Origin of the sequence: Streptomyces sp. NPDC046805 (assembly GCF_040645355.1) — a bacterium.
Classification (GTDB): domain Bacteria; phylum Actinomycetota; class Actinomycetes; order Streptomycetales; family Streptomycetaceae; genus Streptomyces.
The window spans coordinates 1-56,190 of record NZ_JBEYYC010000022.1 but is presented as its reverse complement, the minus strand read 5'-3'; the positions used below and the strand labels follow the sequence as shown (position 1 = coordinate 56,190).

Annotated in this window: 53 protein-coding genes (1 of these 53 only partly in view); 21 read left to right on the top strand and 32 right to left on the bottom strand. The window is 72.6% G+C overall.

The window, feature by feature from the left end:
• From ABZ910_RS23270 to ABZ910_RS23250, 5 genes are all read right to left on the bottom strand, one after another.
• Positions 1 to 284: the beginning of an NHLP bacteriocin export ABC transporter permease/ATPase subunit gene (locus ABZ910_RS23270; RefSeq protein ID WP_361368276.1), read on the bottom strand. The gene continues 2,542 nt to the left of window position 1, outside the view; only the first 284 of its 2,826 coding nucleotides appear in the window; the start codon lies at positions 282 to 284; its stop codon lies off the left edge, out of view.
• 1 nt (position 285) lies between these two features.
• On the bottom strand, positions 286 to 2,508 hold the full coding sequence (locus tag ABZ910_RS23265; protein ID WP_361368273.1) for an NHLP family bacteriocin export ABC transporter peptidase/permease/ATPase subunit: 2,223 nt from the start codon (positions 2,506 to 2,508) through the stop codon (positions 286 to 288).
• Positions 2,505 to 3,311 carry an HlyD family efflux transporter periplasmic adaptor subunit gene (locus tag ABZ910_RS23260; RefSeq protein WP_361368270.1) on the bottom strand — a complete coding sequence of 269 codons (807 nt, stop codon included), beginning with the start codon at positions 3,309 to 3,311 and terminating at the stop codon, positions 2,505 to 2,507. The genes ABZ910_RS23265 and ABZ910_RS23260 overlap by 4 nt, the downstream gene beginning before the upstream one ends.
• 104 nt (positions 3,312 to 3,415) lie before the next feature.
• Positions 3,416 to 3,631: a type A2 lantipeptide gene (locus tag ABZ910_RS23255; protein ID WP_361368267.1), complete on the bottom strand. Its 216-nt coding sequence runs from the start codon at positions 3,629 to 3,631 to the stop codon at positions 3,416 to 3,418.
• Positions 3,632 to 4,082: 451 nt separating this feature from the next.
• Positions 4,083 to 4,496, bottom strand: coding sequence for a PaaI family thioesterase (locus ABZ910_RS23250; RefSeq protein WP_361368265.1), 414 nt, complete (start codon positions 4,494 to 4,496; stop codon positions 4,083 to 4,085).
• A 252-nt stretch (positions 4,497 to 4,748) separates the two neighbouring features.
• Between ABZ910_RS23250 and ABZ910_RS23245 the strand changes: the two genes are divergently transcribed.
• A complete protein-coding gene (locus tag ABZ910_RS23245) occupies positions 4,749 to 6,125 on the top strand; it encodes a S1 family peptidase (protein WP_361368262.1) in 1,377 nt (458 codons plus the stop codon).
• Between the two features lie 264 nt (positions 6,126 to 6,389).
• Here ABZ910_RS23245 and ABZ910_RS23240 read toward each other — a convergent pair whose 3' ends face one another.
• Positions 6,390 to 8,531, bottom strand: a complete 2,142-nt coding sequence (locus ABZ910_RS23240; protein WP_361368491.1) for a SpoIIE family protein phosphatase — start codon at positions 8,529 to 8,531, stop codon at positions 6,390 to 6,392.
• Between the two features lie 292 nt (positions 8,532 to 8,823).
• On the opposite strand from ABZ910_RS23240, the gene ABZ910_RS23235 reads away from it, so the two are divergent.
• From ABZ910_RS23235 to ABZ910_RS23210, 6 genes are all read left to right on the top strand, one after another.
• Positions 8,824 to 11,274: a SpoIIE family protein phosphatase gene (locus ABZ910_RS23235; protein WP_361368488.1), complete on the top strand. Its 2,451-nt coding sequence runs from the start codon at positions 8,824 to 8,826 to the stop codon at positions 11,272 to 11,274.
• A 79-nt stretch (positions 11,275 to 11,353) separates the two neighbouring features.
• Complete coding sequence (locus tag ABZ910_RS23230; protein ID WP_361368259.1) at positions 11,354 to 11,629, top strand: hypothetical protein; 276 nt, start codon at positions 11,354 to 11,356, stop codon at positions 11,627 to 11,629.
• A 94-nt stretch (positions 11,630 to 11,723) separates the two neighbouring features.
• Entirely contained in the window at positions 11,724 to 12,791 is a 1,068-nt protein-coding gene (locus ABZ910_RS23225; protein ID WP_361368256.1) for a glucose-1-phosphate thymidylyltransferase, read from the top strand.
• Positions 12,788 to 13,759: a dTDP-glucose 4,6-dehydratase gene (rfbB, locus tag ABZ910_RS23220; RefSeq protein WP_361368253.1), complete on the top strand. Its 972-nt coding sequence runs from the start codon at positions 12,788 to 12,790 to the stop codon at positions 13,757 to 13,759. Before ABZ910_RS23225 ends, rfbB begins: the two co-directional genes overlap by 4 nt.
• Complete coding sequence (rfbD, locus tag ABZ910_RS23215) at positions 13,756 to 14,637, top strand: dTDP-4-dehydrorhamnose reductase (RefSeq protein WP_361368250.1); 882 nt, start codon at positions 13,756 to 13,758, stop codon at positions 14,635 to 14,637. Before rfbB ends, rfbD begins: the two co-directional genes overlap by 4 nt.
• Positions 14,634 to 15,437, top strand: coding sequence for a class I SAM-dependent methyltransferase (locus tag ABZ910_RS23210; protein WP_361368247.1), 804 nt, complete (start codon positions 14,634 to 14,636; stop codon positions 15,435 to 15,437). The genes rfbD and ABZ910_RS23210 overlap by 4 nt, the downstream gene beginning before the upstream one ends.
• 1 nt (position 15,438) lies before the next feature.
• On the opposite strand, the gene rfbC is transcribed toward ABZ910_RS23210, so the two are convergent.
• The 5 genes from rfbC to ABZ910_RS23185 form a co-directional block, all read right to left on the bottom strand.
• Positions 15,439 to 16,035: a dTDP-4-dehydrorhamnose 3,5-epimerase gene (rfbC, locus tag ABZ910_RS23205; RefSeq protein ID WP_361368245.1), complete on the bottom strand. Its 597-nt coding sequence runs from the start codon at positions 16,033 to 16,035 to the stop codon at positions 15,439 to 15,441.
• 4 nt (positions 16,036 to 16,039) lie between these two features.
• Positions 16,040 to 18,013 carry a glycosyltransferase gene (locus ABZ910_RS23200; protein ID WP_361368242.1) on the bottom strand — a complete coding sequence of 658 codons (1,974 nt, stop codon included), beginning with the start codon at positions 18,011 to 18,013 and terminating at the stop codon, positions 16,040 to 16,042.
• Positions 18,014 to 18,136: 123 nt separating this feature from the next.
• Positions 18,137 to 18,718, bottom strand: a complete 582-nt coding sequence (locus ABZ910_RS23195; protein WP_361368238.1) for an isochorismatase family protein — start codon at positions 18,716 to 18,718, stop codon at positions 18,137 to 18,139.
• A gap of 19 nt (positions 18,719 to 18,737) precedes the next feature.
• Positions 18,738 to 20,150, bottom strand: coding sequence for an MFS transporter (locus tag ABZ910_RS23190; protein ID WP_361368236.1), 1,413 nt, complete (start codon positions 20,148 to 20,150; stop codon positions 18,738 to 18,740).
• Positions 20,151 to 20,157: 7 nt separating this feature from the next.
• Positions 20,158 to 20,595, bottom strand: coding sequence for a MarR family transcriptional regulator (locus ABZ910_RS23185; protein WP_361368233.1), 438 nt, complete (start codon positions 20,593 to 20,595; stop codon positions 20,158 to 20,160).
• Between the two features lie 134 nt (positions 20,596 to 20,729).
• On the opposite strand from ABZ910_RS23185, the gene ABZ910_RS23180 reads away from it, so the two are divergent.
• Both ABZ910_RS23180 and ABZ910_RS23175 read left to right on the top strand, forming a co-directional pair.
• Positions 20,730 to 21,230 carry a metallophosphoesterase gene (locus tag ABZ910_RS23180; protein WP_361368230.1) on the top strand — a complete coding sequence of 167 codons (501 nt, stop codon included), beginning with the start codon at positions 20,730 to 20,732 and terminating at the stop codon, positions 21,228 to 21,230.
• Between the two features lie 68 nt (positions 21,231 to 21,298).
• Positions 21,299 to 21,841 carry a GNAT family N-acetyltransferase gene (locus ABZ910_RS23175; protein ID WP_361368227.1) on the top strand — a complete coding sequence of 181 codons (543 nt, stop codon included), beginning with the start codon at positions 21,299 to 21,301 and terminating at the stop codon, positions 21,839 to 21,841.
• A 194-nt stretch (positions 21,842 to 22,035) separates the two neighbouring features.
• Here ABZ910_RS23175 and ABZ910_RS23170 read toward each other — a convergent pair whose 3' ends face one another.
• On the bottom strand, positions 22,036 to 23,121 hold the full coding sequence (locus ABZ910_RS23170) for a helix-turn-helix domain-containing protein (protein ID WP_361368224.1): 1,086 nt from the start codon (positions 23,119 to 23,121) through the stop codon (positions 22,036 to 22,038).
• A 99-nt stretch (positions 23,122 to 23,220) separates the two neighbouring features.
• Here ABZ910_RS23170 and ABZ910_RS23165 point away from each other — a divergent pair, with 99 nt between their 5' ends.
• Positions 23,221 to 24,462, top strand: coding sequence for an MFS transporter (locus tag ABZ910_RS23165; RefSeq protein WP_361368221.1), 1,242 nt, complete (start codon positions 23,221 to 23,223; stop codon positions 24,460 to 24,462).
• Positions 24,463 to 24,572: 110 nt separating this feature from the next.
• Here the strand turns inward: ABZ910_RS23165 and ABZ910_RS23160 are convergent, their stop codons facing one another.
• The 8 genes from ABZ910_RS23160 to ABZ910_RS23125 form a co-directional block, all read right to left on the bottom strand.
• Complete coding sequence (locus tag ABZ910_RS23160; RefSeq protein WP_361368218.1) at positions 24,573 to 25,244, bottom strand: SRPBCC family protein; 672 nt, start codon at positions 25,242 to 25,244, stop codon at positions 24,573 to 24,575.
• 40 nt (positions 25,245 to 25,284) lie between these two features.
• Positions 25,285 to 26,400, bottom strand: coding sequence for an XdhC/CoxI family protein (locus tag ABZ910_RS23155; protein WP_361368215.1), 1,116 nt, complete (start codon positions 26,398 to 26,400; stop codon positions 25,285 to 25,287).
• The gene (locus ABZ910_RS23150; protein ID WP_361368212.1) at positions 26,393 to 27,598 is read right to left on the bottom strand and encodes a VWA domain-containing protein; all 1,206 of its coding nucleotides are present in this window, start codon (positions 27,596 to 27,598) and stop codon (positions 26,393 to 26,395) included. Before ABZ910_RS23150 ends, ABZ910_RS23155 begins: the two co-directional genes overlap by 8 nt.
• 5 nt (positions 27,599 to 27,603) lie before the next feature.
• Positions 27,604 to 28,479 (bottom strand): MoxR family ATPase, encoded by an 876-nt coding sequence (locus tag ABZ910_RS23145; RefSeq protein ID WP_361368209.1) that lies wholly within the window; start codon positions 28,477 to 28,479, stop codon positions 27,604 to 27,606.
• Between the two features lie 15 nt (positions 28,480 to 28,494).
• The gene (locus ABZ910_RS23140; protein WP_361368206.1) at positions 28,495 to 29,349 is read right to left on the bottom strand and encodes a xanthine dehydrogenase family protein subunit M; all 855 of its coding nucleotides are present in this window, start codon (positions 29,347 to 29,349) and stop codon (positions 28,495 to 28,497) included.
• Complete coding sequence (locus ABZ910_RS23135) at positions 29,346 to 31,727, bottom strand: xanthine dehydrogenase family protein molybdopterin-binding subunit (RefSeq protein ID WP_361368203.1); 2,382 nt, start codon at positions 31,725 to 31,727, stop codon at positions 29,346 to 29,348. Before ABZ910_RS23135 ends, ABZ910_RS23140 begins: the two co-directional genes overlap by 4 nt.
• Positions 31,724 to 32,218 carry a (2Fe-2S)-binding protein gene (locus tag ABZ910_RS23130; RefSeq protein ID WP_361368200.1) on the bottom strand — a complete coding sequence of 165 codons (495 nt, stop codon included), beginning with the start codon at positions 32,216 to 32,218 and terminating at the stop codon, positions 31,724 to 31,726. Before ABZ910_RS23130 ends, ABZ910_RS23135 begins: the two co-directional genes overlap by 4 nt.
• A 234-nt stretch (positions 32,219 to 32,452) precedes the next feature.
• Positions 32,453 to 33,679: a glycosyltransferase gene (locus ABZ910_RS23125; RefSeq protein ID WP_361368485.1), complete on the bottom strand. Its 1,227-nt coding sequence runs from the start codon at positions 33,677 to 33,679 to the stop codon at positions 32,453 to 32,455.
• A 313-nt stretch (positions 33,680 to 33,992) separates the two neighbouring features.
• Here ABZ910_RS23125 and ABZ910_RS23120 point away from each other — a divergent pair, with 313 nt between their 5' ends.
• Positions 33,993 to 37,676, top strand: coding sequence for a choice-of-anchor D domain-containing protein (locus ABZ910_RS23120; protein WP_361368197.1), 3,684 nt, complete (start codon positions 33,993 to 33,995; stop codon positions 37,674 to 37,676).
• Between the two features lie 79 nt (positions 37,677 to 37,755).
• The gene (locus ABZ910_RS23115) at positions 37,756 to 38,205 is read left to right on the top strand and encodes a hypothetical protein (protein ID WP_361368194.1); all 450 of its coding nucleotides are present in this window, start codon (positions 37,756 to 37,758) and stop codon (positions 38,203 to 38,205) included.
• A gap of 11 nt (positions 38,206 to 38,216) precedes the next feature.
• Here the strand turns inward: ABZ910_RS23115 and ABZ910_RS23110 are convergent, their stop codons facing one another.
• Both ABZ910_RS23110 and ABZ910_RS23105 read right to left on the bottom strand, forming a co-directional pair.
• Entirely contained in the window at positions 38,217 to 38,441 is a 225-nt protein-coding gene (locus ABZ910_RS23110; protein WP_361368191.1) for a hypothetical protein, read from the bottom strand.
• Positions 38,423 to 38,794 carry a nuclear transport factor 2 family protein gene (locus ABZ910_RS23105; protein ID WP_361368188.1) on the bottom strand — a complete coding sequence of 124 codons (372 nt, stop codon included), beginning with the start codon at positions 38,792 to 38,794 and terminating at the stop codon, positions 38,423 to 38,425. The genes ABZ910_RS23110 and ABZ910_RS23105 overlap by 19 nt, the downstream gene beginning before the upstream one ends.
• A 175-nt stretch (positions 38,795 to 38,969) precedes the next feature.
• Between ABZ910_RS23105 and ABZ910_RS23100 the strand changes: the two genes are divergently transcribed.
• From ABZ910_RS23100 to ABZ910_RS23080, 5 genes are all read left to right on the top strand, one after another.
• Positions 38,970 to 39,266 carry a hypothetical protein gene (locus ABZ910_RS23100; RefSeq protein ID WP_361368186.1) on the top strand — a complete coding sequence of 99 codons (297 nt, stop codon included), beginning with the start codon at positions 38,970 to 38,972 and terminating at the stop codon, positions 39,264 to 39,266.
• Between the two features lie 164 nt (positions 39,267 to 39,430).
• Positions 39,431 to 40,516 (top strand): S-(hydroxymethyl)mycothiol dehydrogenase, encoded by a 1,086-nt coding sequence (locus ABZ910_RS23095; protein ID WP_361368183.1) that lies wholly within the window; start codon positions 39,431 to 39,433, stop codon positions 40,514 to 40,516.
• Positions 40,516 to 41,145: an MBL fold metallo-hydrolase gene (locus ABZ910_RS23090; RefSeq protein WP_361368180.1), complete on the top strand. Its 630-nt coding sequence runs from the start codon at positions 40,516 to 40,518 to the stop codon at positions 41,143 to 41,145. Before ABZ910_RS23095 ends, ABZ910_RS23090 begins: the two co-directional genes overlap by 1 nt.
• A 103-nt stretch (positions 41,146 to 41,248) precedes the next feature.
• On the top strand, positions 41,249 to 42,055 hold the full coding sequence (locus ABZ910_RS23085) for an SDR family NAD(P)-dependent oxidoreductase (RefSeq protein WP_361368178.1): 807 nt from the start codon (positions 41,249 to 41,251) through the stop codon (positions 42,053 to 42,055).
• Positions 42,056 to 42,100: 45 nt separating this feature from the next.
• Positions 42,101 to 42,796, top strand: a complete 696-nt coding sequence (locus tag ABZ910_RS23080) for a L,D-transpeptidase family protein (protein ID WP_361368175.1) — start codon at positions 42,101 to 42,103, stop codon at positions 42,794 to 42,796.
• A 27-nt stretch (positions 42,797 to 42,823) separates the two neighbouring features.
• On the opposite strand, the gene ABZ910_RS23075 is transcribed toward ABZ910_RS23080, so the two are convergent.
• A complete protein-coding gene (locus ABZ910_RS23075; protein ID WP_361368172.1) occupies positions 42,824 to 44,026 on the bottom strand; it encodes a Gfo/Idh/MocA family oxidoreductase in 1,203 nt (400 codons plus the stop codon).
• 128 nt (positions 44,027 to 44,154) lie between these two features.
• On the opposite strand from ABZ910_RS23075, the gene ABZ910_RS23070 reads away from it, so the two are divergent.
• Entirely contained in the window at positions 44,155 to 44,340 is a 186-nt protein-coding gene (locus ABZ910_RS23070) for a hypothetical protein (protein WP_361368169.1), read from the top strand.
• 30 nt (positions 44,341 to 44,370) lie between these two features.
• Here the strand turns inward: ABZ910_RS23070 and ABZ910_RS23065 are convergent, their stop codons facing one another.
• Both ABZ910_RS23065 and ABZ910_RS23060 read right to left on the bottom strand, forming a co-directional pair.
• A complete protein-coding gene (locus ABZ910_RS23065; RefSeq protein ID WP_361368166.1) occupies positions 44,371 to 45,762 on the bottom strand; it encodes a S1 family peptidase in 1,392 nt (463 codons plus the stop codon).
• Between the two features lie 116 nt (positions 45,763 to 45,878).
• On the bottom strand, positions 45,879 to 46,715 hold the full coding sequence (locus ABZ910_RS23060) for an SAM-dependent methyltransferase (protein ID WP_361368163.1): 837 nt from the start codon (positions 46,713 to 46,715) through the stop codon (positions 45,879 to 45,881).
• Positions 46,716 to 46,883: 168 nt separating this feature from the next.
• On the opposite strand from ABZ910_RS23060, the gene ABZ910_RS23055 reads away from it, so the two are divergent.
• Positions 46,884 to 47,642, top strand: coding sequence for a type 1 glutamine amidotransferase domain-containing protein (locus ABZ910_RS23055; protein ID WP_361368161.1), 759 nt, complete (start codon positions 46,884 to 46,886; stop codon positions 47,640 to 47,642).
• Positions 47,643 to 47,652: 10 nt separating this feature from the next.
• Positions 47,653 to 48,039: a PPOX class F420-dependent oxidoreductase gene (locus ABZ910_RS23050; RefSeq protein WP_361368158.1), complete on the top strand. Its 387-nt coding sequence runs from the start codon at positions 47,653 to 47,655 to the stop codon at positions 48,037 to 48,039.
• Positions 48,040 to 48,103: 64 nt separating this feature from the next.
• On the opposite strand, the gene ABZ910_RS23045 is transcribed toward ABZ910_RS23050, so the two are convergent.
• The 7 genes from ABZ910_RS23045 to ABZ910_RS23015 all read right to left on the bottom strand — a co-directional run bounded on the left by ABZ910_RS23045 (position 48,104) and on the right by ABZ910_RS23015 (position 54,321).
• Positions 48,104 to 48,520, bottom strand: a complete 417-nt coding sequence (locus ABZ910_RS23045; RefSeq protein WP_361368155.1) for a zinc ribbon domain-containing protein — start codon at positions 48,518 to 48,520, stop codon at positions 48,104 to 48,106.
• A 246-nt stretch (positions 48,521 to 48,766) separates the two neighbouring features.
• Positions 48,767 to 49,147 (bottom strand): hypothetical protein, encoded by a 381-nt coding sequence (locus tag ABZ910_RS23040; RefSeq protein ID WP_361368152.1) that lies wholly within the window; start codon positions 49,145 to 49,147, stop codon positions 48,767 to 48,769.
• A gap of 291 nt (positions 49,148 to 49,438) precedes the next feature.
• Positions 49,439 to 50,362 carry a MurR/RpiR family transcriptional regulator gene (locus ABZ910_RS23035; RefSeq protein ID WP_361368149.1) on the bottom strand — a complete coding sequence of 308 codons (924 nt, stop codon included), beginning with the start codon at positions 50,360 to 50,362 and terminating at the stop codon, positions 49,439 to 49,441.
• 111 nt (positions 50,363 to 50,473) lie between these two features.
• A complete protein-coding gene (locus tag ABZ910_RS23030) occupies positions 50,474 to 52,051 on the bottom strand; it encodes a phospholipid carrier-dependent glycosyltransferase (protein WP_361368482.1) in 1,578 nt (525 codons plus the stop codon).
• A gap of 260 nt (positions 52,052 to 52,311) precedes the next feature.
• The gene (locus ABZ910_RS23025; protein ID WP_361368147.1) at positions 52,312 to 52,992 is read right to left on the bottom strand and encodes a nucleoside/nucleotide kinase family protein; all 681 of its coding nucleotides are present in this window, start codon (positions 52,990 to 52,992) and stop codon (positions 52,312 to 52,314) included.
• A 55-nt stretch (positions 52,993 to 53,047) separates the two neighbouring features.
• Positions 53,048 to 53,941 carry a M56 family metallopeptidase gene (locus ABZ910_RS23020; protein ID WP_361368144.1) on the bottom strand — a complete coding sequence of 298 codons (894 nt, stop codon included), beginning with the start codon at positions 53,939 to 53,941 and terminating at the stop codon, positions 53,048 to 53,050.
• A complete protein-coding gene (locus tag ABZ910_RS23015; protein WP_361368141.1) occupies positions 53,938 to 54,321 on the bottom strand; it encodes a BlaI/MecI/CopY family transcriptional regulator in 384 nt (127 codons plus the stop codon). The genes ABZ910_RS23020 and ABZ910_RS23015 overlap by 4 nt, the downstream gene beginning before the upstream one ends.
• A 417-nt stretch (positions 54,322 to 54,738) precedes the next feature.
• On the opposite strand from ABZ910_RS23015, the gene ABZ910_RS23010 reads away from it, so the two are divergent.
• Positions 54,739 to 56,085, top strand: a complete 1,347-nt coding sequence (locus ABZ910_RS23010) for a hypothetical protein (RefSeq protein WP_361368479.1) — start codon at positions 54,739 to 54,741, stop codon at positions 56,083 to 56,085.
• Positions 56,086 to 56,190 lie beyond the last annotated feature (105 nt).

Sequence of the window (56,190 nt, the reverse complement as noted above, 5' to 3'; positions counted from 1 at the left end):
CGCACCACGCAGTCGCGCAGCGGGCGGGCCACCAGCGTGTGCTGGGGACCGGCCACCGGGCCGAGTAGCAGCGAGCCGGCCTCCAGCCGGCCGAGGTGGTGCCAGTGCCCCTGCTGCACGGCGTCCACCGCGAACAGGTCGAGGGCGCCGGACGCGACCAGCCACAGCACCTGCGGGCCTTCGAGGTCGAGGCGGTTGTAACCGCTGCAGTCGATCGGGGTGCCCATCGAACCGAGCGCGCCGAGCACGAGGTCGTCCCCGTACCCCTCCTGGACAGTCGTCATCTCACCGCTCCCTGACCAGCGCGGCGTACGCCCCGCCGAGTGCCACCAGCTCACTGTGCCGCCCGCGTTCGACGATCGTGCCGTGCTGGAGCACGACGATCTCGTCGCTGTCGCGGACGGTGCTCAGCCGGTGGGCGATCACCACGCAGGCGCAGCCGCGCCGGCGCAGGTTGTCCATCACGATCTGCTCGGTCTCCGCGTCGAGCGCGCTGGTCACCTCGTCGAGGACGAGGATGCTCGGCCGGCGCACCAGCGCCCGCGCGATCTCCAGCCGCTGGCGCTGCCCGCCCGAGAAGTTGCGGCCGTCCTGCTCGACCTGGCTGTGGATGCCGCCGGGGCGGCGCATCACCACGTCGTACAGGGCCGCGTCACGCAGCGCCTCCACCACGGCGTCGTCCGGGATCGACGGGTCCCACAGCGCCACGTTGTCGCGGACCGAGCCCTCGAACAGGAACACCTCCTGGTCGACGAAGGACACCGAGGACGCGAGCGCGCCGCGCGGGATGTCCTCCAGGCGCTGCCCGTCGATGCGGATCACGCCCTCCCAGGGCGCGTACAGGCCCGAGATCAGCCGGGAGACCGTCGACTTGCCGCTGCCCGAACCGCCGACCAGCGCCACCTGCTGACCCGGTCCGACGGTGAGGTCGAAGCCGGTGAGCAGGGGCTTGTCGAGCGGGCTGTAGCCGAAGGAGATGTTCTCCAGCTCGACGTGGCCGCGCAGCCGGCGCGTGGACTCGCCGGAGCCGGCCCGGGCGTAGAGCGGGTCGGCCTGGAAGTTCTCGACGTCCTTCAGCCGGGCCACGTCGGCCGCGAAGTCCTGGATGCGGCCCGCCACGCCGTTGAGCCGGGTGATCGGGGCGGTGAACCGGGCCACCAGCGCCTGGAAGGCGACCAGCAGACCGACCGAGATATGGCCCTCCACCGCCCGGAAACCGCCGATCCAGAGGATCAGCGCGCTGTTGAACGTGGCGAGCGTCGGCGCGACCACACCGAGCCAGGCGCTCGGCACGCCGAGCCGCTGCTGCTCCTCCAGCGTGGCGGCGTGCTGCCCGGCCCACTTGCGGAAGTAGCCGTCCTCGCCGCCGGTCGCCTTCATCGTCTCGATCAGCTGCAGACCGGTGTACGAGGTGTTGGTGAGCCGGGCGGTGTCCGCGCGCAGCTTGGCCGTACGCGTCGCGCGCAGCCGTACGACGAACCGCATCGCCACGACGTTGAGCAGCGCCACGCCGATGCCGACGAACGTCAGCTGCGGGTCGTAGGTGTACAGCAGCACCGCGTACAGCACGACCACGACCGCGTCGACGCCCGCCGCCGCGAGGTCGCGGGCCAGGGTCTCGGCGACCTGGTCGTTGGACTGGAGCCGCTGCACCAGGTCGGCCGGACTGCGCTGGGAGAAGAACGTCACCGGCAGCCGCAGCAGATGGCGCAGGAAGCGGGCGCTGGAGAGGGTGGAGGAGATGAGGCGGCCGCGCAGCAGGTTCGCCTGTTGCAGCCAGGTCAGCACCAGGGTGAGCAGCACGCAGGTGCCCATCGACGCGAACAGCACGCCGAGCAGCGAGGTCTGGCCGCCGATGAGGAACATGTCGATGTAGGTGCGGCTGAGCGCGGGCAGCGCCGCGCCGACGAACACCAGCAGCAGGCTGGCCAGGATCGCGGCGGGCAGCGTGCCCGCGGTGCCGCGCATCCGGGCCGGCATCGCGCCGAGGACGCCGGGCTTGCGCCCGCCGCGCTCGAACCCCTCGCCCGGCTCCAGCGTCAGGACGACGCCGGTGAAGCTGCCGTCGAACTCCTCGATGGGCACGAAACGACGGCCCTTGGCGGGGTCGTTGATGTAGATCCCACGGCGGCCGAAGCGGCGGCCCATGCCGTCGTAGACGACGTAGTGGTTGAACTCCCAGAACAGGATGGCCGGGGACGTGACCTCGGCCAGCGCGGCCAGGTCCATCTGCATGCCCTTGGCCGTCAGCCCGTAACTGCGGGCCGCCTTCAGCAGGTTGCTGGCGCGCGAGCCGTCCCGCGAGACACCGCAGGCGATGCGGAGTTCCTCCAGCGGGACATGGCGGCCGTAGTGGGCGAGGACCATGCCGAGAGAGGCGGCGCCGCACTCGACGGCCTCCATCTGCAGCACGGTGGGGGTGCGGACGGTCTTGGCGCTGCCCTTGGGGGTCGGCCGCTTGGGCGGGGTGGAGCGGCGCCTGCCGCGGGTCTCCTGGGCGGTGGTCACGGGAGCAGCCAATCGACGGGACGCTGGTCGGCCAGCCGGATCGAACCCGTGGCCATGGTCATGGACTCGAGCTTGTACGGCGGTCCCTCGGCGGAGGACCACTGGTAGCCGCTCTTCGTGTCGGTCGACCGGTCGAGCTTGACGAGCACGGCGACGGGCCGGCCGTCCGCGGTGAACTGCTTGCCCAGCTGGTCGTCGCCGAGGAACGCGGCGATGGACTGGGCCGACTGGGCGGTGCGGTCCACCGACTTCACCTGGCCGCGCAGCACGCCGTACTCCTGCGTCGACACCGAGGACACCGTCAGGTCGACCGCGGCGTGCGCCGGGATGGACGCGGCGTTCACGGCGGGCACGTAGACCGTCGCGTACAAGGGGTCGGTGGCCTGGCCGATCTTCTCCACCGCGGCGACGTTGGCGCCGGTCTGGATGATCTGGCCGATGGTGGCGGCGAGCGCGGTGATCCGGCCCGCGGCGACCGTGCGGACGACGGCGGTGCCCTGGCTCGTACGGATCTGCAGGACGGGGGAGTTGGCCGGGAGCCGCTCGCCCTCCTTGGCGAGAACGGCCGTGACCTGGCCGGCGACCGGGCTCTGCAGGATGTAACTGCCCTGCCCGTGCGTGAGGATGGCCGGCGCGGCGACCGTGGAGGCGACCGATCCGGTCACCGCCCACACGGAAGCCGTCGCCATCACGACGACCGTGATCGACAGCGCGAGCCAGCCCTGTGGGCGGGCGAGGCGCACCGGAAGGTCGAGCTCCTCCGGAGACTGGAGCTTGGCGAGGGCCTGTTGGCGGAACTGCACGGAACTTCCCTCACCTGGAGAGACTGCGTGACGACGTGGTTTTGGACGCCCGAGAGCCCCGGAACCGGGAACCGGCTCCGGGACTCAACGGCAACGAGGCTCGATCAGAGACCGGAGACCAGGTTGGTGACCGGGGCGGTGCTCACGCCGGTCGTACCCTCGACGGTGCCGACGGCGGTGTTGACGAGCGGGGACACCGGGGCGACGCCGTCCACCAGGCCCGTGGCGGTGCCGACAGCGTTGAGGGCGAGGCCGCCGGAGACGTTGTCGAGCTCGGCGTCGGCGATCTCGACGGTCTCAACCTGGGGGGTGGAGTTCATGATGGAACTTCCCTTCATATGGATATTCATAAGGAAAGAGCAGCACGCCTGTGGTTCAGGTGGGCCGCCGGCCGCAGGCACCGGCCCTCCGTCTCCGAAAAGCTCGGTGCGGACCCTGCGGTGCGATGGATCAAAGCACGCGCGCGGCTCGCGCATCCAATCAATCACCTGTCTCACCAGGGGACTTGATCCTCAGTAGGGGTCATCCGTGCAGGCGTGTGCACGGATTGGTGGCAAGTCCTTCACATCGTGCGCGGCATCGGCACATATGAACGCTTGCCCATGGGTCGGCGAATCCGGCACTTAGTGCCAAAGGTGCGGGATGGGACGGGTGGCAGGGGTCGTTCGCCGGTCACGGTGACTTGGTTGGGAACGGGATGTGCAGATTCCCTGAAGCGAGGATTTCGCCGACCGATCGCAACGGACCGTCGCCGATCGGTTGCCGACCGTGTCAGCCGAGGAGCGCGTACACCGTACTCGCGCGGGCCGCGATCGCGCCCGAGTCCTCGACGGTCATCGTGATCTCCGCGAACGCCATCCGGCGGCCCAGTTTGCCGAGGACCGCTTCGACCAGAACGTCCGAACCCGTCACCGCCCGCTGGAAGGACGTCGACTGCTGCACCGTCGTCATCGGGACGAACCCGCCCCGCGCCGCCGACACGGCGATCACGGTCGCGGTGTCGGCGGCGGCCATCAGCGCCTGACCCGACAGCCCGCCGCCCTCCCGCGACAGCCGCTCCGACCAGGGCAGACGCAGGACGGCCCGGTCCTCGTCCACCCCCTCCACCGACAGCCCGAGGTCGAGGACCCAGGGGGCGAAGTTGGCGGAGAGGATCTTGTCGGCCTCGGCGGTGGTCATCGTCATGTGAGGGAGTCTTCCCGCCTCCGGCCGACGGCACGCGGAACACGGCCGACGACACGCGAACGCGGCCTACGGGTGCGGCCGCCTCGCGGGTGACGTCGGGTCAGTCGGCGTACGGGAAGGGACCGTTGCGCAAAGCCGCCCCGCAAACGGACCTGAACGCATCACCCGCCCCGTGCGTACCTATGGCCATCCAGGCGCCCCGACCAACTGCCCGACAGCGGCAGAGACCCCGTCCCCAGGAGGTCGAGAAGTTTGAGTCACAAGCGAATTCCGAAGCGCAACGCAGCGATAGCCGTGGGCGGTGTCGCGGCGCTCGGAGCGGCGGCGTTCCTGCTGCCGAACGCCAACGCGTCCCAGGACGCGGCGGCCGGCGCCGGTGCCCCCAGGACCCTGAAGGCGGCGGACGCCTCGGACCTCTCCGCGAAGCTGCAGCGGCAGCTCGGCGACGCCCTCGCCGGTTCCTACTACGACAGCGGCAAGCAGCAGCTCGTCGTCAACGTGGTCAGCGGCGACGACAACGTGATCGTGCAGGCGCAGAAGGCGGGCGCGGCCGTCCGCAAGGTCGACAACACCACCTCCGCGCTCCAGGCCGCCGCCCGGACCCTGAAGACCGAGGCGAGCATCCCGGGCACCTCCTGGGCCGTCGACCCCCGCACCAACAAGGTCCAGGTCACCGCCGACAGCTCCGTCACCGGCGCCCGTTGGGACAGACTGGAGTCGACCGTCCAGAACCTGGGCTCCGGCATGGCGACCCTCAAGAAGTCGGCCGGCGCCTTCAAGACCTTCGCGTCGGGCGGCGACGCCATCTTCTCCCAGGCCGAGGGCGGCACCGTCCGCTGCTCGCTCGGCTTCAACGTCACCGCGTCCGACGGCAGTCCCGCCTTCCTGACGGCCGGTCACTGCGGCGTCGCGGCCAAGGACTGGGCCGACTCCCAGGGCGGGCAGCCCGTCGCCACCGTGGACCAGGCCAAGTTCCCCGGCAACGACTTCTCCCTCGTCAAGTACGACGACGCCACCACCCAGGCGCCGAGCGAGGTCAACGTCGGCAACGGGCAGACCGTCCAGATCAAGCAGGCGGCCGACGCCACCGTCGGCGCGACCGTCTTCCGGATGGGCTCCACCACCGGCCTGCACGACGGCACGGTCACCGGCCTCGACGCCACGGTCAACTTCCAGAGCGAGACCGACCCGAACGGCGTCGACACCGTCACCGGCCTCATCCAGACCGACGTCTGCGCCGAGGCAGGCGACAGCGGCGGCTCGCTGTTCACCCAGGACGGCAACGCCCTCGGCCTCACCTCCGGCGGCAGCGGCGACTGCACGAACGGCGGCGAGACCTTCTTCCAGCCGGTCACCGCGGCCCTCCAGGCAACCGGCGCGACCCTCGGCGACGGCGGCCAGGCCGGAGCCGGCGACCAGAACGGTGCCGGCGACCAGCAGGCGGGCGGCGACGGCGCCGGCGGTACGGCGGACCCGTCCGCCTCGGCATCAGACCCGTCCGGGGCCGGGGCGGCAGGTGACGACCAGAGCGGCGCCGGGGACGCGTCCGGCAGCGGTGACGCGTCCGGGAGCGGTGACATGTCCGGGAGCGGTGCGGACGACGGCTCGGCCGTGACCGGGTCCAACTGAGCCGGGTCCGACCGAGCGCGGGTCCCCCACCGAGTCCGAGGTCCGTAACGACCTGAACTCCCTTACTGCCGGGCTCTGTTGACCCAGGGAGCCCCCGACCCCCATGACCGCCGGGCCCACCGACGCCGAGACCCGCCGTCCGGCCGCATCAGCGGGTCTCCGTCCGGCGGTGGACGGCCCGGCGCCGCCCGGCCCTCCGTCCCGGAGGGCCGGGCCGTCGTCGTCCGCGCCCGGCGCCGGGCCGTCGTCGTCCGCGCCCGGTGCTCAGTCGTCCCCGAGGGCCCGCAGCAGGAGGACGGCCACGTCGTCGACCCGCTCCCCGTTCACCGCGCCCCGCAGGACGAGTTGGTCGACCAGGCGTTCCAGGGGCTCGTCCCCGGCCGAGGCGAGCACGTCGCCGAGCCCGCACAGGGCGTCCTCGATGTCGACGCCGGGGGATTCGACCAGTCCGTCGGTGTAGAGGGCGAGGACGGAGCCGGGCTCGAGAGCGACCTCCGTGGTCGGGTACGACGCCCCCGCGTCGATGCCCAGCAAGGGGCCACCGGCCAGGTCCAGGATGCGTACCCGCCCGTCGGGTCGTCTCAGCAGCGGCGGCGGATGCCCGGCACGCGTCATCACGGCGCGCCCGCACCCCGGGTCGAGCCGCAGGTACAGACAGCTCGCGAACAGCTCCGAGCCGAGGTCGATGAGCAGCCGGTTGGTGCTGCGCATGACCTCGTCGGGCGCCTGGCCGCCGGTCGTGAACGCGCGTACTCCGGTACGGATCTGCCCCATCAGCCCGGCCGCCGTCACGTTGTGCCCCTGGACGTCGCCGATCACCGCCGCCGGCTGCGGCCGCGTCGGCACCAGGTCGTAGAAGTCGCCGCCGATCTCCATGCCCTGAGTGGCCGGCAGATAGCGCGCGGCCGCCTCGATGCCGGGCAGCCGGGCCAGCACGTGCGGCAGCAGGGCCGCCTGCAGGCCGTGCGCGAGCTGGTGCTTGCTGTCGTAGAGCCGGGCCCGCTCCAGGGCCAGGGCGATCAGCCCGCCCAGGCTCGTCAGAACGGCCCGCTCGTCCGCGGGGAACACATGCGGCCGTGCGTAGGCGAGCACACAGGTGCCCACCGGCCGCCCGGACGCGATCAACGGCAGATAGGCCCAGGCCGCGAACCCGTCCCGCGACTCCTTCCGGCTCGGATACAGCCGCTCCAGCTCCTCCCGGGAGGAGAAGAACGCCGGTACCCCTGTGCGCAGCACGTGCGAGCCCGGTATCCGGTCGGTCAGCGGCGCGCCGTGGAGCCGCTCCACGACCTTCGGGTCCGGATAGCCCCGGTGCCCCATCACGTGCAGCCGGCCGGCCTGCGACCCGAGGATCGCCAACGCCTGGCTGCCCACGGACGGCGCGATCTCCTCCGCGACCAGCTGGACCACGTCGTCGACCCCGACCGCTTCGGTCAGCGCGCCCGCCAGGGTCAGCAGCTGGGAGATGGTGACCAGCCGGGACAGGCCCGTACCGGCCTGCGGCGCGTCGCGCGCCATGTCGGCCACGGCGCGGGCCCTGCTGATGCGCACGCTCAGCCCGGACGTGTCCGGGAACAGCCGGAACGACAGCCAGTCGTCCGGCGGCCGCAGCGCCACGAACGACGTGACGTGCTGACTGATCAGCGCGGCCCGGTAGCGGTCCTCGTACATCGGGTCGTTCAGCCACGGCACCGACGCCCACAGCTGGGTGCCGAGCAGATCCCGGGCCGGCGCGCCGAGCAGCTCGACGGCCGCGGCGTTGGCGTAGCCGACCCTGCCGTGCAGATCGAGCGAGAGCAGCCCGTACGGCAGCCGGGACACCAGCCGTGCCGCCTCGGTCGACCCCAGCGTGCCCGGCGCCGCCGCGGCGGACGCGTCGAGCAGGTCGCTCTCGTGCAGCAGGGGATGGCTCTCCCGCGTGACGCCCTCCAGCCGTATCGCGAGCCGGTTGCAGGCCGGCCACAGCTGACGCCGCTCCCGTTCGGACAGCACCGGCGGATGCGAACCGGGCCAGGTCACGAAGACCGCGCCGTACAGGGTGTCCGTGGTCGCCACGGGCAGCGCGGCCAGGGCGAAGGGGTACGGCAGGGCCATCGCGACGCGCGGATAGCGGCGCGCCATCTCCTCCTGGCCGCCCACCCAGACCAGCCCCCGTCTGCGGACCGCGTCGGCGACCGGGATCGGTGCGCTCAGCCCCACCCGCTCCCACGGCGCCGCGAACGCCCGGGGCAGCCCGGCCGTCACCGCCATCTCCAGCACCGGCTCGTCGGGCGCCAGCAGATACACCGCGCCGGAGTGCGCGTGGACGTCCTCCATCATCGCCGTCAGCGCCAGCGACAGCAGCGGTCGGCCCGTCCGCGCCCTGGCGGCCGCCGACGCCCGCGCGGATGCCTGCCCGTCGGACACGTCGACCACCTCCTCGCCCGGCCGCGCGTCGCCCCCCCCAGGGATCAAGGCTCCCTCATGACGGCGCGCGGCGCACGGTGAGCGCCCGGTGGCGGCCCGCCCCGGTGCCCCGCGCCCGACCGGAGCCGTGCCCTCACCGACGGTTTCGGTGTCCAACGGTGTTGATTTTCGGTCTCTTTCGATGTTTTCGGTGTCTTCAGGTTTGGTCCCAGGCCCCGGCCGGAACACGACCGTCGCCATGGCGCGAATGGAACGTCCACAGGGGCTGCGCAGGCGGCTCATAAGCGCTGTAATGGCGGACGTGGTCACTGAGGGCGCTGCGATACGCAGAACGAGATCGGAGCGTGCCGAATGTGCCCTCAAGACGCTCACCGCCGAGCCGAACTCGCCCGAGCGGTTGCGCCGCATCCTGGAACAGGCGCTCGTCTTCGCCGGTGCGGTCTTCGCCGGGGTGTACACCCCCGGTGACGGGGGCACCCGGCTGCGCCTGACCGAGTCGGCGGGGCTGCCCCGCTCGCTGTACGGAATGCGCGACAGCTACTCCGCCTCCGGGCAGTCCGCCGCTGCTCAGGCCCACCGCACCGGGCAGCCGGTCCGGCTGGGTCCCGAAGAGCTCGCCCGCTGCCCCGAGGCGCGCCGCACCCCGTTCCCCGACTTCTCCGTGGCCGCGCTTCCGGTGGGCGGCGGTGAGGGCTGCCTGGTCGCCGTGTCCGAGGGGGCCGGCGGCTTCGACGCCGAGGCCCGCGACTGCCTGGCGCTGGTCGCCGAAGCGGTCGCCCTGCCGTCACAGGCCCGCGCGGCCGACCCCGACGAGCCGGCCGCCGATGCCTTCAGCCTGGCCATGGACACCGGCCGCGTCTCGGTCGGCGACGAGATCCTGGAGCTGTTCGGGATCGCCCGGGACGAGTTCGACGGCAAGGTCGAGCGGCTGCTCGGGCTGACCGTGCCCGAGGACCTGCCCGCGCTGATGTCCGTCGTCGAGGCCGACCACATGTCCCTCGGCGAGCGCGAGCTGGAGTTCCGGGTCCTGCAGCCCTCCGGGCCGCCCAAGTGGCTCCGGCTGCGCGGGCGGCTGCTGCCCGGCGGCGCGGGTCGGCCGGCCCGCCTCGTCGGCACGGTCGCGGACGCCTCCAAGCTGCGCTCCGACGTCACCGACGTGGCCCGCGTCCAGCGCCTCGCCGCCGCGCTCGCCACCGCGGGCACCGTCAAGGACGTCGGCCACGCCGTCGTGGCCGCCCTGCGCAAGCCGCTCCAGGCCGACCGGATCGCGCTCGCCGAGCTGGAGAACGACCGGCTCGTGGTCACCGTCCTCGATCCGCCCGAGCCCGAGGCCTGGCCCGAGCTGTGGCGTACCGAGTGGCGCACCGAGTGGCCCGACGCGCCGGTCCGCGCGATGCCCACCCTGGCCGCCGCCCTGAACGAGGGCCGCGCCCAGATCTGGCCCGCCGGCACCACCCTGGAACCCGCCCTCGCCGAGGTCGGCCCCGGCGGACTCGCCGTCCTGCCGCTGCCCGCCGACGGCCGCATGGCCGGCGCCTGCCTCATCGGCTGGGACGACCCGCACGACTTCGGCCCCGACGAGCGCGCCCTGCTCACCGCCTCCGCCGGCCTCGCCGGGCAGGCCCTGATGCGCGCCCACGCCTTCGACGCCGAGCACGAACTGGTCGGCATGCTCCAGCGCACACTCCTGCCGCGCCGCCTGCCCAAGCTGCCCGGAGCGGTGGCCGTCGCCCGCTATCTGCCCACCACCGCCGGGCTCGAGGTCGGCGGCGACTGGTACGACGTGATCCCGCTGCCCGACAACCACGTCGCCCTGGTCATCGGCGACGTCCAGGGGCACAACGCGGGCGCCGCCACCCTGATGGGCCAGATGCGCACCGCCCTGCGCGCCTACGCGGCCGAAGGGCACCCGCCGGACGTGGTCGTCTCGCACGCCAACCGCCTCCTGCTGGACATGGAGACCGACCTCTTCGCCACCTGCGCCTACGTCGACGTCGACATGGAGGAGGGCACCGCCTGGTGCGTGCGCGCCGGACACCTGCCACCCGTGCTGCGCCACCCGGAGGGCCGTACCGAGGTCGTCGTGGCGGAGGGCGGCCCGCCGCTCGGCGTGGTCACCCAGGCCGAGTTCCCCATGACCCCGCTCCGGCTGCAGCCCGGCACCCTGATCGCGCTGACCACCGACGGTCTGGTGGAGACCGCCGAGGAGGACATCGACGCGGGGCTCGACCGGCTCGCCCGCGAGCTGGCGGCCGCCGACCCGGCCCACCTCAGCCTGGTCGCCGACGCACTGCTCGGCGGCGCACAGCGCCGCGACGACGTCGCCCTGCTGCTGATGCGCTACGACGGCATGGCCGTCCGCCCGCTGCGCGAGAGCTGGACGGTGTGGCGGGTCCCGGAGGCCGTCGCCCACGCCCGCCGCTTCACCCGGCGCGCCCTGCGCACCTGGGGCGTGCCCGCGGACCAGAAGGACGCCGTACTCCTCGTCGTCTCCGAACTCGTCACCAACGCCCTCGTGCACACCGAGGGCCAGATCCGCCTCGACCTCACCCGGGTCAACCACCGGCTCCGTGTGTCCGTCGCCGACGGCTCGCCCCGCACCCCCGTCAAGCCCACCAGCATCAGCTGGGAGGCCACCGGCGGCCGGGGCATCCTCCTCGTGGAGGCCATGTCGGCGGCATGGGGGACGGTGCCGGTGAGCGGCGGCAAACAGGTGTGGGCCGACATCGTGCCCGACGGCTGACGGCCACACGGGTGCGGGTGCGCGCCACGCCCGGCAGGTCGGAACGGCGGGCGACGGCCCCGTGCCTAGGGTCCTTGGCGTGGCACACACCTTCGAGGAACTCGTGGCGAAGCAACGCGCGGCCGACGCGGCCCACGAGCAGGTCCTGGGACTGCGGGACGCGTACGGTCCGCCGGCCGCGGCCGATCTGACGGGTGCGCAGACCGAGACCTACGAGACCGCGCTGCGCGCCTGGCGCGACCTGGCCCGGGACCTGCAGGCCGCGGTGAGCGAGTACGCGCGGGACGAGGGCCGGCCACGCGGCGAGGTCGAGGCGGAGGTGGGACGGGCGGCGGGGTCCCCGGAGGAGGCCTGACGCACATCGCTCGCGGTACCGCGGACGTAATGACCTAACAACCATTAAGTCAAACAAAGGTCCGATCCGTACGAGCGCTACTAGGGTGTGGCCAATGAAGGCACTCGTGCTCGCCGGCGGCGCCGGTACCCGACTGAGGCCGATCACCCACACGTCGGCGAAACAACTGGTCCCGGTCGCCAACAAGCCTGTTCTCTTCTACGGGTTGGAGTCCATCGCGGCGGCGGGCATCACCGACGTCGGGATCGTCGTCGGTGACACCGCGGCCGAGATCGAGGAGGAGGTCGGCGACGGGTCGAAGTTCGGCCTGGGCGTCACCTATATACCCCAGGAGCGACCCCTCGGTCTCGCCCACGCGGTGCTGATCGCAAGGGAGTTCCTCGGGGACGACGATTTCGTGATGTACCTCGGCGACAACTTCGTCGTCGGCGGCATCAGCGATCTCGTCGACGCGTTCCGCGCCAGCCGCCCGGACGCCCAGATCCTGCTCACCCGCGTCCCCGATCCCCGCTCCTTCGGCGTCGCCCAACTCGACCCGTCCGGGCGGGTGGTGAGCCTGGAGGAGAAGCCGGAGCACCCGAAGAGCGACCTGGCCCTGGTCGGTGTCTACCTGTTCACCCCCGTCATCCATGAGGCCGTGCGCGCCATCAAGCCGTCCTGGCGCGGCGAGTTGGAGATCACTCACGCCCTCCAGCATCTCATCGACATCCGGGCCGACGTACGCTCCACGATCATCGACGGCTACTGGAAGGACACCGGCAACGTCGACGACATGCTCGAGGTCAACCGCACCGTCCTGGAAGGGATGCGGCGGCGGATCGACGGCGAGGTCGACGACGCGAGCGAGACCGTCGGCCGGGTGGTGATCGAGGAGGGGGCGCGGATAGCGAACTCCCGGATCGTCGGCCCGGTCGTCATCGGGTCCGGGACCGTCGTCAGCGACTCCTACGTCGGCCCCTTCACCTCCGTCGCCGAGAACTGCCGGATCACGGACAGCGAGCTGGAGTTCTCCATCGTGCTGCGGGACTCCTCCATCGACGGGGTGGGCAGGATCGAGTGCTCGCTGATCGGCCGGCACGTCGAGGTGACCCCGACGGCCGGAGTGCCCAGTGCCCATCGACTCGTCCTCGGAGACCACAGCAAGGTGCAGATCCGTTCATGAATCTCCTCGTCACCGGAGCCGCCGGTTTCATCGGCTCCACATACGTCCGCTCCCTCCTCGCCGACGACGCACCCGACGCGCCCCGCGTCACGGTGCTCGACAAGCTCACCTACGCCGGCACGCTCACCAACCTCCCCCTCGGCCATCCCCGACTCGCCTTCGTCCAGGGCGACATATGCGACCCCGAACTGGTCGACAAGCTCATGGCCGAGGCCGACCAGGTCGTGCACTTCGCCGCCGAGTCCCATGTGGACCGGTCGATCGACGGGGCGGGCGAGTTCGTCCTCACCAACGTGGTGGGCACCCAGACGCTGCTGGACGCGGCCCTGCGCCACGACGTCGGCCCGTTCGTGCACGTCTCCACCGACGAGGTCTACGGCTCCATCGAGCACGGCTCCTGGCCGGAGGACCACCCGCTGGCCCCCAACTCCCCGTACTCCGCCTCCAAGGCCTCGTCCGACCTGCTCGCCCTGGCGTACCACCGTACCCATGGCCTGGACGTGCGGGTCACCCGCTGCTCCAACAACTACGGCCCGCACCAGTTCCCCGAGAAGGTCGTCCCGCTGTTCGTCACCAACCTGCTGGACGGCCACGACGTCCCGCTGTACGGCGACGGGCGCAACGTCCGCGACTGGCTGCACGTCGAGGACCACTGCCACGGCATCGAACTCGTCCGCACCAAGGGCCGCCCCGGCGAGGTCTACAACATCGGCGGCGGCACGGAGTTGAGCAACAAGGAGCTCACCGGGGTGCTGCTCCAGGCTTGCGGCGCCGACTGGGACCGGGTCGCGTACGTCACCGACCGCAAGGGCCACGACCTGCGCTACAGCGTCGACTGGAGCAAGGCCCGCGACGAGCTCGGCTACCGCCCTCGCCGCGACTTCGCGACCGGGCTCGCCGAGACGGTCGCCTGGTACCGCGACAACCGCGGCTGGTGGGAGCCGCTGAAGGGGCGGGAGTCCCGATGAGGTGGCTGGTCACCGGCGCGGGCGGCATGCTCGGCCGGGACACCGTCACGGAGCTGCTCCGCCGCGCCGAGGACGTGACCGGCCTCGACCGTACCGCCCTCGACATCACCCAACCCGACTCCGTACGGCGGGCGTTGGACGAGCACCGGCCCGAAGTGGTCGTCAACTGCGCTGCGTACACGGGCGTCGACGACGCCGAGACCGACGAGGCGCGGGCGCTGAGCGTCAACGGCGACGGGCCACGACTGCTCGCCCGCGCCTGCGCCGAGCGCGGCGCCCGCCTGATCCACGTCTCCACCGACTACGTCTTCGACGGCGCGGCCCGCACCTCCCCGTACCCGGAGGACCACGTCCCGGACCCGCGCACCGCGTACGGCCGCACCAAACTCGTCGGGGAGCGCGCGGTCCTGGAGGAACTCCCGGGCCGGAGCGCCGTGTTGCGCACGGCCTGGCTGTACGGCGCCCACGGGCACAGCTTCGTCCGCACGATGCTCGCGCTCGAGGCCCGCCGGGACACCCTCGACGTCGTCGACGACCAGCGCGGACAGCCGACCTGGAGCGCGGACGTCGCCGAACGGATCGCGGACGTCGGCGCCAGGGTCTCCCGGGAAGCGGGCGTACACGGTATCTTCCACGCCACCAGTTCCGGCGAGGCCAGCTGGCACGAACTGGCCCGCGAGGTGTTCCGGCTCGTCGGTGCGGACCCGGACCGGGTGCGCCCCACCGGCACCGACGCCTTCCCGCGGCCCGCGCCCCGTCCGGCCTACAGCGCCCTCGGGCACGCCCGTTGGCGGGAGATCGGCCTTCAGCCGCCCAGGGACTGGCGGTCCGCCCTGCACGAAGCACTGCCCCACATCCGCAAGGAGATGTCTCAGTGAAACGGCACGAGTTCCTCCGGGAGCTCCACAAGGTCAGCGCCAACCGCAACTACCTGGAGATCGGCGTCAACGACGGGCGCAGCCTGACGCTGTCCCGGGTCCCCAGCATCGCGGTCGACCCCGCGTTCAAGGTGGTCGCGGAGATCCGCTGCGACGTGCACCTGGCCAAGGCGACCAGCGACGACTTCTTCGCGCGGGACAACCCCCTCGCGCACCTCAGGGGCGGCCGTCACCCGCTGCGCAACCTGGCCCGCAACCGCAGCCCGTTCGGCTACTGGCAGCGCACCACCCTGGACCTGTCGTTCATCGACGGCATGCACCTGTTCGAGTACGCGCTGCGTGACTTCATCAACATAGAGAAGCACTCGGACTGGGCCAGCGTGATCGTCTTCGACGACATGCTGCCGCGCAACGTGGACGAGGCGGCCCGCGACCGCCACACCAACGCCTGGACCGGGGACGTCTACAAGCTCGTCGAGATCCTCCACCGCCACCGTCCCGACCTGGTGACGGTCCTGGCCGACACCGCGCCCACCGGCCAGCTCCTGGTCTTCGGCGCCGACCCGGACAACACGGTGCTGAAGGACAACTACGACGACATTCTCGCGGAGTTCGAAGTCCCCGACCCGCAGAAGGTGCCCGAGTCGATCCTCGAGCGGACGACGGCCGTGAAGCCCGAGGATCTGGTGTCCGCGGGCTTCTGGCAGGCCCTCGTGGCGGCCCGCAACCGGGGCACCAAGCGGTCCCGCGGCTGGGACCCCCTGCGCCGCGCCCTGGAGCCGTTCAGCGCCCAGCGCTGAGTTACTGCCCGCGCAGCCGCTGGTAGTGGGCGGAGCAGTCCGCGTACGAAGGAAGCAGACCGGACCGCTCCGCCTCGCTCAGCGAGGGCGCCTCGGCGTCCTTCTGGGACAGCACCGGCTCGATGCCCTTGGGCCAGGTGATGCCCAACTCCGGGTCGAGCGGGTGCACTCCGTGCTCGCGCTTCGGCGCGTACCCGGTCGAGCACAGGTACACCACCGTGGCATCGTCGGTGAGCGCCATGAACGCGTGCCCGAGCCCCTCGGCGAGGAACACCGCATGGTGCTTCTCGTCATCGAGCGGTACGGCCTCCCAGCGGCCGAACGTGGGTGACCCGACGCGGAGGTCCACCACCACGTCCAGCACGGCCCCGCGCACGCACTTCACGTACTTGGCCTGGCCCGGCGGCACATCGGCGAAGTGGATCCCGCGCAGCACACCGCGCCGGGAGACCGAGCAGTTGGCCTGGGCCACGCCGAGGTCGTACCCGGTCGCCTCCCGGAACTCCGGGCCCCGGTACCACTCGTGGAAGCCGCCGCGCTCGTCCGCGAACACCTGCGGCTCCAGCACCCAGGCGTCCGCTATCCCCAGTTCCCGCACTCCGTCACACCCTTCGTCCCGCGGCGCGCACCACGCGCCGCACCTTGCGCACCAACCGCCGGAGCAGGCCCGCAGGCGCGACCCGGACCACCTCGACGGCGCCGGTCCGGTCCACGCGCAGCACGAGCGGCAGCCGCAGGAAACGGGGTTGCTCCCGGTCCGCCCCATCGACTCCGTCGACCCCGTCGGCCCTGTCGCCGTCGGTGACGGACAGCTGCAGCCGCCAGGCCGCGCCCTTCATCTCCGGCAGCCCCATCTCCACCTCCAGCAGCGAGCCGACGCCGTCGGCGGGGGTGAGCTTCCCCGTCCGCGACAGGATCCGGCCCGACGAGGTGTCGGTCAGCCGCACCGCGACCTCGGTGCGGTCGTGGACGTACAGCGGCAGGGCGATGCTCAGCAGCTGGTCGCCGGAGACCGCGGCGTCCTCGGGGGCCAGGCGGCCCAGGCCCAGCGACTTGCGTGCCCGGTCGACATCGAGCGAGAGGTTGTCGTACTTCGTCCAGTACGGCAGCACCACGCGGCCCGCGACGACTCCGGCGGGCGGCGCGGGACGGTCCTCATCCGGGTCCGGCCCCAGCCGGCACTCCTTGGTCCAGCCGCCGAGGCCGACCCGTACGTACATGTCCCACAGGCCGCCGTACAGCGGGACGCCGCCCGCCGCCTCGCCGGGGGCGACGGTGGCCGTGGCGTGCAGCACCAGCCGGACGCGGCCGTCTTCGGACGGGATCCGCTCGCGCGTGATCTCGACCGGCTGGAAGTGCGAGGCGGAGGTGGCGCGGTCGCGCAGGATCAGGTCGACGCTCGCCTTCCCGAAGCCGTGCACGGCGTCCCCGCCCATCCAGGCCATCGCCTGCTCGACGTCCCGCGGCGCGGTGGCCGCCGGGGTGCGGTCCCCCTCGGCCGGGAACGTGACCGGCTCGCCGCCGGACCCGAACTCGACGGTGAACCGGACGCGCACCGTGCCGTCCTGCCAGGAGACGCCGGTCGGATCGGCCCGGGGCCCCACCCGGGCCTCCCACGCGGCGAAGGCGACCAGGTCGTCGTAGCGGTCGTCCCGGATCAGCGCGGCGACGATCCGCTGCCCCGGTCCGAGGCCCCGCGCGACGCCCGGGCCGAAGCGTTCGAGGACCACACCGCGCACCTCCTGGAACACCTCCCGACGGTAGTCGTCCGGCAGTTCCACCAGTCGGCGGCCGCGCATCCGGTCCGCGATCTCGACGCGCAGCCAGCGGCGCAGCAGCCGGTCCCGCACCTTGCCCGGCTCGGTGTACCGCTCGACGACGTCGAGGGCCTCGCGGAGGTTCTTGAAGTAGCCGACGGGGTCGAAGCGTTGGAAGCCGGCGTTGGCGGCGTCCTCGCGCTTCACGTGGTAGTAGCAGACGTAGTCGCTGAGCACCGAGACGTTGTCCGCGCGCAGGAACGCCTCGGTGACGAAGACGTGGTCCTCCAGCCGGCGCCGCCCCTCGGGGAAGCGCAGCCCGGTGCGCTCCAGGAACGTCCGCCGGACCATCTTGTGCGGGGTGAGGCTGTCGATCAGTGGCGCGTTCTCGACGGTGGCGTGCGGGCGGTCGCGCCGGAACAGCTCCACCGGCACCGGGCGGCCCTTGCCGGCCATCTTGCCCACGATCACGTCGGCCTTGTTCGCCACCCCGTAGTCGTACATCCGCTCCAGGGCCTCGTCGCCGAGGTAGTCGTCGTTGTCGACGAACATCACGAACTCGCCCCGGGCGGCGTCGATCCCGACGTTGCGCGGTCGGCCCGACCAGCCGGAGTTCTCCTGGTGGACGACGTGGAAGTGCGGGTGTTCGGCGGCGAGCCGGTCCAGCCTGGCCGGGGTTTCGTCGGTGGAGCCGTCGTCGACGAAGACGACCTCGAACTCGTCCGGGGGCAGCGACTGCCGCAGCAGCGAGGCGACGCAGTCCTCGATGTACGGCCCGGGGTTGTACACGGGGACGATGACGCTGACCTTGACCGGCATCCGGCTTCCAATCACCCTGGTTTCGCTACCAGTTGCCTCGGTGGCACGGTATGCGTGGCCGAATGTTAACGCGGCTCCCTGTGGGAGGTGCGTCCACCCTCCGCGGGGGCCGCGCCCCGGCGGTCAGCCGTGCGTCTTGTCCAGGAGCTGAAGGATCTCGGCCGTCGTCCCCGTCTCGCCGAGCCGCGGGAAGATGTTCCGGATGCTGTTGTCGTGCGTTTCCGGCGCCAGGTCGGTGACGGCGTCCGTGGCGACGGTGACGTGGTAGCCGTGCTCGTACGCGGCACGGGCGGTGGACTCGACGCCGATGCTGGTGGCGATGCCGGTGAGCACGATCTGGGTGACGCCGCGGCGGCGCAGCTGCACGTCGAGATCGGTGCCGTGGAAGGCGCCCCAGTTGTGCTTGGTGACGTGGATGTCGCCCTCGTGGCCGGAGAGTTCGTCCACGATGACGTCCCAGCCCTCCGGGTAGGCGCGGTCGCTCTGGTGCTCGGTGCGGCCGGGAACCCGGTCCGCCCCGTCGGCGGCGAAGGAGACCCGGACCAGGACCACGGGCAGGTCCCGGGCCCGGAAGGCGTCGGCGAGCTCGACCGAGCGGGCCACCACCTCGGGGCCGCTGTACGGCTGGGTGGGCGCGCCGGCGATGCCGCGCTGGAGGTCGATGACGACCAGGGCGGTGCAGGGGTCGAGGGCGGTGAGTGCCATGGTTCGGGCCTTTCAGGGGTTACCGGGTTGAGGCGGTGCGGGGAGTGAGGGAACCGAGGGAACGGTCCTGGAGGGTCGTCGCCAGCAGCAGGGCCGATCCGGCGAGCATGAACAGGGCCAGGCCGTGCAGCCCGGCCGTGTCGGCACGGTGCGGGTAGAACGCCGCGGTGGCGGCGGAGGCGCCCAGCGCACCGAGGTAGGTGAAGGTGCGCAGCAGCCCGGCGGCGGAGCCGATGCGCGCGGAATCGGCCTGCCGGTACAGGGCGTTCTGGTTGGCGAGTCCGATCAGCCCCTGAGGCACGCCCAGGACGGCGCCGACGGCGAACAGGGCCCACAGCGGGCTGCCGGCGCCGATGAGGAACAGCCCCGCGCTTCCCGCGAGTTGGAGGACGGAGCCGACGACCAGCTTGGTGCGCACGGCCTCGCGGCGGCCCGTGAGGCTGGAGACCGCCAGCGCGGTGGCGGACAGCGGCAGCAGCGCGAGGCCCGCCGTGGAGGCGCTCAGCCCCCGGCCCTGCTCCAGCCACTGCGTGTAGCCGTACATGAAGCCGTAGGCGGTGACGTAGCCGAGGAGTTGGCGCAGATACGTGGCCAGCAGCGGGACGTTGCCGCCGAGCACCCGCAGGTCGACGAACGGGTCCGGCACCCGCAGCTCGCGCACCGCGAAGGCGGCGGCCGCGGCGGCGGACAGTACCGGCAGATACCAGTGGGCGGCCCGCGGGCTCATCAGGAAGAACATCAGTGAGACCAGCATGACCGCGAACAGGGCCATGCCTGGCACGTCCACACCGCGCTGGTCGTCCGTGGCCGGGTCCTTCGCGAGCCGGGGCAGCCGCAGGGCGCCGAGGACCAGACAGGCCGCCGAGAGCGGCACGTTGACCGTGAACACGGCACGCCAGCCGCCGACCCCGATCAGCAGCCCGCCGAGGGCGGGGCCGACCACGAACACGGTCTGGTTGGCGACGGCGAGCGCGGTCAGCACGCCCGCCGGGCTGTCCCGGCCGGTGCGCTCGGCCTCGCTCCGGGTCAGCCGCATGGACGCCGGATACGCGGCCGAGGTCCCGAACCCCAGCAGCACCCGCGCCGCGATCAGCACGCCCAGCGTGGGCGCGAGCGCGCCGATGATCCCGGCCACGCCGACCAGGGCCGTACCGGCGAGATAGAGCCGCCGCGGCCCGTACATGTCCACGAGCCGCCCGATCACCGGCTGCCCGACGGCCGTGGCCAGGTACAGCGCCGAGACGAGCCAGGCGGTCTCGGCCGGCGGCGCCCCGAAGGCGATGCCGATCGGCACCAGCGCCACGGCGGTCATCGAGGAGTTGACCGGGTTCAGCACGGAACCCAGGACCATCGGCGGGATCAGGCGACGGTCGAATGCCGTGGGGGAGGGACGTGTGCGCCGTCCGACGCGTCCGATGAGCCTAGGTATCACTGCCGCATCACTGCTCCGAGAGTCGTTCCAGCAGCGCGAGCCCCGCGAGCACCGTCCGCCGCTCGTCCTCGGTGAACCGGTCCTGGAAAGCGCGCGCCAGCCACTCCTCGCGCGCCTGCCGGTTGCCCTCGACGCGGGCCCGGCCGACGTCGGTCAGGGTGACCAGCTGCCGGCGGCCGTCGTCGGGGTCGGGGGCGCGGCGGATGAGGCCGTGCTGGTCGAGCGCGGCGAGCGTGGCCGCCATCGACTGCGGCCGCACCCCCTCGGCCGAGGCCAGCGCGCTGGCCGTGGCGGCGCCGTGCTTGCCGACCAGGGTGAGCGCCGACTCCTGGGACGGGGTGAGGTCCGTGTCCTGCGCGACCTCCCGGATACGGCGCCGCAGCCGGCTGAACACGACGCGCAGGTCGCGTGCGGCGCGTGCGGCGGAGTCGGAGATGTCGACCATGCCGCCACCCTAGGATCTTCAGTCTGGACTGTCCAGTCCAGGCTGTTCAGCCCACCCTGCCAGTCGCGGTTCACCCCGCCCTCCGGTCCCGAGTTCGCCTCACCTCGGCCCGCGGGCTGGCCTACGCTGGTCGCGTGCGCCTCCTGCTCATGTCCGACACCCATGTCCCCGCGCGTGCCAAGGGCCTGCCGGAACAGCTCCTCGCCGAACTCCCGCACGCCGACGTGGTGTTCCACGCCGGGGACTGGGTCGACACCGCCACCCTCGACCTGCTGGAGAGCCGCAGCCGACGGCTGATCGGCGTGTACGGCAACAACGACGGCCCCGAACTGCGGGCCCGGCTCCCCGAAGTGGCCTACGCCGACCTCGGCGGCCTGCGCTTCGGCGTCGTCCACGACACCAGCCCGGCCGAGGGCCGCGAGGCCCGCTGCGCCGCCCGCTTCCCCGACCTCGACGTCCTGGTCTTCGGCCACAGCCACATCCCCTGGGACACCACCACCCCCTCCGGCCTGCGCCTGCTCAACCCGGGCTCCCCGACCGACCGCCGACGCCAGCCCCACTGCACCTACCTGACGGCGACCCTCGCCGACGGGGCGCTGACGGACGTGACCCTGCACCGGCTGCCGCAGCGGTAGCCGCGCTGTGGCAGGATGCCGCGATGATCTCAAGTCCGGGCGTCCCGCCGGTTGTTCCCGCGGGTCGCATGGCCCATGACAGTCAGCCGGTCCTTGCGCTGCCGGGCGGTGCGGAGCTACGGCCGTGGCGCCCCGCCGATGCCGACGCGCTGGTGGCCGCGGGCCAGGACCCCGCGATCCGCCGGTGGAACCTCTTCTCCGTCGACAGCCGCGTCGAGGCCTGCCGCAGGATCGAGCGCATGCACGGGCGCTGGCAGGCCGAGACGGGCGCGGTCTGGGCCGTCGCCCGGCCCGGCGGCGCGGCGATGGGACTCATCGGCTGGAACGACATCGATCTCGCGGGCGGCAGCGCCGAAATCGTCTACTGGGTCCTGCCCGAAGCCCGCGGCGGCGGCATCGTCGTCGAGGCGACGCGCCGGCTCAGCCGCTGGGCACTGGACGACCTCGGCCTGCACCGCCTGCGCCTGTGCCACTCGATGGCGAACCCGGCGTCCTGCCGGGTGGCCGAGAAGGCGGGCTACTCCCTGGAGGGCACGATGCGCGGTGCCCTGCTGCACGCAGACGGCTGGCACGACCAGCATCTGCATGCGCTTGTCCGGGGCGACCTCTGATTAGCGCGGGCCAGGGCGTGTCACTCCTCGTCGATCGCGTCTTTGTCGCAGGAGGAACGTCCGGCGGTGCAGCCAGTCCGCTGCCCTGCGACCCGCGGGCAGCAGGCGGTTGCGCCGGTACTGCTCGGCGGCCTGCCGAGTCGGACGATGTCGCGAAGGCGGCGGTCGCCCGCGTTCTGGCAGACCGAAGCTACTCAGCGAAGTACGGCCGCCAGCAGGTCGGCCCCCAGCGCCGTCAGAGCGGGCAGATTGAGGGTGTAGCGGACGTAACGACCGTGCCGCCGGGCCGTGAGCAGGCCCGCGCGGCGCAGGACAGCGAGGTGGCGGGAAACCTCCGGAGGTGAAAGTTCCCAGGCGTGGGCCAGCTCACCGGTGGTGTGCGGGCCGCGGGTCAGGGTGCGCAGCAGCCGCAGCCGTACCGGATGCGCGAGTGCCTCCAGCCGTAGCCTGACCGTTTCCAGTGATACCGGCTCCGATGGACTCGCTTCGGCCACGGGGTACTGCACCACCGGCTGCCACCCGGGCGCGTGGACCGCCACCAGGTGCGGGCGGCCGAAGACGCTGGGGAGGAAGGTGACCCCGGTGCCGTGAGCGGCGGTCGCATTGTCCTGCAGCTTGTCCACGATGATGCAGTTGCCGTCCGGCGCCAGGGTGACGGCGCTGGAGACCGACGCGAGTGCCGCCCCGATGCCCTGGCGCTTCAGCAGGTCGTTCTTCAGGCGCAGGTCGGTGGCGAGTTGCACGGCGACGCCCGTCCAGGCGGCGTCGAAGAATGCCTCGGCGCACTGTTCGAGGGTGTGACGCACCCGCGCCCGCACGGCGGCCGGGTCCGCGAGCAGCCGTTCCGCGAAGGCCTCTTGGAGCGCGCCGCGGGCCTGGGCCAGGTCCAGGGCCCGCTCACGCGCCGTCGCGTCGGCCAGCGGCGAGGGCGCGGCGAAGTGGACCCGGTTGCTGCCGCACGTGGTAACGAGCGCGGCGGTCACATAAGTTTCATCGTCGATCCGGTCCACATCGTCCAACTCCTCGGCGAGGGTGGGCCGGGGACGAGCGGGGACCAGGAAGTCGGCTCGTGAGGAACGCCAGAGGAACTCCGCCTCCCTGAGCCGCTCGGCCAGCTCCGGCCGCAGCCCGGCCCAGACGTCCCCGGCCCAGCCGGCGAGCTGCGGGTGATGCCCGGGTTCGGCCAGCACGTGCAGCATCGCGGTCAGCTCGGCCAGCGGGGAGGCAGCGAACCGCAGTCGCCCGGACGGCAGGCCGCCGATGTCGATCCTCAACGTCATCTCTTCATCATCGCTGGTCGGTTGGCCGACGACCGCGTCGATTGACGGTGTCCGTCAACCGACATGGCCGGCCCGGCGGCCGAACGCACCGTTGACGCCATGGCAACCACCACCAAGATCCAGCCGCGCGCTCTCGTCCGTGCCTCCGGAGGCCCCCGTTATGCCGTGGCCCTGGCCGTGGACGCGCTAGGCACCGGGCTGCTGCGGCCCTTTCTGCTGCTCTACGGGGTGACGGTGCTGAGGCTGTCCGCGCCGGTCACCGGCATCGCCATGACGGTCGGCGTCGTCGTGGGTCTGGTGTGCATGCCCGCGGTCGGCCGATGGCTCGACCGGGGCGCACGCAGCACGGTCGTGGCAGCGTCGATGCTGGTGCGGGTGGTGGGCGTGGTGCTGCTGCTGGCCGCCCCGGCGGGGCACGTCCGGCTGTTCGCGACGGCGGCACTCTTCCTCGGCATCGGCAACCAGGCATGGCCGGCCGCCCATGCAGCCCTCGTGGCCACGGTCGCCCACGGCCGCGAACGCGACGCCGCTCTCGCGGGAGGTCGCGCCCTGCGCAACGCCGGCCTGGGCGCGGGCGCCCTCCTCGCCACCACATGCCTGGCGGGCGGCACCACCGCACTGCAGGCGCTGGCAGCCGTCACCGGGCTCGCCTATCTCGCTGCGGCAGCCTTGGCCTGGTCGGTCCACCTGCACACGCATCCGGCCGCCACGGCGGCCAAGGACATCGCCGACGGGCCCGCACCTCGGATGCGCGCGCTGCTGGCCGCCAACGTGGTCTACGTCTTCTGCCTCAACGTCCCCGAAATCGCGCTCCCTCTGGTCCTGGTGACACAGTTGCACGCATCCCCGGTGTGGTCGGCAGCCATCTTCGTTGCCAACACTGTGCTGGTGGTCACCCTGCAGGTTCCGGTCACCGTCCTGATGTCCCGCTTCTCCCGGCGGACCGTGCTGGCTCTCGCCGGCGTGGTACTCGCCGCGTCCTACCTCGGCTTCCTCGCGGCCACCTCACTGGGACACGGCTGGAGTGCCCCGGCCGTCGCCACGGTGTCCGTAGTCTGCACGATCGGCGAGATCATCTACGCCGGCAGCGCCACCGCGCTGGTCACCGCCCTCGCCCCGGCCCATGTCCTCGGACGCGCCCTCGCCCGCTTCCAGCTCTCCACGGGCTTCGGCCTCGCCGTCTCCCCGGCGGTCATCACCGCTCTCGCCTCCCACGGCTCGGCCGCCCTCTGGGGCAGCCTCGCCGCCGCGACGCTCCTCTCCGCCAACGCCGTCGCCACCGAGAAGGATCGAGGAACGCGGCTCAGCGGTTGCTGCCGCCGGGCGCGAGCAGGCTCGTGAGCTCGGCGACGGCTGAGCACGCGGTCCCGAATCGACCGGCCACCCGCAGGGGGGCGGGTGGCCCCGGACGTTCAGAAACCGCCGGGCCACTCCCCGTCGGTCTGCGCCGACTACCGCCTCCACGGAGCGCGACGAGCCCGCGCGCGCCTGCGCCGCCGCACCCCCCGGAACACCAGGACCAGCACAGCGACCGCGGCCGTGGCGGCCGCCGCCCGCTTGGCCAGGGGTACCGCGGCCGCGCGGAAGAGGTCGAGCGGTTCCGGCTCCTCCTGGTCGAGGGGCAGGGGTTCCCTCAGCGGCTCCTCCAGTGACTCCCCCTCGACCGCGGACTCCGGCCGCTCGGCGATCCGTTGGGCCAGGCAGTCCGCGAACTGGCCCACCAGACGGTCGCCCACCTCCGCCATCACCCCGCGCCCGAACTGGGCCGGACGTCCGGTCACCGTCAGGTCGGTGTGCACCGAGACCGCCGTACCGCCGTCGTCGCGTTCGCTCAGCGTGCTGACGATCGTCGCCCGCGCCGTGCCCTGTCCCCGCGTCTCCCGGCCGTTCGCGATGAGCACGATCCGTCGTGCCACCTCGTCCTGTTCCTCGAAGACGGCCGTGCCCCGGTAGTTCACCGTGATCGGCCCGACCTTGACCTTCACCGAGGCGGTCACGGTCTTGCCGTCGTAGTCCTCCAGGGTGGCCCCGGGCAGGCACGGCGTGACGCGTTCGATGTCGAGGAGTGCGCGCCAGGCGTCGTCGACCGGAACGGGGACGGTGAACTCGTGGTGCAGCTCCATGACTTGCTCCTCGCACTCGGGAAGGCCCTCGGGAAAGGCCTCAGGCAGGTCCCGCCGGATGGATCGCCCCGGCGGTCACGGTCAGTGGTGCGCCGCTGCCTCCCCAGCGCAGCGCGACGATCTCGGCGGCGACGGACACGGCGACCTCCTCGGGCGTACGGGCCCCGAGGTCGAGCCCGACCGGCGAGCGCAGCCGGGACAGCTCGGCGTCCGTGATTCCGGCCTCGGTGAGCCGCTTGTACCGTTCGTCGTGGGTACGGCGGCTGCCCATCGCCCCGATGTAGGCGGCCGGGCGGCGCAGTGCCTCCTCCAGCAGCGGCACGTCGAACTTCGGGTCGTGGGTGAGGACGCATATCACCGTGCGTTCGTCGGTCTCGGTGCCCCGCAGGTAGCGGTGCGGCCAGTCGACGACGACCTCCACGCCCTCGGGGAAGCGCTTGGGGGTGGCGAAGACCGGGCGGGCGTCGCACACGGTGACGCGGTAGCCGAGGAAGGCGCCGATGCGGGCCACGGAGGCCGCGTAGTCGATCGCGCCGAAGACCAGCATCCGCGGGGGCGGCGCGAAGGAGTGCAGGAACACGGTGACCGCGTCCTCGCGGCGCTCGCCGTGCGGGCCGTAGTGGCGCAACCCCGTGGCGCCGAGGGCCAGTTCGCCGCGCGCGTCGGCCGTGACCGCCACGTCCAGGCCGGTCGTGCCCAGCGTGCCGAGCGTGTCGCCCGTCGCCCCCGGCCAGACCGCCAGCGTGGCACCGCGCGGCGCAGGTCCGTCGACCACCGTGGCCACGGTGATCGGCTCGCCCGCGGCGACCGCCTCGGCGACCGCGCCGAACGTCGGGTCGGACTCGGGCGTGACGGGCCGTACCAGCAGGGTGATCTCGCCGCCGCAGGTGAGGCCGACCGCGAACGCGTCCTCGTCGCTGTACCCGAACGTCTCCAGCCGGGCTTCGCCGCTCGCCACGACATCCTGGGCGAGCTCGAACACCGCGCCCTCCACGCAGCCCCCGGACACACTGCCCACGACCTCGTCGTCCGGCCCGACGGCCATGGCGGCGCCCGGCCCGCGCGGCGCGCTGCGGCTCACCGCGACGACCGTGGCGAGCCCGAACGGGACGCCGGCCGCATACCAGCGCTCCAGCGCCGGCAGATTCTCACGCACGTTCCGCTCCTCTCGGGAAGGTCTCCGCCCCGGTCTCTACCCCGATTTCCCTTCCGATCTCCGTCCCGGACCCCGCGGTTTCCATGCCGTTCTCCGAGCCGCGCACCACCGCCGCCAGCCGTTCCAGCGCCGCCAGGCTGTGCCCCTCGACGAACGCGTCCACGCTCGGCAGGGCCGCCGCCATCCCGGCGGCCAAGGGCGCGTAACCGGGCCGCGCCTTACGGGGGTTGGCCCAGATCACCCGGTGCGCCAGCCCGTGCAGGCGGCGCATCTGCTCGCCGAGCAGCGTCGGATCGCCGCGCTCCCAGCCGTCCGAGAGCAGCACGACGACCGCGCCACGCGCCGTCCCGCGCTGCCCCCAGCGGTTCAGGAACTCGCGCAGCAGCTCGCCGAGCCGGGTGCCGCCGCGCCAGTCGGGCACCGCGGCCGCGAGCGCGGTCATCGCCAAGTCGGGGTCCCGATGCGAGAGTTCGCGGGTCACCCGGGTCAGCCGGGTGCCGATCGTGAACACCTCCGTACGGCCTCCCCGCGACGCGGCGTGCGCGAACCGCAGCAGCGCGTCGGCGTACGGCGCCATGGAGCCGCTGATGTCGACGAGCAGCACGACCCGGCGCGGCAGCCGCACGCGCGCTTGGCGCCGCAGCCGGGCCGGTTCGCCGCCGCGCCGCAGCAACTCCCGTACCGTGCGGCGCGGATCGACGTCCCCGCGCCGGGCCGGCCGCCGCCGGGCCGAGCGCCGCGTCCGGCCGCGCAGCGCGAACGCCGCGAGCAGCCGGTTCAGTTGGGCGCGCTCGGCCGCGTCCAGCTCGGCCACGTCACGGTGGCGCAGCACCTCGGCGGAGCTGGCGAGCGTGGCCGAGGGCGGCCCCGGCGGCTCGTCGCCGCTCGGCGCGGCCGGGCCGGGGGAAGCCTCCCGTACGACGAGCCGCGGGCGGGGCGGGGGAACGGTACGCACCGGACGCCGGTCGGGCTCCCCGGACGGCCCGAAGTACGCCGCGAACACCCGGTCGTAGCGCTCCAGGTCGTCCCGCCCGCCGCACAGCGTCAGCCGCCCCGCCCAGTACACGTCCGCCCTCACCTGCGGCCGGAGCAAGTCCAGGGCCCGCAGGAACGCGTGCAGCCGCTCGGCGCTCGCGTCGACGCCCGCCCCGCGCAGGGCCCGGACGAAACCGAGGAGGACGGCGTCCGCGGCGAGCATGACCCTCACACTCCCCGCGTCGCCAGGACGGCCGCGAGATCGAGCCCGCGGGCCCGCTCCGCGTCCTCCCGGTACTTCAGCACCGACCCCAGCGTCGCCACGGCCAGCTCGGCGTCCACCTCGCTCGCGCCCAGCGCGTCCAGGGCCTCGGCCCAGTCGATCGTCTCGGCCACGCCCGGCGGCTTGAGCAGCTCCGCGCTCCGCAGCGCCTGCACCAGGGCCGTGACCTGCTCGGCCAGCCGCGCCGACACCTGCGGCAACCGGCGCCGCACGATGGCGAGTTCGCGGGCGAAGGAGGGATGGTCGAACCAGTGGTACAGGCAGCGCCGCTTGAGCGCGTCGTGCACCTCACGGGTCCGGTTCGACGTCAGGACCACGACCGGCGGCACCTCGGCGCGCAGCGTGCCGAGCTCCGGAATGGTCACCGAGTACTCCGAGAGCAGCTCCAGCAGGAACGCCTCGAACTCGTCGTCGGCGCGGTCGATCTCGTCGACCAGCAGCACCGACGGCTGCGTCTGCAGGGCCCGCAGCAGCGGCCGGGCGATGAGGAAGCGCCGGTCGTACAGCTCGCTCTCCAGACGGTCCGCGTCCGTGACACCCGCCGCCTCGGCGGCCCGCAGGTGCAGCAGCTGGCGGGGGAAGTCCCAGTCGTACAGGGCCTGCGAGGCGTCGATGCCCTCGTGGCACTGCAATCTGATCAGCGGCGCGCCGAGCGCCTCGGCGAGGGCGGACGCGAGCGCGGTCTTGCCCACGCCCGCGTCGCCCTCGCAGAAGAGCGGCCGGTGCAGCCTCAAGCCCAGGAAGCAGGCGACGGCCAGCCCGTCGTCGACGAGGTACCCCGTCTCCTCCAGGCGGGCCCGCACCTGCTCCGGGTCGTCCATCCGCGTGATCGGCGCTCACCCCATTCCGGTGGCGGTCAGCACCGCCCGCTTGGTCAGCACCCGCGCGAGGTGCGCGCGGTACTCGGGCGAGGCCGACATGTCCTGCGACGGCCGGGTGCCCTCGGCCGCCGACTCCGCGGCGCGCGCCACCGCGTCCGCGTCCCCGGCACCGGCCAGCGCCTGCTCGGCGGCCGCGGCCCGCAGCGGGGTCGCGCCCATGTTGGTCAGCCCGACGCGCGCCTCGGCGATGTGCCCGTTGTCGCGTCGTACCAGTGCGGCCACGCCCACGATCGGCCAGGCCTGGGCGACCCGGTGGAACTTCTCGTAGTGGAAGCCCCAGCCGTCCGCCTTCGGCACGCGCACCTCCACCAGGAGCTCGTCGGGCTCCAGCGCGGACTGCAGGTAGTCGAGGAAGAACTCGCGGGCCGGGATCGTGCGCCGTCCGTTCGGTCCCGCGGCGACCAGTTCGGCGTCCAGCGCCAGCACCACCGCGGGCAGGTCCCCGGCCGGGTCGGCGTGCGCGAGCGCGCCGCCGAGGGTGCCCCGGTGCCGTACGGCCGGATCGGCGACCGTGGCCGTCGCGGCGGCCAGCAGACCGGCGTGCCGGCGGACCAGCGGGTCGCTGATCACGTCGTGATGCGTGGTCAGTGCGCCGATGACGAGCGTCTCGCCCTCCTCGCGGACCCCGTGCAGCTCCGGGATCCGGCCCACGTCCACGACCAGCTCGGGGAAGGCCAGCCGCAGCCTCAGCAGCGGCAGCAGGCTCTGCCCGCCGGCCAGCACCTTCGCGTCCTCGCCCGCGTCGGCGAGGACCCGTACCGCCTCGTCGACGCTCGCCGGGCGCGCGTAGTCGAATGAGGGAGGAATCATGCCGAGGCCTCCGTTCCGGACTGGGTGGAGCGCACGGCCTGCCACACGCGCTCCGGCGTGCACGGCATCCGTACGTCCTGCACGCCCAGCGGCCTGAGCGCGTCCACGATCGCGTTGACGACGGCGGGCGTCGAGGCGATGGTCCCCGACTCGCCGACTCCCTTGACGCCCAGGGCGTTCGAGGACGCCGGCGTCTCCGTCCGGTCGGTCACGAAGTCCGGCAGGTCGGCGGCCGACGGCACGAGGTAGTCGGCCATGGTGCCGGAGACGAGGTTGCCCTCGTCGTCGTACACGGCCTCCTCGAACAGCGCCTGCGCGATGCCCTGGGCGAGCCCGCCGTGCACCTGCCCCTCGACGATCATCGGGTTCACGACCCGGCCGACGTCGTCGACGCAGACGTACGACCGGATGCGCGTCGCGCCCGTCTCGGTGTCGACCTCGACGGCGCACAGGTGGGTGCCGTGCGGGTAGGAGAAGTTCTCCGGGTCCACGACGTGCTCGGCGTTGATGCTGGGCTCCATGCCCTCGGGCAGGTCGTGCGAGGCGAACGTCGCGAAGGCCACCTCCTGGATGGTCTTGCGCGCCTCCGGAGAGCCCTTCACCGAGAACACGCCGTCGGTGAAGTCGAGGTCCTGCTCGCTCGCCTCCAGCAGGTGCGCGGCCACCTTCCGCGCCTTCTCCACCACCTTCCGCGCCGCCCGGTGCACGGCCTCCCCGCCGACGACCAGCGACCGCGAGCCGTAGGTGTCCATGCCCTGCGGGGCCGCCTTGGTGTCGCCGTGCACCACCTCGACGTCGTCGAACGGCACGCCCAGCGCGTCGGCGGCGATCTGGCTCCAGCAGGTCACATGGCCCTGCCCGTGCGGGCTGGTGCCGGTGACCACCTCGACCTTGCCGGTGGGCAGCATGCGGATGCTCGCCGCCTCCCAGCCGCCGGCCCCGTACCGGAGCTCGCCCAGCAGCCGGCTCGGGGCGAGGCCGCACATCTCCGTGTACGTCGAGACACCGATGCCGAGCCGGACGGGGTCGCCCCGCTCGTTGCGCTTTTGCTGCTCGGCGCGCAGGTCGTCGTACCCGAACAGGGCGAGCGCCTTCTCGGTCGCCGCCTCGTAGTTGCCGGTGTCGTAGGTCAGTCCCGCAATCGTGGTGTACGGGAACTCCTCGTGCCGGATCCAGTTGCGGCGCCTCAACTCAACCGGGTCCAGGCCGAGTTCGGCCGCCAGCTCGTCCATGACCCGCTCGATGGCGAACGTCGCCTCCGGGCGTCCGGCGCCGCGGTAGGCGTCGGTGGGCGTGCGGGTGGTGAAGACACCGGTGCAGTTGAACTCGTAGGAGTCCATCTTGTAGATCGCCGGGTACATGAAGGCGCCGAGGATCGGGATGCCCGGCGTGACGAGCATCAGGTAGGCGCCCATGTCGGCGAGCAGGTCCACCTTGACGCCCAGGAGCTTGCCGTCGCGGGTGGCGGCGACCTCGATGTCCTGGATCATGCCGCGGCCGTGGTGGGTGGCGAGGTAGCCCTCGGAGCGGGACTCGGTCCACTTCACCGGGCGGCCGAGCTTGCGGGCGACCGCGAGGGCGAGGGCCTCCTCGCCGTACACCTGGAGCTTGGAGCCGAAGCCGCCGCCGACGTCCGGGGCGATCACCCGGAGCTTCTGCTCGGGGATGCCGGTGACCAGCGCGAGCATGATCCGCAGGATGTGCGGGATCTGGGTGGCCGAGTAGAGCGTGTACTCGCCGGAGGCGGGCATCGGGGTGACGACGACCGCGCGCGGCTCCATGGCGTTGGGGATGAGCCGCTGCTGGTGGTAGCGCCGCTTGACCGTCACCTCGGCTCGGTCCCGCACGGCCTCGAAGCTCTCGCCGGTGGCGAGCGGCCAGGTGTAGGAGCGGTTGGTGCCCTTGTCGGCGTGGACCAGCGGGGCGTCCTCGGCCAGGGCCGCCTCCAGGTCGAGCACCGGGTCCAGCGGCTCGTAGTCGACCTCGACGGCCTCCAGCGCGTCGGCGGCCGCGTACCGGTCACGGGCCACGACGACCGCCACCGGGTCACCGGCGTAGCGGACCTCGTCGACGGCGACCGGCGGATGGTCGGGGATGACGATGTCCTCGGTCACCGGCCAGGCGCAGGGCAGCGGGCCGAGCCCCTCGGCGAGGTCGGCGCCGCTGAACGCCGCGATGACGCCGGGGCGTTCCAGGGCGGGGGAGACGTCGACACGGGTGATGCGGGCGTGGGCCATCGGGCTGCGCAGGATGGCGATGTGCAGCAGGCCGGGCGCCTGGATGTTGTCGGTCCAGTGGGTCTGGCCGGTGACCAGCCGGGCGTCCTCCTTGCGGAGCCGGGCGCGGCCGACCTCGGGTTCGACGGCCTGATCGGTCATGCCGTCACCTCCTGACCGACCTCTTGGCCGGCCTCCTGCCCGGAGGCGGCGAGCACCGCGCGGACGATGTTCTGGTAGCCGGTGCAGCGGCAGAGGTTGCCTTCCAGGGCCTGGCGGACCTCGTCCGAGGTGGGCTGCGGGTTCTCGCGCAGCAGATCGCGCGCCGCCATGAGCATCCCGGGAGTGCAGTAGCCGCACTGCAGTGCGTGCCGCTCGTGGAACGCGCGCTGCAGCGCCGTCCACTCGCCGTCCTGGGCGAGCCCCTGGACGGTGGTCACCCGGCCGCCGTCCGCCTGGACGGCGAGGACCGAGCAGCTTTTGACGGACGCCCCGTCCAGGTCGACCGTGCACGCCCCGCAGTTCGAGGTGTCACAGCCGATCGGGGTGCCGGTGAGGCCTAGGCGGTCGCGCAGATAGTGGACCAGGAGCAGACGGGGTTCCACGTCGTCCTCGTACGTCGTGCCGTCCACGTTCACCGAGATATGGGTCATGTGCCCTCCAGACCGTGCGGGCGGGAGCGAGGGAGATCAAACGGCCGGTCGTGATGTACATCACCTTGTGGATGTAGGTCACTCTAGGGCCGCGCTGTGGTCGCGGCGAGTGTTCCGGCGACCTTTTGTTGAGGCTTAATCCATTGCGCCGGGGTGCCGGTCCTGCCGCCGTCGCCCACCCAGGAGCGTCCACACGCGCCCCTCTGCCCTCACCCTTGTCCTCCCCCTGTCCTTTTACGCGCCCAGCAGCCCCACCGACGCCACCACGTCCGCCACACCGTCCTCCGCCCGGATCCGTTCGCCCAGCGCCCGCGCCCGCTCGCCGAACCCGGCGTCGCGGGTAGCCCGAAGGAGGGCGGAGGACAGGGCGTCGACGGTCAGGCCGCGCAGCGGTACGGCGGCCGGGGCCACCCCCAGCGCGACCAGACGGGAGGCCCAGAAGCCCTCGTCGAACTGGACCGGCACCGGAACCGCCGGCACCCCGGCCCGCAGTCCTGCCGCGGTGGTGCCCGCCCCCGCGTGGTGCACGACCGCGGCCGTCCGCGGGAACAGCGCGGAGTGCGGGACCTCGCCGATGGTCAGCATGTCGTCCCCGTCCGCCGCGAGTCCGCCCCAGCCGCGCTGGATCACCCCGCGCAGCCCGGCCCGCCGCAGCGCCGTCACGACCTGCGCGCTCAGCCGCGCGGCGTCGGGCACGGTGGCGCTGCCCAGGCCGACGAAGACCGGCGGCGGTCCGGAGCCGAGGAAGTCACGGAGCACGGCTGGAAGCCGGGTGTCGGCGTCGTACGGCCACCAGTAGCCGCACACACCCAGCCCCGCCCGCCAGTCCCTGGGGCGGGGGACCACCAGCGGGCTGAACCCGTGGTGCACCGGCCACTGACGCTCACGTTCCCGCCGGGCGGCCCCGGGCCGGAGGCGGGGGAGCCCCAGCCGTCCGCGTACGGCCGGCACGGCGGCGGCGAAGACCTGCTCCACGGCCCAGCCCACACCGTGCCCGGCGATCCGGTTGCCGGGACCTCCCCAGGAGCCGGCGCCGAGCACCGGTGGCGCGAACTCCCGCGTGGGCGCGAGCGGTTGCAGATACACGCCCATGCTCGGCAGCGACAGCCCCTCGGCGATCGCATGCCCCAGCGGCGCCACCGAGGCGGCCAGCAGCAGGACGTCGTGCGCCCGCGCGGCCGCCACCAGATCGTCGGTCATCCGCCCGACCAGCCGCCGTGCCATCTCGCCCAGGCGCACCAGCTTGCCCGCACCGCTGGTGCTGCGGTGCAGCCCCCGCCCACGCGACGACTCGAGTTCCGCACGCGGATCGACCGGAAGAGTGTGGAACCGGACCCCGGAGCCCGCCACCAGCGGCTCGTAACACCCGTGCGTCACCAGGGTCACGTCGTGCCCGGCACGGCTCAGGCCATGGCCGAGTCCGGTGTACGGGGCCACATCGCCCCGGGAACCCGCCGTCATGATCGCAACGCGCACGACGGCCAGTATGACGCGGAGCGCACGCCCGGGGGAGAGCGCGCACTTCACGCCGGTCGCGTCCGGTGACCCGCTCCGCGCGGACGACGCGCCCCTCAAGCGGGGAAACGGTCTGATCGGTTGGCCCGTCCGGGTGGACCACACGCGTCCAAACCCCCGGAACGATCGACATGCGCAAGATCCCGTCGAGCATGTACGGCGGCGGGATCATACCGGATCTCCGCCGTCGCGCATCCGGGCGGAGATTCGCATGCTCAGCAGGTTCACAGCGGTAGGTGACACTCGTCGGCGAGGCCTCGTGGCCACACTGCTGACGGTGTGTCTGCTGGCGGCCGGTGGCGCGGCCCGCCCCGCGCAGGCCACCCCACAGCTCGCCGCCCGTGCCGACGAGACCACCGTCTCCCAGGACAACAACCGCACAGGCTGGGACTCCAACGAACCCGGTCTGGCACCCGACCAGGTCTCCAGCTCCGACTTCGGGCAGCAGTTCTCCACCACCGTGGACGGACAGGTCTACGCCCAGCCGCTCGTCGTCGGCAAGACGGTCGTCGTGGCCACCGAGAACAACAGGGTCTACGGGCTGAACTCGGCCGGCGGGGCGGTCAACTGGACCAGGAACCTGGGCGCACCGTGGCCCGCCTCGGCCATCGGCTGCGGCGACCTCACCCCCAACATCGGCGTCACCTCGACCCCGGTGTACGACGCGACCACCGGGACCGTCTACCTGACCTCGAAGGTCAACGACGGCGCCGACGTCCAGCACCCCAGCTGGTACGTCCACGCGCTCGACGCCACCACCGGCGCCGAGCGCACCGGCTGGCCGGTGAAGGTGGCGGGCGCTCCGGTGAACGACCCGAGCCACCCCTTCAACGCCTTCACCGCCGGCCAGCGCCCCGGACTGCTGCTGATGGGCGGCTCGGTCTATGTGGGCTTCGCCTCCCACTGCGACCACAGCCCGTACGTCGGCTACGTCCTGGGCGTCAACACCTCCACCCGCAAGACCACGTTGTGGGCCACCGAGGACTCCGCCGCCAACGGCATGGCCGGCATCTGGCAGAGCGGCGGCGGCCTGGTCTCCGACGGGCCGGGACGCATCCTGTTCACCACCGGCAACGGCGTCTCCCCGGCCCCGGGCCCCGGCTCGATGCCGCCGGGCCAGCTGGCCGAGTCAGTGGTCCGCCTCGGCGTCAACAGTGACGGCACCATGTCGGCGCAGGACTTCTTCAGCCCCGCCAACGCCCCGACCCTCGACCAGAACGACACCGACCTGGGCTCCGGCGGCCCGGTCGCGCTGCCCTCCCCGACCTTCGGCACCAGTGGACACCCGCACCTGCTGGCGCAGATCGGCAAGGACGGACGCCTGTTCCTGCTGGACCGCGACAACCTCGGCGGACGCAGCCAGGGCAGCGGCGGCACCGACAAGGTCCTCGGCAACTTCGGCCCGTACGAAGGGGTCTGGGGACACCCCGCCGTGTACGGCGGGGAGGGCGGCTACCTCTACACCATCGGCAGTCGCGGCCCGCTGCGGGCCTTCAAGTACGGCGTCTCCGGCACCGGACTGCCCGCGCTGAGCAACACCGGCTCCAGCACCGGGACGTTCGGCTACACCTCCGGCTCGCCCGTCATCACCTCCACCGGCACCACTCCGGGCTCCGCCGTCGTCTGGGCGGTCTACACGGACGGTTCCAACGGCGCGAACGCGCAGTTGCGCGCCTACCAGGCCGTACCGGCGAACGGGTCGCTCAAGATGCTGTGGTCCGCGCCGATCGGCACCGCGTCCAAGTTCTCGGTGCCGGCCACCGACGGAGGCCGGGTCTACGTCGGCACCCGGGACGGCCACGTCCTGGCCTTCGGGCGGCCCTCCAACGCCGCGCTGATCGGTAAATCGGTGGACTTCGGCCAGGTGGCCGTGGGCAGCACCGGCCAGGCCACGGCGAAGGTGACCGCGACCCGGGACGTGACGATCAACGCGGTGCGCACCCCGGCGGGCAGCCCGTTCTCCGCGGCGCCCACCGGTCTGCCCCGCACTCTGCGCACGGGCGAGAGCTACTCCGTGCCGGTCTCCTTCTCACCCACCACGGCCGGACCCGTCAACACCGTGCTCACCTTCGCCACGGACGTCGGCGACAACGGCCTCGGCCTCGCCGGGTACGGCACGCAGCCGGGCCTGCGCGCCACACCGGCCGACCTTGCCTTCGGCACGGTGGCGACAGGCACCTCCAAGACCCTCGGCGTCAGCTTCACCAACACCGGCACCGCGCCGGAGACCATCACCTCGAGCGCGCCACCGGGTGCCCCCTTCAGCGCCTCCGGGCTGCCCGCGAACGGCAGCGTCGTCCAGCCCCAGCAGTCCGTGACCGTGCAGGTGAAGTACGCCCCGACGGCCGCGGGCGACCACACCGGGACCCTGTCGGTGACCGGGCAGCACGGCACTGCCACGGTGCGGCTGACCGGCACCGCGGTCACCGGCCAGGCACGGCTGACCATCACCCCGACCTCGACCGACTTCGGCCAGGTGGCGGTCGGTCAGTCGGTCACCAAGACCTTCGACATCAGCAACACCGGCAACATCCCGCTGACCGTCACCAAGGCGAAGGCGCCCGCGGCGCCCTTCCACGTCACCAACCCGATCAGCGAGGGTCAGGTCATCGGCCCGGAGGACGTGGTGCACCAGTCGGTCACCTTCTCGCCGACCTCCGTCGGCGCGGCCAGCGGCCTCTACGAGCTCACCTCCGACGACGGACGCGGCCCGCAGAACGAGGCCCTGACCGGCACGGGCACCTCGGGCTCCCAGGTGACCGTCCCGGCGCCCGGCGCCGGCGGCTGGAAGCTCAACGGGTCCGCCCAACTGTCCGGCGGAGACCTCCAGTTGACGCAGGCGTCCAGCAACCAGGCGGGCTCCGCGGTCTTCCCGGTCCCCGTGCTCACCGACGGTCTCAACTCCACGTTCACCACGGTCATCGGTGGCGGCACCGGCGCCGACGGCCTGACCTTCAGCCTGCTGGACCCGGCCAAGGCCACGCCCGGTGCGCTCGGTGCCAATGGCGGCGGCCTCGGCTGGAGCGGGCAGGCCGGAGTGGCGGTCACCGTGGACACCTACCGCAATGCCAACGACCCGTCGGCGAACTTCGTGGGCATCGCCACCTCGGGGAGCGGCGCGTCCCTGACGTACGCGGCGACCACGACCGCCGTACCCAACCTCCGGTCGGGCCCGCATGCGGTCGCCGTCTCGGTCAGCGGGAAGACGATCACCGTCTCGATGGACGGCACCCGGCTGCTCAGTACGACCGTGCCGTCGCTGCCGCCCGCGGCCTACGTGGCCTTCACCGGTGGCACGGGCGCCGCCACCGACATCCACACCGTGCGGAACGTGGCCATCACCGCCCCCTCGTACGCGGTGCCGCCGCCCGGCCCCAACGGGTGGACGTACAACGGCACCGCCGCCCAGTCCGGCACCAGCCTGGTGCTCACCCAGGCCACGACGTTTGCCAGGGGAACGGGCATCCAGGGCACGGCGGTGCCCTCGGCCCGGCTGCGGGCCCACTTCAACGCCACGATCGGTGGCGGCACCGGCGCCGACGGCCTCGCCCTGATGCTGCTCGACGCGTCCAAGGCGACACCGAAGTCCCTCGGCGCGGTCGGCAGCGGCCTCGGCTACGCGGGGCTTCCGGGCGTCGCGGTCGCTCTGGACACGTACAAGAACGGCACTGAACCGTCGAGCAACTTCGTGGGCGTGGCCACGGGCGGCGGCCTCGCGCCGACCTATACGGCGACCACGACCGACGTGCCCAACCTGCGCTCCGGCACGCACACGATCGATGTGACCGTGACCAGCGCCGGGCACCTACTGGTGAGTGTCGACGGCAAACAGGTCATCGACAAGGCGGTCACGCTGCCCAAGAACGTGCTGGTCGGATTCTCCGGCGCCACCGGCAACGCGACGGACAAGCACACCGTCGACGGCGTCCGGGTCTCGTACTGAGCAATCCCTGACATGCCCGAGATGCCCCGAAACCCCTGAGAAGCCCTGCGAGACCTTGAGAACCTTGGGAGAAAGCCTCATGCGTGGACTGATCGGGCCCTTCGCGGCCGCCGTGGCCGTCGTGTCGTGTCTCGGCGCCACCCCCGCCCCGGCGCCGGTACCCGCGCCCCTGACGCTCATGGTCGCCCACAGCGACATCATGGGCCCGCTCTACACGGACCCCGACGGGCACACCGTCTACCGCAACGACATCGAGGGAGGCATGGGCACCGTCGCCTGCCTCGGCGCCTGCACGGAGACCCGCAAGCCGCTGCTCGCCCGCCCCGGCACCGCCCTGCGGCTGCCGCCGGGACTCGCGGGGACGCTCGGCACGGTCACCCGTCCCGACGGCAGCGGCGAGCAGGTGACGTACGACGGCTTCCCGCTGTACACGTTCACCGGCGACATCCAGCCCGCCGACACCGAGGGCGTGGACCTGCTCTGGCACGTCATCCCCCCGCAGAGCGAGCGGGTCATGCTCCGCGGCTGATCCGGTACCGCTCACCGCCGCCGGGCGTGGCGCGAGCCGGGGCGGGAGCGCGCCGCCCGCAGCAGCGCCCGCAGCAGGGCGGCGGACACGACCCGGCCGGCCGCCGGGAGCGGCCACAGCCGCCCGTGCCGGGTCTCGCGCGCTCGTCCGACCTCGGTGCGGGCCGAGACGGTCCAGGTCATCCGGGAGGTGACCTGGACGCCGGCGCCCCTGCGGCCTACTCCTGCTCGTCCCATGCCTGGATCATGATCTGGTTGGTGATCTTCCCGTCGCGCAGCATGATCATCGACTCCGTGAGGACCCGTGTGCCGTCCGGGTACTGGCAGGACTCGCTGTACGCGGCGCGGTCGCCCTCCACGATGCACTGGTTCAACTTGTGCGTCATGTCGCGGCTGTAGACGTCGTTCAGCATCTGGCCGATCTCGTCACGGCCGTGCAGGATCTTGGGATGGCTGGGTTGGGTGACGTGGTCGACGATCTGTATCTCCGCGTCGTCGTTGTACAGCGACAGAAGGTTCTCCGCCGTGTCGCCTTCGATGCCCTGGCGCAGGATCTCGATGTCGAAGTCGGTGCCTGAAGCGCTGCCCATGGGTGACCTCCTTCGAGGGCACGCGGCCCGCTGAGACGCGGACCGCAAGGGACCCCTTCTTTCGAGGCTCCCCCGGTCCGGCGGCCCAGGCAAACGCAGCGGGGTCGCTCCGCCTGACGAGTGAGCGCGACCGGCCGCCCGTGTCCGCCCGGGGCCCGGCGCCGTTGCTGAGGGCATGATCTCAACACGACGTATCGTCGCCGCCGTCGGCCTCGCCGCGGGTGTCACGGGCCTCGCCGCGCCGCTGGCGAGCGCGGCCCCCGCGGCCGCACAGGACACCGGGAAGATCAGTCCCCTCGCCACGCTCGACTCGCTCGCCGCCGGTGAGATCCCCGCGGAACACCGGCACGAGGTCCCTCGGGTCTCCGACCAACTGCGGGGGCTCCACCGCCTGCAGGAGCTGCGGCAGTTGCACCAGGTGACCGACCTGGCCGCTCCCGTGACCGGGCTGCTGCCCGCCGTCCAGACCTGAGCACGGCGCGACGTTTCTGCTGCGAGGGCCGTCCGGCGACCGGGCGGCCCTCGTTCGTGCCTCGCCACGCCGCCACGGATACGGACGGCGACGTTGCCGGGTGATGTTACCGATCGGTCACACGTAGGGTCGGAAAGCAGGTACATCGAGGAAGGGGCCAGGCCATGGCGCAGGAAGTACGCGGCGTTATCGCACCGGGCAAGGACCAGCCCGTGCGGGTCGAGACGATCGTCGTGCCGGATCCGGGGCCCGGAGAGGCCGTCGTACGCGTCGAGGCGTGCGGCGTCTGCCACACCGATCTGCACTACAAACAGGGGGGCATCACCGACGAGTTCCCCTTCCTGCTCGGCCACGAGGCCGCCGGCGTCGTGGAGTCGGTCGGCGAGGGCGTCACCGACGTCGCGCCCGGCGACTTCGTGATCCTCAACTGGCGTGCCGTGTGCGGGAACTGCCGGGCCTGCAGGCGCGGGCGCCCCTGGTACTGCTTCAACACGCACAACGCCCAGCAGAAGATGACCCTGACCGACGGCACCGAACTCACCCCGGCCCTCGGTATCGGCGCCTTCGCCGAGAAGACCCTGGTCGCCGCCGGGCAGTGCACCAAGGTCGACCCCGCCGCGTCGCCTGCCGTCGCCGGCCTCCTCGGCTGCGGTGTGATGGCAGGCCTCGGCGCGGCGATCAACACCGGGAACGTCGGCCGCGGCGACACGGTCGCGGTCATCGGCTGCGGCGGCGTCGGTGACGCGGCCATCGCCGGGGCTCAGCTGGCCGGGGCCGCGAAGATCATCGCCGTCGACATCGACGACCGGAAGCTGGAGACCGCCCGGACGATGGGCGCCACCCACACCGTCAACTCCAGGGAGACCGACCCCGTCGAGGCCATCCGCGAGCTGACCGACGGCTTCGGCGCCGACGTCGTGATCGACGCGGTCGGCCGCCCGGAGACGTACAAGCAGGCCTTCTACGCCCGCGACCTGGCCGGCACGGTCGTCCTCGTCGGCGTGCCGACCCCCGAGATGCAGCTCGACATCCCGCTCCTGGACGTCTTCGCCCGTGGCGGCGCCGTCAAGCCCTCCTGGTACGGCGACTGTCTGCCCTCCCGCGACTTCCCCATGCTGATCGACCTGCATCTGCAAGGGCGCCTGGACCTGGGGGCGTTCGTGACCGAGACCATCGACATCAACGAGGTGGAGAAGGCGTTCGAGCGCATGGAACGCGGCGACGTCCTGCGGTCGGTGGTGGTGCTGTGATGACCACGCGCATCGAACGTCTCGTCACCTCCGGGCAGTTCACGCTCGACGGCGGCACCTGGGACGTGGACAACAACGTGTGGATCGTCGGCGACGAACGCGATGTCATCGTGATCGACGCCCCCCACGACGCCGACGCCATCGCCGAGGCCGTCGGCGACCGCCGGCTCAAGGCGATCGTGTGCACCCACGCCCACAACGACCACGTCGACGCCGCGGTCGCCCTCGCCGACCGCACCGGCGCCCCGATCTGGCTGCACCCGGACGACCTGCCGCTGTGGAAGATGACCCACCCGAACCGGGAGCCCGACGAGCATCTCGCCGACGGCCAGGTCATCGAGGCGGCCGGAGCGGACCTGACGGTGCTCCACACCCCCGGTCACACGCCCGGCTCGGTCTGCCTCCACGACCCCGGCCTCGGCATCGTGTTCACCGGCGACACCCTCTTCAAGGGCGGCCCCGGCGCCACCGGCCGCTCCTACTCCCACTTCCCGACGATCATCGACTCCATCCGCGACCGCCTGCTCATCCTCCCGCCCGAGACGAAGGTGCTCACCGGCCACGGCGATTCCACGACCATCGGCGCCGAGGCCCCGCACCTGGACGAGTGGATCGCGCGCGGTCACTGAGATCGAGCGCGGTCACTGAGGCGGTGCGGTCCGTGGCCTGGGAGGGGGCGTCAACCGTGACGCCCCCTCCCCATGTGATCGTCGCCGCCGTACTGTCGCCCCCATGACCGATCTCAAGCGCTTCGAAGGGCATGGAGTTCTCGTCACGGGCGCGGCCCGTGGGATCGGTGCGGCCGTCGCGCGGCGGCTCGCCGAGGAGGGCGGACGGGTGCTGGTGACCGACCGGGACCTGCCCGAGGCGGAGCAGGCCGCGGCCGCGCTGCGTGAACAGGGCCTGGCGGTACGGGCGTTCGGCTGCGATGTCGCCGACCGGGCTTCCGTGGAGGCGGCCGTCGCGCACGCCGTCGACGTCCTCGGCTCGCTGGACGTGCTCGTCAACAGCGCGGCCAGCTGCACTCCCGACGCCGCCCTCTTCGAGGACGGGCCGGACGAGGCATGGGCGCGCGACCTCGACGTCACCCTGACCGGTGCCTACCGCTGCTGCCGCGCCGCCCTGCCGCATCTAGTCGCCTCCGGCCGGGGTGCCGTCGTCTCCGTGGGCTCCGTCAACGCCCTGCAGGACTTCGGCAACCACGCCTACAGCGCCGCGAAGGCCGGACTGGGCTCGCTGACCCGCACCCTCGCCGGGCACGCGGCCGCCCGCGGAGTGCGGGCGAACCTGGTGGTGCCGGGCACGGTCCGGACCTCGGCCTGGGAGGGGCGCGACGCCGCACTCGACGCGCTGCGCCCGCTCTACCCGCTCGGCCGCGTCGGCGAGCCCGAGGACATCGCCGCCGCCGTCGCCTTCCTCGCCTCCCGCGACGCCGCGTGGATCACCGGCACCACCCTTCACGTCGACGGCGGACTCACCGCCGTACACACGGGATTCCGTACGGCGCTGCGCGGTGTCCCTGCAACCGATGCCCCCTGACGCGTGTCTCACAGGACGACAGGGATACCAGGAGGAGGGTCCGTGATGGGGGACATACGCAGACGGGGCGTCGCCGCCCTCGGCGTCGCAGGGCTGGTGGCGCCGCTCACGCTCGCACTCGGCACGGCACCGGCGCAGGCCGCGAGCTGCACCACGCAGACGGGGCCGTACCAGAGGCAGGTGGAGAAGTTCCTCGGCCGGCCGGTCGACGGCAAGCAGTCGTCCGCCGACTGCAAGGCCATCCAGGCCTTCCAGAACAAGCACGGCATCACGCCCGCCATCGGCTACGCCGGTCCTGTCACCTGGGGCGTGATGGACCTCATGAACAAGCAGAAGGCCGTCGGGACCAACCCCAACAAGGACGGCAAGTGCCCGGTGAACAAGGGCCGTATCGCCTGCGTCAACCTCACGCTCCAGCTGAGCTGGATCCAGGACGGCGGCAAGCTGGTCTACGGTCCGGTGCCCGTGCGCACCGGACGTGACGGGTACGAGACCCGCACCGGCCTGAAGAAGATCTACTGGCGGGACATCGACCACGTCTCGAGCGTGTACCACGTGCCCATGCCCTACAGCCAGTTCTTCGACGGCGGCCAGGCCTTCCACTCGGTGGGCCTCAGCATGTGGAACCCGCCGGGCTCGCACGGCTGCGTCAACATGACCACCACGGACGCCAAGAAGTACTGGTCGCTGCTGGTGAAGGGCGACGACGTCTTCGTGTACGGCCGCAAGCCGGGCACCTGACGGCACCCGGCCCGCCGCGCCGGTACGTCAAGTCCGAGGCGGGTCCCCGAAGTCCGGGACCGGCAGCCGTGTCCCGCCCTGCCGCGCGGACTCGTGCGCGACGATGCCCGGCAGGGTGTAGCGGGCGGCGACCCAGGCGTTCACCGGCGGCAGCGTGCCCGTGGCGACCGCGGTCACGAAGTCGTCCGCCAGGAAGTGGTGGCTGCCCTCGTGCCCGTTGGGCAGATGGTCGAACTCCCGCGGCAGCCGGGAGCGGTCGTGCACCGGTGCCGAACCGGAGGTGAACGCCGCCCGCAGCTCGGGCGCGACGTGCCGCAACGAGGGGTCGTCCGGAGACATCGTGGGCCTCGGCTCCAGCAGCTCGCTGATGTCCTTCACGCCGCTCTTGTCCTGCCACAGGGCGACCGTGGCGAGCTGCTCCATGCTGGCCTCCGTGCCGAAGAACCGGAAGCGGGACTCGCGGATGTGCGAGGGGTAGCCGACCCGCCGGAACTCGTTCGTACGGAACGATCCGCCGCCCGCCACCTCGAACAGCGCGGTCGCGTTGGAGACGTCGTTGTCGAACAGGCTGACCGACCGGTCGAAGACGCCGTCGTCCCGCTCGTCCACGACCCCGATCGCCGACACGCTCACCGCATGTGTCTGCCAGGCGCCCAGCACACCGCCCACCGAATGCGTCGGGTACAGCAGCGGGGGATAGCTGGCGGTCGCCTTCCAGCTCTCGCCGCCGCTGTAGCGGTACGCGTCGTAGAAGCCGAGGTCCATGTCGTGGACGTAGTCGCCCTCGGCGTAGAAGAGCCGGCCGAAGGCGCCGTCGGCGATCCGGTTGCGGGCGTGGACCGTGGCCGGGTTGTACTGGCTGGTCTCGCCCATCATGTACGTCAGTCCGGTCGCCTCGACCGTGTCGATGATCGACGCGATCTCCTCGGTGCTGATCGCCATGGGCACCGCGGAGTACACGTGCTTGCCCGCGTTCAGCCCCTGCAGGACCAGGGGACCGTGGGTCCAGCGCTGGGTGAAGACGGCGACCGCGTCGACCGCGTCCGACTCCAGCATCGCCTCGTACGACGGGAAGGTGCCGGCGAGAGCCTGGGCGGCGGCGAGCCGCTCGGCCCGCTCGGGCAGCAGGTCGGTGACATGGATGTCACCGACGCCGGGATGGGCCTGGAACAGCGCGGCGAACTGGCCGGAGAACTGACCGGCGCCGACGATGCCGAGCGAGAACGTCATGAGGATGAACTCCCTGTGATCCCGGGCGGATTGACGGTAATCCCCGAGGCATGGACGTGATGAGCAACACGGTCCGAAATGCCTCGGATGTCGATACTTGCTCACGCGGCCTTCACGTCGGTCGGCATATGCTTCACAGCATGTCCACCACTGTTGCAGCCGCCCCCGAGCGATCGGCCGCGGAGGTCAACGAGGAGATCCGCGCCCTGTGGATCCGGTCGGGCGGGACACTGAGCGTCGAGCAGCGCGAGGAGTACCAGCGGCTCGTCATGGAGTGGGCCGCCGCGGTCCCGCAGTCCTCGAAGGCGGCCTGAGCGCCACCTCCCTCCTGAGGCGTGTGGGGATCAGCCCCACATCGCCGAGTAATGACGCCGATACGCCTTGCGGTCCCGCTCCGCGCGAATGTAGCGCGTCGCGGCCAGGGCGATCAGGCTGCCCGCGACGACCAGAAGACCCGGGCCGGTGTTCCGGCCGTCGGTGAGGCGGGACAGCAGGGTCGCGCCCTGCGTGGTCCCGGAGACCGGAGCCGACGACCCCGGCGAGGCCGCGCCCGGCGCGAGCGCGCCCTGCGCCGCCGAAGCCGACGGCGCGGGGGAGGGGCTCTGGGCCCCGCCCGCGCCGCCCGCCTTCTGCGGGGACACGATCAGCCGGACGCCGAGCGCGGACAGCGCCTTCGTCACCGGCTGGAAGAACGTCGTACCGCCCTTCTTGCAGTCGCCGTTGCCACCCGACGTCACGCCGAGCGCCACGCCCTCGGAGAACAACGGGCCGCCGCTGTCGCCCGGTTCGGCGCACACGTTCGTCTGGATGAGGCCGGTCACCGTGCCCTCGGGATAGTTCACGGTCACGTCGAGCCCGGTCACCTGTCCGTCGTGCAGCCCGCTGGTGCTGCCGCTGCGGAACACCCGCTGCCCGACCGTCGCATCGGCCGCGCCGGTGATCCGCACCCCCTTGCCGCCGCCGACCGCGATCACGTCGGCGCCCGGACCGGCCTTCCCCGACGCGTACCGGATGAGCGAGAAGTCGCTGCCGGGGAAGTCGGAGTCGACCGTCGTGCCCAGCTGCTGGTTGCCCTGGCCGCCGGCGAACCAGATGGAGTCGGCGGGCCCGCAGTGCCCGGCGGTGAGGATGAAGTCCCGTTGCCCGTTGGTGACGTTGAAGCCCGCCGAGCAGCGTCCGTTGGTCGAGAGGATCGGCTGCGCCCCGTTGAGGCGCGGGGTGAAGGTGCCGTTCGTGCGCTCCATGCGCACGAAGTCTCCGATGTCCGCGGCCACTTGGGACATCCGGGACCAGTCGACGGCCGAGACGGTCCGGTCGGCCTGCACCACGACCCGGTTGGTCCGGTAGTCCACCGCCCATGCGGTCCCCGCGACGCGTGGCGCCGAACGCAGCGTGGCCGCAGCCGACTTGAGCTCGTTCATGCTGTGCGGCACGACCTTGGCCTCGGCCCCGGCCTCCCGTACCGTCGCCGCGGCCTGCTGGTCGGTCACCGCGACGACCGGGTGCCCGTCGGCCGCGATCCAGCTGCCCGCCGTACGGCCGGTGCCGAGGCGGCCCACCAGCGCGGCGCCGGGGCCGGGCCGGTGGGCCGAACCGAGCGGGGCGGCGGACGCGGGGGCGGTACCGGGTGGCTCGCTCGCCATGGCGTGCGTGACCATGGTGCCTCCCAGGAGGAGTCCGCCGACCGCCGCCAGCTGTGTCGCCCGCCGGACAACCCGTCGTCGTGCGTGCCTCATGCATGGCTCCCGAACCCGATCGCGCGGCGTCGACACCGCGGAGGCGTCAGGTGGTTGAGCGCCCCTGAGTCCATACGTGACGCGGCGCGACCGCGTTCACCGCGGCGGTGATCCGCTCAGGGCTTGCGCGCCACCGCGCCGAACATGGCGACCTCGTCCGGTACGGCCCCGTCGCTGTCGTCTTCCTCCGGGCGCCAGCGCGAGCAGGACACCACCCCCGGCTCCAGCAGCTCCAGGCCGTCGAAGAAGCGGGCGACGTCGGCGGGGGTGCGCTGGGTCAGCTTCGGGGTGCCGTTCTCGTTCCAGAACGCGACCGCCTCGTCCACGTCCGGCATCGCCGGGCTGGTGATGGTGTGCGACAGCACGAGATGGCTGCCGGACGGCAGCTTGTCGACCAGCCGTCGCACCAGCCCGTACGGGTCCTCGTCGTCGCCGATGAAGATGACCACGCCGAGCAGCATCAGCGCGACCGGCTTGCCGAAGTCCAGGGTCTTCGCGGCGTGTTCGATGATCGCGTCGACGTCGCGCAGGTCCGCGTCGAGATAGTCCGTACGGCCCTCGGGCGTGCTGGTGAGCAGGGCGCGCGCATGGGTGAGGACGAGCGGGTCGTTGTCGACGTACACGATCCGGGCGTCCGGGGTGACGCTCTGGGCGACCTCGTGCGTGTTGTCGGCCGTCGGCAGCCCGGTGCCGATGTCGAGGAACTGGCGGATGCCGACGTCGCCGGCCAGGTGGCGCACGGCCCGCCCGAGGAACAGCCGGTCTGCCCGGGCGTAGTCGCCGATGCCCGGGTGCAGTTGGCGGATCTGGTCGCCGGCCGCGCGGTCGACCTCGTAGTTGTCCCGGCCGCCGAGCCAGTAGTTCCAGATCCGGGCCGTGTGCGGCTGGCTGGTGTCGATGCGGTAGCGCGGCGACTCGGCGACGTCCTGCGGGGATACCGATTTGTCGGTCACGGGGCGGCTCCTTGGGACCTGAGGAGTGGTACCGGGTTCAACGTGCAATCTAGACGCCCGAGTTGATCTGCGCCGCTCGTCCGGGACTTTCCGTGTACGACGGGACCGGACGGCCGGAATCCGAACCTCCGTGCCAGGGCCGCGGGGCGCGGCTGCCATCATGGGCCGATGCGCGTGCTGATGCCGGTCCCCGACCGGGACTTCGACGTGACCGAGGTGGCCGTCCCGTGGCGGCTGCTCACCGACGCGGGGCACGAGGTCGTCTTCGCCACCGAGGACGCCGGGACCCGTGCCGCGGCGGACCCGCGGCTGCTCACCGGCGTGCTGTTCGGGCGGCTGGGCGCGGCGGGCGAACCCAGGCGGTTCTACGAACAGCTCCGCGCCGCACCGGAGTTCGCCGCCACGGCCGCCTGGCGGGACCTGGACGTCGCCGACTTCGACGGCCTGCTGCTGCCGGGCGGGCACGCGCCGGGCATGCGGCAGTACCTCGGCTCGGCCGAACTGCGCCGCCAGGTGGCCCGGTTCTGGACGCTCGGCCGGCCGGTCGGCGCGATCTGCCACGGCGTGCTCGTCCTGGCCCGGACCGAGGACCCGGCGACCGGCCGCAGCGTCCTGGCCGGCCGCCGCACCACCTGCCTGCCCAAGTACATGGAGCGCTCCGCCTATCTGACCACGGCCTGGCGCCTCGGCCGCTACTACCGCACCTATCCCGCGTACGTCGAGGACGAGGTGCGTTCCGCCCTCACCGGAGCCGACGGGCGGTTCGAGCGCGGGCCCCGGGTGCTCACCCGGCGCGGCACCGCAGAGGACGACACCCATGCGTTCGTCGTCGAGGACGGCACCTATCTGTCGGCGCGCTGGCCCGGCGACGCGTACCTCTTCGCCCGCCGCTACCTGGCTCTCCTCGGGCAGCGGACGCCCTCCTAGACTGCCGCGCATGAACGAGATGACGTCGGCCCGGCTCGGCGCGGGCAAGTACCTTCTGGTCAGCAGCTACCGCAAGGACGGCACTGCGGTCCCGACTCCGGTCTGGGTGGTGCGAGACGGGGACACGCTCGGTGTCTGGACGGCCGCCGACTCGTGGAAGGTCAAGCGGATCCGCCGCCGCGCGGACGTCGTCGTCGGGCCGTGCGACCTGCGCGGCCGCCCGACCGGCGACCAGGTCCCGGCCACTGCCGAGATCTGCGACGCCGCGACCACCGCCCGCTATCGCGACCTCATCGCCCGCAAGTACGGCATCACGGGCCGCCTCACCCTCCTCGGCAGCCGTCTGCGCCGCGGCCTGGACGGCACGGTGGGAATCCGGGTGACGCTCACGCCCTGAGGGGTCGCGGCACCGCTGACGACTCAACGTCGGGTCAATTCAGTTCAGTTCAGCTCAGTGCGGCTCAGGTCCAGGCCCGCAGCGTGTCGTCGAGCAACTGGAAGACCGGCTCGCCCCGCACCGGGTCCTTGGCCGTGGACAGCCGGACCCGGTCCCCGCTGTTGATGCCGACGGGCGGGCCCATGACACGGCCTCGTACGACGAAGCCCTCGGCCATTTCGACCATGGACACGTTGCGCGCGGCGGGGGTGTTGCGGTGCACGATCGTGGTGTGGCGGACCGTGCCCGTGCCCTCGCTGCGCTCCGTGCGCAGATCGCTGCCCTGGCAGACCGGACACAGCAGCCGGTGGTACATCGCGGTGCCGCACCAGGTGCAGCGCTGGAACAGGATGGCGTCCTTCGAGTCCGCGAACCGGGCTTCGAGGACGCTCGTCGCGGTGCCGCCCGCCGGCTGCGCGGCGCTTCCTGAGTGGTGGTACACCTGGTCAACTCCCTGCGCTCGGCCGGAATCCCACGTGCCGACGTCAGCCGCGCACGCATGTGCGCGGTTCACCGTGCACCGTGCACGCCGACAGCGTATGGCACTCAGTGCCACCCGTGAAGGTACTCCGTACCATCGGATGTGAGAGGTGTGGCACCCCGTGCAATCCGGAGGCTCACCGTGCCGGCATCCGGGCGGCGCCTCGCGCCGGACCCCGGCGGGTGCCGCGCGCCGCGTCTGACCGTCTCAGCGTCCGGTGCGGTGGCCGGCCAGGGCCTCGCTCACCGCCCGGACGCTGCGCGCGATGTGCTGGAGCTGCCTCACCTCGGCCGCGTAGAGCTTGATCGTGTGCTCGATGACCGACTCGGGCATGCCCAGCGGCGGGAGTTCGGCCCGCGCGGTCTGCAGGGCCGTCCGCGCCACCCGGATCTCCTGCTGGACCTGGAGCTGCGCGTGCCGGGCGAGCAGCACGGGGTGGCGGATCAGTGCCGGGTAGCTGGCGTAGCGGGCCGGTACCAGCTCGCGCAACCATCTGGCCGCCGAGCGCTCCCAGTCGTAACTGCCGGGCGTCTTCACCTGGCAGGGCCAGTCCGGGCTGATGCGCGTGGGCGTCACGGTCATGATCATCGCTTCCGGTGTGCGGCGTCGTGAGGGGTGGTCCGACAGGGGGGCGGCCCCGGTCTAGGGGATGACCGGGGCCGCCACGGGCGATTCGCGCAGGCGAGGCCCGACCGAACACCCCCGGACGCCGCGCGGGTAGGGGACGGCGACTGGGGACGACTGAAGTATTTATATATGCCGTCCGCTTTTCAAGACGCATGAAAACATTCATGCCTGGAATGCGCTGGTTGATCGAATGATCCCATTGCAGGGGCGGCCGGTCCGTCCGGAAATCGGTCGGTCTTCAGGCGGGAACGGTCAGTCCTTGAGGAAGAACTGGTGCTGCTCGGCGACCTGTTCGTACTCCTCGAGCCGCGCCTGGGTGCGCTCGGGGTCGGCGTCGGTCATGGCCTGCAGCAGCGCGGCCGACAGCACGCCGGGCGCGGCGTAGGAGTCGAAGACCAGCCGGGATCCGGTGCCGGTGGCGAAGGTGACGTCGGCCTCGTCGGCCAGCGGCCCGAGCGCCAGGTCGGTCACCAGGGCGACCCGCAGCCCCGCACCGCGCGCGACCCGGATCGCGGTGAGCGTCTCCTGTGCGTGCCGCGGCATCCCGAACGCCAGCACCCAGGTGCCGCCCGCCTCACGGGACTGCAGCAGCGCGTCGTAGGCCACGCTGCCGCCCCTGGTCACCAGGCGTACGTCGGGGTGGATGCGGCGGGCGGCATAGGCGAAGTACTCCGCCAGAGACACGGAGATGCGCAGTCCGAGCACCGTCAGCGGGGCCGACCGGGACAGTTCGCGGCCGATGCGGATCACGCGGTCGGGGTCGGCGAGGTCGCGCCGCAGGTTCTCCAGGTTCGCGATCTCGGCGTCGACGGCCGCCTGCAACTCGTTGCTGCGGTTCTCCTCGGCGTCCCCCGGGCCACCGGCCAGCGCGCTCAGTGCGATCGCCTGGAGCCGCTCGCGCAGCGCCGGGTAACCGCTGAAGCCGACCGCGGCGGCGAACCGTGTCACCGACGGCTGGCTCACGCCGACGCGGTCGGCGAGATCGGTGATCGACAAGAACGCTGCCTCGGTGATGTGCTCGATGAGGTACTGGGCGATGCGGCGCTGGCCCGGGGACAGCCGTGGTCCGTCGAAGAGTTCCCGCAGCCGGGAGGTCGGTGCGGCTTCCGTCTCCGGCACGGTCCTGCCCGAGCTGATCGCCGATGCCTGCGCCCGTGCCTGCTGCGGAGAGGGCACCGGTGCGCGTCCTTTGTCTCCCACGAGGACTCAACATAGCTCACCGACCCGGTGACCAGGGGCTTGTGCCGGACAGCCGGTGGCTCGGCCGTTCCCGCGGCAGGCCGGCGCTCAGCGCCGGTAGATCGTGATCGAATGACCGACGTCGTCGATCGGGCGGCTGCTGTCGATCAGAGCGGCCAGTTGTCCGCGCGCCTTGGCGGCCGCCGAGTCCGACACCACCAGCAGGCCGTGCACGTCGTCCACCGGCGCCTCGCGCGGATCGGGGGCGTGAATGCCGTAGTACGACGGCACGCCACTGCCCTTGTAGACGAGCCAGATCCGCTCACCCCGGTACCGCGACCCGAGACGGTCGGCGAGCCGGCCCAGGTCCTGGCCCCAGTCCACGTTGGAGTCGTGCAGCACCCGATGGGTCCCGGCCGGGCCGCCGAACGCCTCGTTGGAGTACGGCAGGTAGTACGGGAACGCCCGCAGCGAACCGACCGCCACCCACAGCACCACCACCCCCGCCGCCCAGCGAGCCCAGGGCGCCCCTCGCCACCGCCCGGCCACCACAGCGGCCGCCGCGACCGCCAGGAACATCGGCGCGAACACCGCGTACCGCGTGCCGAAGTCCCGCGCCCCGGTCATCGCCACCGCCAGCAGCACCGCGGGCGGCAGCAGCAGGTACGGTGCGGCGGGCCGCAGCCGTCGTACTGCCACCACCGCGACGGACCCGGCCGCCCCCAGCGCGAGCAAGCCCAGCGGCGTCTTCACCAGCAGGGCGGCCGGGAGGTAGTACCAGAGCGAGCCCGTGTAGACGCGCCCGAACAGATAGCCCTGCCATGGGTAGTTTTCCAGGCCGAACTGCACCCGCATCCCGTCCCGGTACGCCCGCGGGAACGGCAGCAGATCGACCAGGCGCCCCCGCAGCCCGTGCACGACGGGCACCTGCTCGGTCGGCGTGAACCGCAGTCGCGGGTCGACCGCGAGATACGCCGCCCAGACGACCGTCACCGCGACGACCGCCACGACCGCCGCCCCCGCGAGCGCCGGCAGCAGGGTCCTGCGGCGGTCGCCGCCGTGGTCGCCCCGCCCCTCCGGACCCCGCGCGTGCCACACGGACAGCACGGCCAGCAGCATCAGCACCGGCACCGCGGGAAGCGCGCTCATCTTCGTCGCCACGGCGGCTCCGAGCGCCGCTCCGGCGAGCGGGAGGTACGTCCGGGGCCGGTGCCGCGCCCGCCACACCAGCCATGTCGACGTCAGCACGAACCCGGCCGCCGGGACGTCCAGCGTGGCCAGCGAGCCGTGCGCGATGACGTCGGGGGAGAGGGCGTACAGGGCGAGCGCCGCCAACCCGCCCGCCGTACCCGTGACTTCATGCGCGAAGGCGAGCACCACCAGCCCGAACAGCAGCGTCAGCACGATCATCGGCAGCCGGGCCCACAGCATCAGGCGCCACGGGTCGTTGCCGGACTCGTACAGCAGATGCCGTCCCGCCCGTCCCTGGTCGCCGGTGAACGACGCGTCGTAGTGCGGGTCGGCGAGCGCCACCCCGGCCATGATGACGAGTTTGCCGAGCGGCGGGTGCTCGGGGTTGTGGAGCAGGCGGTGGGTGCGCAGGTAGTCGGCGGCCGAGGCCACGTACACCGGTTCGTCGATGGTCGGCGTCTGCCGTACGGCCGTGGTCACCATCGCCACGGCCATCTGCGCGAGCAGCAGCGTCACGAGCAGCGGCACGAGCCACGCGCGCCTGCGGCGCAGAGCGGTGCACGCGATGTCCAGGCGCGAGCGGGCCGCGGCCGTCGCGCCGGTGCGGCTCGGCGCCGTCCCCTCGCTGTCGTGGACGCCGGGCGGGAGCCGTTCGAGGACCGAGCGTCGTGCGCGCGCCATCATCCGCCCTGCGGCGAGCCGTACCGGCAGACCCTCTGCCGTACACACCGGTACGGCAGAGGGCGCGCCGGCGTTCACCGCACCGCGCCCGACCGCCTCGGCCGGCACGGTGCCGGCAGTGCGCTCGCCGGGACGAGCAGGTCGGCCCGCTCCCGGGTGGGCGCGATCAGGTCCGCGTTGCGCTGGTCGGTGCCCCGCACCCAGGCCACCGCCGTGTCGTGGTCCTTGCCGAACTCCTCGTGCCGGGCGACGAGTCGGCGGATCCGCTCCTGCTCGTCGATCTCGCAGAACCACACCTCGTCCAGCCGCGACCGCACCAGCGGCCACGAACCCGTCCCCAGCAGAAGGTAGTTGCCCTCCGTCACCACGAGCCGGATCTCCGGCGGCACCGGAATGACCCCCGCGAGTGGCTGCTCCAGCACCCGCTCGAAGCCCGGTGCGTAGACGGTGTGGCCGTCCGCCTCCTCGCGCAGCCGCCGCAGCAGCGCCGCGTACCCCGCCGCGTCGAAGGTGTCGGGCGCGCCCTTGCGCCCCCGGCGGCCCAGCCGGTCCAGCTCGACGTCGGCGAGGTGGAAACCGTCCATGGGGACGTGCGCGGCCCAGGGCTCGCCCGGGCCGTTCAGCTCGCCGACCAGCCGCTCGGCCAGCGTCGTCTTGCCCGCGCCGGGGCTGCCGGCGATCCCCAGGATCGCCCGGCGCCCGCCCGTGGCGAGGTCGCGGGCACGGGCCAGGAGGTCGTCGAAGGTCAGCGGCACACAGGAAAGTGTGGCACTCGCGGACTCGGTGCCGTGTGCCGGTGGCGGAGGGCGCTCACGCCGACCCGCCCGTGAGCAGCACCAGCAGGTCGCGCGTCGCGTCGGCGGCGCCCAGGGCCGGGAGCGCGCCCAGCGCGAGGACGGCCAGGGCCGCCGACCGCAGGTGCGCGGGCGGGCTCGTCTGCAGCGCGGCGATCCGGCGGGTGACGGCGCGGTCCATGAAGTTCAGGGCGCACACGCGCCGGGCGCCGCCCGTGGTGAGCGCGGCGCGGGCCAGCGCACGCGCGGTCGTCCCCCGGTCCCCGACCTCGTCGGCGGCCTGCTCGTCCGCCCCGCGTTCCGCGAGGAAGGCCACGGCGTCGCGCACCGGGCCCAGCAGCGGGTTGGCCGCGACGGCCAGCGTGGCCGCACTCACCAGGGCGCCGTGCCGGTACGTCAGATGGGCGCGCTCATGGGCGAGCAGCACCCGGCGCTCGGCCGGCCGCAGCGCGCCCAGCATGGCGGACGTGACCAGGATCCGGCCCGGCCTGCCCGGAATCGCGAAGGCCTGCGGCACGTCGGACGCGGCGACGATGAGCTCGGTGTCCGCCGGATGCCCCTGGCACAGCCGCCGCAGCGCACGCCGGGTGCCCCGTTCGGCCCGCACCACCCGGTACACGCGGTAGACGACGACCGCCAGGGCCACGCTCGCCGCGATCCCGACGACCTCCGGAACGGGGACGGCGCGCGGGTGCCCGTCCTCCTGCGCCTCCCGGACCAGCGGCGGCGCGGCGCCGACCAGCGTGGCCGCCAGCAGCAGAAGCGACCAGGTGGTGGCCACCGCGGTCGCCACGGCGGCCGAGGCCAGCACACGGGTGGCCGGCCCCGGGGCCATCCGTCGGCCCATCACCGGGCTGACCAGGGGGAGCAGCAGGGACACCAGCAGCGGTGTGTAGACGTCGAACCTCATACGCCGCCCCCGCCCAGCAGGTGGCGCAGCGCCCGCTCCTCCTCGGGGCTCAGACCCGACACGAACTGCTGCAGGGCGGCGATCGGGTCCGGGCCGCGGTCCAGGGCCTCGTGCATCGCCTCGGCGGTCAGCTCGGCCGCGTTCTTCACGGGCCGGTACGCGCCGCGCCGCCCGTCGGCGTCCCGGAGCACGAGCCCCTTGTCGTACAGCCGCTTGAGAATGGTGTGCACCGTGTTGTAGGCGAGGCCGCCGCCGATGTCCGCCTGTATCTCGGCCGGTGTCAGCGGTCGCTCGGTGGCCCACAGGGTGGCCAGCACCTCGCTCTCCAGCTCCCCGGCGCTGCGCCGCTCCGCCCTGCCGCGGGACCCCGTGCCAGCCATGCCTCCAACCTTACAGCGCGTAGGGCGGCGGGCGGCCGGTGGTAACCGCACTTCTGGACTCCCGGGCCGCCCGATCTCCGCGCTGCATACCCGCCCGATACGGGGTAATCTGACCGCGTTTTTCCTGAATCCCGCCCTCGAAGCCGCGGACCGGGCCGAAGGGCACCGAAGCGGATCGGACCGGATCGGACCGCGGGGCACCAGAAGCCCTACGGCCCGTAGGGGACGGAAACCCTACGGGCCGTAGGGGAGAAGGGGCGGATGATGGCCGGCCATGCGATCACTCTGCTGACCAGGACACGGCGCGACCGACCGGGGCACGCGTCCCGCGGCGCCCGGCGTGCCCGCGCCGTCGGCCCGCTCGCCGCCGTGGCGGTCGCCTTCACCGTCGCCCAACTCGTCCTCGTACGCCCCGGAATGGGCCTCGGCTGGGACGAGACCGTGTATGTCAGCCAGATCAGCCCGCAGGCACCGGCGGCCTTTTTCAGCGCACCCCGCGCCCGCGGCATCTCGCTGCTCGTCGCGCCGGTCACCGCCTGGTCGACGTCCACGCCACTGCTGCGGGTCTACCTGGCCGTGCTGTCCGGACTCGCCCTCTTCCTCGCGCTGCGCGCCTGGCGGGGCCTGTTCCCGCCGCGCGTCCTGGCCCTGGCGGGCGCCCTGTTCGCCTCCCTCTGGGTGACGCTCTTCTACGGCCCGCAAGTCATGCCCAACTACTGGGTCGCCGTGGGCGCGTTGACCGCAGTCGGCTGCTTCCTGCGCGTCCGTGGACCCGGCTCCGGCCGCCGCCGCGACCGGGCCGCTCTGTGGGGGCTGGCCGGGAGCGGAGCGCTGATGGCGTGGACGCGGCCAACCGACGCGGTCTGGGCGAGCCTCCCGCTGCTCGCCCTCGCGCTGTACCGCCGCCACTGGACCCCGCTCGCCGCGCTTCTCGCCGGACTGGCGGCCGGGGCCGTCGAGTGGGTGGTCGAGGCGTACGTCAGCTACGGCGGCCTCGCGCGGCGGCTGGCCGTCGGCTCCGCGATCCAGGGCGGACTCGGCGCGCACTTCGCGGTCCCCTACGTGCTGCGCAGCCTGGAGGGACGGACCCTGTGCCGGCCGTGCACCGGACCGCTGCCCGACCCGGTGGTCTTCGCCTGGTGGCTCGTGCTGCCCGTGCTCGCCGCGGTCGGTCTGGTGCTCGCGGTCCGAGCCGGGCGCACGACGGCCACCCTCCTCCCCCTGGCGTGCGGGCTGACGGCGGCCTTCCCCTACCTGTTCATGATCGGATACGCGGCACCCCGCTTCCTGCTGCCCGCCTACGCCCTGCTCGCCCTCCCCGTCGCGGACGCGCTGGTCCACCTCGTGACCGGGGCCGGGCGTGCCTGGCGGCCAGTGGCCGTGACCCTGGTGGCCCTCGGGCTCGCCGCCCACGCGGCGGTACAGCTCGCCGTCCTGGACCGTACGGTCGGCCGCACCACGGCCGCCCACCGGGGGTGGGCGCGCACCGCCGCCGAACTGCACCGCCTCGGCGTGCGCCCGCCCTGCCTGCTCACCGGGCATGAGGCCATCCCGATCGCGTTCTACGCCGGCTGCTCCTCGGGGGCGACCTCGGGCAGCAACGCCAACACGACCCGGGCGGCCATCGAGCGGACCGCACGCAGCGAGCCCGTCGCCACACTCGTCGGCGAGGGGGACCGCACGCCTGCGTACGCCCGCGACTGGCCGTCCACCCTCTTCGACGGACTCCGGCTCTACCACGCGAGGCCGGGAACGACCCCCTGAACTCCCTGCTGAACCGTTCCTAGAGACTGAGCGGGAGTGAGTCCTGCTGCCAGGACTCGTGCTCAGTCGTGTGCCCCGAACGGTGTTGGGCACGCTGGTCTCCCG

Bases quoted from the DNA above. Each gene is read 5' to 3' on its own strand.
- ABZ910_RS23255 (WP_361368267.1), bottom strand. From the start codon at position 3,631: ATGAACTCCACCCCCCAGGTTGAGACCGTCGAGATCGCCGACGCCGAG.
- ABZ910_RS23250 (WP_361368265.1), bottom strand. From the start codon at position 4,496: ATGACGATGACCACCGCCGAGGCCGACAAGATCCTCTCCGCCAACTTC.
- ABZ910_RS23235 (WP_361368488.1), top strand. From the start codon at position 8,824: ATGGCGGACGTGGTCACTGAGGGCGCTGCGATACGCAGAACGAGATCG.
- ABZ910_RS23225 (WP_361368256.1), top strand. From the start codon at position 11,724: ATGAAGGCACTCGTGCTCGCCGGCGGCGCCGGTACCCGACTGAGGCCG.
- rfbB (WP_361368253.1), top strand. From the start codon at position 12,788: ATGAATCTCCTCGTCACCGGAGCCGCCGGTTTCATCGGCTCCACATAC.
- rfbD (WP_361368250.1), top strand. From the start codon at position 13,756: ATGAGGTGGCTGGTCACCGGCGCGGGCGGCATGCTCGGCCGGGACACC.
- ABZ910_RS23200 (WP_361368242.1), bottom strand. From the start codon at position 18,013: ATGCCGGTCAAGGTCAGCGTCATCGTCCCCGTGTACAACCCCGGGCCG.
- ABZ910_RS23195 (WP_361368238.1), bottom strand. From the start codon at position 18,718: ATGGCACTCACCGCCCTCGACCCCTGCACCGCCCTGGTCGTCATCGAC.
- ABZ910_RS23185 (WP_361368233.1), bottom strand. From the start codon at position 20,595: ATGGTCGACATCTCCGACTCCGCCGCACGCGCCGCACGCGACCTGCGC.
- ABZ910_RS23175 (WP_361368227.1), top strand. From the start codon at position 21,299: ATGGCCCATGACAGTCAGCCGGTCCTTGCGCTGCCGGGCGGTGCGGAG.
- ABZ910_RS23170 (WP_361368224.1), bottom strand. From the start codon at position 23,121: ATGACGTTGAGGATCGACATCGGCGGCCTGCCGTCCGGGCGACTGCGG.
- ABZ910_RS23165 (WP_361368221.1), top strand. From the start codon at position 23,221: ATGGCAACCACCACCAAGATCCAGCCGCGCGCTCTCGTCCGTGCCTCC.
- ABZ910_RS23160 (WP_361368218.1), bottom strand. From the start codon at position 25,244: ATGGAGCTGCACCACGAGTTCACCGTCCCCGTTCCGGTCGACGACGCC.
- ABZ910_RS23150 (WP_361368212.1), bottom strand. From the start codon at position 27,598: ATGCTCGCCGCGGACGCCGTCCTCCTCGGTTTCGTCCGGGCCCTGCGC.
- ABZ910_RS23145 (WP_361368209.1), bottom strand. From the start codon at position 28,479: ATGGACGACCCGGAGCAGGTGCGGGCCCGCCTGGAGGAGACGGGGTAC.
- ABZ910_RS23140 (WP_361368206.1), bottom strand. From the start codon at position 29,349: ATGATTCCTCCCTCATTCGACTACGCGCGCCCGGCGAGCGTCGACGAG.
- ABZ910_RS23135 (WP_361368203.1), bottom strand. From the start codon at position 31,727: ATGACCGATCAGGCCGTCGAACCCGAGGTCGGCCGCGCCCGGCTCCGC.
- ABZ910_RS23130 (WP_361368200.1), bottom strand. From the start codon at position 32,218: ATGACCCATATCTCGGTGAACGTGGACGGCACGACGTACGAGGACGAC.
- ABZ910_RS23125 (WP_361368485.1), bottom strand. From the start codon at position 33,679: ATGACGGCGGGTTCCCGGGGCGATGTGGCCCCGTACACCGGACTCGGC.
- ABZ910_RS23115 (WP_361368194.1), top strand. From the start codon at position 37,756: ATGCGTGGACTGATCGGGCCCTTCGCGGCCGCCGTGGCCGTCGTGTCG.
- ABZ910_RS23110 (WP_361368191.1), bottom strand. From the start codon at position 38,441: ATGGGACGAGCAGGAGTAGGCCGCAGGGGCGCCGGCGTCCAGGTCACC.
- ABZ910_RS23105 (WP_361368188.1), bottom strand. From the start codon at position 38,794: ATGGGCAGCGCTTCAGGCACCGACTTCGACATCGAGATCCTGCGCCAG.
- ABZ910_RS23100 (WP_361368186.1), top strand. From the start codon at position 38,970: ATGATCTCAACACGACGTATCGTCGCCGCCGTCGGCCTCGCCGCGGGT.
- ABZ910_RS23095 (WP_361368183.1), top strand. From the start codon at position 39,431: ATGGCGCAGGAAGTACGCGGCGTTATCGCACCGGGCAAGGACCAGCCC.
- ABZ910_RS23090 (WP_361368180.1), top strand. From the start codon at position 40,516: ATGACCACGCGCATCGAACGTCTCGTCACCTCCGGGCAGTTCACGCTC.
- ABZ910_RS23085 (WP_361368178.1), top strand. From the start codon at position 41,249: ATGACCGATCTCAAGCGCTTCGAAGGGCATGGAGTTCTCGTCACGGGC.
- ABZ910_RS23080 (WP_361368175.1), top strand. From the start codon at position 42,101: ATGGGGGACATACGCAGACGGGGCGTCGCCGCCCTCGGCGTCGCAGGG.
- ABZ910_RS23075 (WP_361368172.1), bottom strand. From the start codon at position 44,026: ATGACGTTCTCGCTCGGCATCGTCGGCGCCGGTCAGTTCTCCGGCCAG.
- ABZ910_RS23070 (WP_361368169.1), top strand. From the start codon at position 44,155: ATGCTTCACAGCATGTCCACCACTGTTGCAGCCGCCCCCGAGCGATCG.
- ABZ910_RS23065 (WP_361368166.1), bottom strand. From the start codon at position 45,762: ATGAGGCACGCACGACGACGGGTTGTCCGGCGGGCGACACAGCTGGCG.
- ABZ910_RS23055 (WP_361368161.1), top strand. From the start codon at position 46,884: ATGCGCGTGCTGATGCCGGTCCCCGACCGGGACTTCGACGTGACCGAG.
- ABZ910_RS23050 (WP_361368158.1), top strand. From the start codon at position 47,653: ATGAACGAGATGACGTCGGCCCGGCTCGGCGCGGGCAAGTACCTTCTG.
- ABZ910_RS23040 (WP_361368152.1), bottom strand. From the start codon at position 49,147: ATGATCATGACCGTGACGCCCACGCGCATCAGCCCGGACTGGCCCTGC.
- ABZ910_RS23030 (WP_361368482.1), bottom strand. From the start codon at position 52,051: ATGGCCGTGGCGATGGTGACCACGGCCGTACGGCAGACGCCGACCATC.
- ABZ910_RS23020 (WP_361368144.1), bottom strand. From the start codon at position 53,941: ATGAGGTTCGACGTCTACACACCGCTGCTGGTGTCCCTGCTGCTCCCC.
- ABZ910_RS23015 (WP_361368141.1), bottom strand. From the start codon at position 54,321: ATGGCTGGCACGGGGTCCCGCGGCAGGGCGGAGCGGCGCAGCGCCGGG.
- ABZ910_RS23010 (WP_361368479.1), top strand. From the start codon at position 54,739: ATGGGCCTCGGCTGGGACGAGACCGTGTATGTCAGCCAGATCAGCCCG.